This is a genomic window from Shewanella sp. SP1S2-4, from assembly GCF_031932075.1.
Taxonomy (GTDB): domain Bacteria; phylum Pseudomonadota; class Gammaproteobacteria; order Enterobacterales; family Shewanellaceae; genus Shewanella; species Shewanella baltica.
On the sequence record NZ_JAUOET010000007.1, the window covers coordinates 115,343 to 173,013 of the forward strand.

General features: G+C 46.0%; 50 protein-coding genes (2 of these 50 running past the window's edge). 25 read left to right on the forward strand and 25 right to left on the reverse strand.

Annotated features, from left to right (window positions below):
• The 4 genes from Q4Q52_RS09435 to prmB all read right to left on the reverse strand — a co-directional run.
• Window positions 1-2: a 2-nt sliver of an ATP-NAD kinase family protein gene (locus Q4Q52_RS09435; RefSeq protein ID WP_311890744.1), read on the reverse strand. 1,177 nt of this gene lie to the left of the window's left edge; just 2 of its 1,179 coding nucleotides fall inside the window; its start codon straddles the left edge of the window (only 2 of its three bases are visible, at window positions 1-2); its stop codon lies beyond the left edge, outside the window.
• A gap of 60 nt (window positions 3-62) precedes the next feature.
• Complete coding sequence (locus Q4Q52_RS09440; protein WP_311988611.1) at window positions 63-1,238, reverse strand: MFS transporter; 1,176 nt, start codon at window positions 1,236-1,238, stop codon at window positions 63-65.
• A gap of 57 nt (window positions 1,239-1,295) precedes the next feature.
• The gene (aroC, locus tag Q4Q52_RS09445; RefSeq protein ID WP_311990462.1) at window positions 1,296-2,411 is read right to left on the reverse strand and encodes a chorismate synthase; all 1,116 of its coding nucleotides are present in this window, start codon (window positions 2,409-2,411) and stop codon (window positions 1,296-1,298) included.
• Window positions 2,412-2,535: 124 nt separating this feature from the next.
• Complete coding sequence (prmB, locus tag Q4Q52_RS09450) at window positions 2,536-3,480, reverse strand: 50S ribosomal protein L3 N(5)-glutamine methyltransferase (protein ID WP_006082234.1); 945 nt, start codon at window positions 3,478-3,480, stop codon at window positions 2,536-2,538.
• Window positions 3,481-3,560: 80 nt separating this feature from the next.
• Here prmB and smrB point away from each other — a divergent pair, with 80 nt between their 5' ends.
• Window positions 3,561-4,091: an endonuclease SmrB gene (smrB, locus tag Q4Q52_RS09455; protein WP_006085471.1), complete on the forward strand. Its 531-nt coding sequence runs from the start codon at window positions 3,561-3,563 to the stop codon at window positions 4,089-4,091.
• Between the two features lie 117 nt (window positions 4,092-4,208).
• Here the strand turns inward: smrB and sixA are convergent, their stop codons facing one another.
• Window positions 4,209-4,679 carry a phosphohistidine phosphatase SixA gene (gene sixA, locus Q4Q52_RS09460; RefSeq protein ID WP_006082236.1) on the reverse strand — a complete coding sequence of 157 codons (471 nt, stop codon included), beginning with the start codon at window positions 4,677-4,679 and terminating at the stop codon, window positions 4,209-4,211.
• Window positions 4,680-4,848: 169 nt separating this feature from the next.
• On the opposite strand from sixA, the gene Q4Q52_RS09465 reads away from it, so the two are divergent.
• From Q4Q52_RS09465 to Q4Q52_RS09475, 3 genes are all read left to right on the forward strand, one after another.
• On the forward strand, window positions 4,849-7,638 hold the full coding sequence (locus Q4Q52_RS09465) for an insulinase family protein (protein ID WP_311990463.1): 2,790 nt from the start codon (window positions 4,849-4,851) through the stop codon (window positions 7,636-7,638).
• Between the two features lie 283 nt (window positions 7,639-7,921).
• Entirely contained in the window at window positions 7,922-12,208 is a 4,287-nt protein-coding gene (locus Q4Q52_RS09470) for an EAL domain-containing protein (RefSeq protein WP_311990464.1), read from the forward strand.
• Window positions 12,209-12,317: 109 nt separating this feature from the next.
• Window positions 12,318-12,632: a hypothetical protein gene (locus tag Q4Q52_RS09475; protein ID WP_311990465.1), complete on the forward strand. Its 315-nt coding sequence runs from the start codon at window positions 12,318-12,320 to the stop codon at window positions 12,630-12,632.
• A gap of 282 nt (window positions 12,633-12,914) precedes the next feature.
• Here Q4Q52_RS09475 and Q4Q52_RS09480 read toward each other — a convergent pair whose 3' ends face one another.
• From Q4Q52_RS09480 to fadI, 3 genes are all read right to left on the reverse strand, one after another.
• On the reverse strand, window positions 12,915-13,115 hold the full coding sequence (locus Q4Q52_RS09480; protein WP_311898172.1) for a hypothetical protein: 201 nt from the start codon (window positions 13,113-13,115) through the stop codon (window positions 12,915-12,917).
• A gap of 449 nt (window positions 13,116-13,564) precedes the next feature.
• Entirely contained in the window at window positions 13,565-15,685 is a 2,121-nt protein-coding gene (fadJ, locus tag Q4Q52_RS09485) for a fatty acid oxidation complex subunit alpha FadJ (RefSeq protein ID WP_311990466.1), read from the reverse strand.
• A gap of 5 nt (window positions 15,686-15,690) precedes the next feature.
• Window positions 15,691-17,001: an acetyl-CoA C-acyltransferase FadI gene (gene fadI, locus Q4Q52_RS09490; protein ID WP_006082247.1), complete on the reverse strand. Its 1,311-nt coding sequence runs from the start codon at window positions 16,999-17,001 to the stop codon at window positions 15,691-15,693.
• 262 nt (window positions 17,002-17,263) lie between these two features.
• Here fadI and Q4Q52_RS09495 point away from each other — a divergent pair, with 262 nt between their 5' ends.
• The 18 genes from Q4Q52_RS09495 (at window position 17,264) to Q4Q52_RS09580 (ending at window position 40,366) form a co-directional block, all read left to right on the forward strand.
• Entirely contained in the window at window positions 17,264-18,220 is a 957-nt protein-coding gene (locus tag Q4Q52_RS09495) for a MoxR family ATPase (RefSeq protein ID WP_106650947.1), read from the forward strand.
• Window positions 18,221-18,244: 24 nt separating this feature from the next.
• The gene (locus Q4Q52_RS09500; protein ID WP_311990467.1) at window positions 18,245-19,198 is read left to right on the forward strand and encodes a DUF58 domain-containing protein; all 954 of its coding nucleotides are present in this window, start codon (window positions 18,245-18,247) and stop codon (window positions 19,196-19,198) included.
• 2 nt (window positions 19,199-19,200) lie between these two features.
• Complete coding sequence (locus Q4Q52_RS09505; protein ID WP_311990468.1) at window positions 19,201-19,842, forward strand: DUF4381 domain-containing protein; 642 nt, start codon at window positions 19,201-19,203, stop codon at window positions 19,840-19,842.
• A complete protein-coding gene (locus tag Q4Q52_RS09510) occupies window positions 19,836-20,858 on the forward strand; it encodes a VWA domain-containing protein (protein WP_259512000.1) in 1,023 nt (340 codons plus the stop codon). Before Q4Q52_RS09505 ends, Q4Q52_RS09510 begins: the two co-directional genes overlap by 7 nt.
• Window positions 20,855-22,951, forward strand: coding sequence for a VWA domain-containing protein (locus tag Q4Q52_RS09515; RefSeq protein WP_311990469.1), 2,097 nt, complete (start codon window positions 20,855-20,857; stop codon window positions 22,949-22,951). Before Q4Q52_RS09510 ends, Q4Q52_RS09515 begins: the two co-directional genes overlap by 4 nt.
• The gene (locus Q4Q52_RS09520; protein WP_311990470.1) at window positions 22,945-24,654 is read left to right on the forward strand and encodes a BatD family protein; all 1,710 of its coding nucleotides are present in this window, start codon (window positions 22,945-22,947) and stop codon (window positions 24,652-24,654) included. Before Q4Q52_RS09515 ends, Q4Q52_RS09520 begins: the two co-directional genes overlap by 7 nt.
• A 72-nt stretch (window positions 24,655-24,726) precedes the next feature.
• Window positions 24,727-25,290 (forward strand): sigma-70 family RNA polymerase sigma factor, encoded by a 564-nt coding sequence (locus tag Q4Q52_RS09525; RefSeq protein WP_311990471.1) that lies wholly within the window; start codon window positions 24,727-24,729, stop codon window positions 25,288-25,290.
• On the forward strand, window positions 25,283-25,987 hold the full coding sequence (locus tag Q4Q52_RS09530; protein ID WP_311990472.1) for a DUF3379 domain-containing protein: 705 nt from the start codon (window positions 25,283-25,285) through the stop codon (window positions 25,985-25,987). The genes Q4Q52_RS09525 and Q4Q52_RS09530 overlap by 8 nt, the downstream gene beginning before the upstream one ends.
• Window positions 25,988-26,144: 157 nt before the next feature.
• A complete protein-coding gene (putP, locus tag Q4Q52_RS09535; protein ID WP_283628300.1) occupies window positions 26,145-27,596 on the forward strand; it encodes a sodium/proline symporter PutP in 1,452 nt (483 codons plus the stop codon).
• A gap of 353 nt (window positions 27,597-27,949) precedes the next feature.
• Entirely contained in the window at window positions 27,950-29,245 is a 1,296-nt protein-coding gene (locus Q4Q52_RS09540) for a porin (protein WP_311990473.1), read from the forward strand.
• Window positions 29,246-29,347: 102 nt separating this feature from the next.
• Window positions 29,348-29,734, forward strand: a complete 387-nt coding sequence (locus Q4Q52_RS09545; RefSeq protein ID WP_011847198.1) for a VOC family protein — start codon at window positions 29,348-29,350, stop codon at window positions 29,732-29,734.
• A gap of 146 nt (window positions 29,735-29,880) precedes the next feature.
• Complete coding sequence (locus Q4Q52_RS09550) at window positions 29,881-30,597, forward strand: SIMPL domain-containing protein (protein ID WP_006082262.1); 717 nt, start codon at window positions 29,881-29,883, stop codon at window positions 30,595-30,597.
• Window positions 30,598-30,768: 171 nt separating this feature from the next.
• Complete coding sequence (locus tag Q4Q52_RS09555) at window positions 30,769-31,782, forward strand: efflux RND transporter periplasmic adaptor subunit (protein WP_311990474.1); 1,014 nt, start codon at window positions 30,769-30,771, stop codon at window positions 31,780-31,782.
• Between the two features lie 36 nt (window positions 31,783-31,818).
• Complete coding sequence (locus tag Q4Q52_RS09560) at window positions 31,819-35,061, forward strand: efflux RND transporter permease subunit (protein WP_311990475.1); 3,243 nt, start codon at window positions 31,819-31,821, stop codon at window positions 35,059-35,061.
• A gap of 43 nt (window positions 35,062-35,104) precedes the next feature.
• Entirely contained in the window at window positions 35,105-35,317 is a 213-nt protein-coding gene (locus Q4Q52_RS09565; RefSeq protein ID WP_006082265.1) for a DUF2892 domain-containing protein, read from the forward strand.
• Between the two features lie 108 nt (window positions 35,318-35,425).
• Entirely contained in the window at window positions 35,426-35,842 is a 417-nt protein-coding gene (locus tag Q4Q52_RS09570; protein ID WP_311990476.1) for a rhodanese-like domain-containing protein, read from the forward strand.
• A gap of 722 nt (window positions 35,843-36,564) precedes the next feature.
• Complete coding sequence (locus tag Q4Q52_RS09575) at window positions 36,565-39,015, forward strand: S8 family serine peptidase (RefSeq protein ID WP_311990477.1); 2,451 nt, start codon at window positions 36,565-36,567, stop codon at window positions 39,013-39,015.
• A 122-nt stretch (window positions 39,016-39,137) separates the two neighbouring features.
• A protein-coding gene (locus tag Q4Q52_RS09580; RefSeq protein WP_311990478.1) for an IS3 family transposase occupies window positions 39,138-40,366 on the forward strand; the annotation gives its coding sequence in 2 pieces (ribosomal slippage) (window positions 39,138-39,489 and window positions 39,489-40,366; 1,230 coding nt in all).
• Window positions 40,367-40,400: 34 nt separating this feature from the next.
• Here Q4Q52_RS09580 and Q4Q52_RS09585 read toward each other — a convergent pair.
• The 10 genes from Q4Q52_RS09585 to Q4Q52_RS09630 form a co-directional block, all read right to left on the reverse strand.
• On the reverse strand, window positions 40,401-40,946 hold the full coding sequence (locus tag Q4Q52_RS09585) for a YaeQ family protein (protein WP_311890730.1): 546 nt from the start codon (window positions 40,944-40,946) through the stop codon (window positions 40,401-40,403).
• Window positions 40,947-41,105: 159 nt separating this feature from the next.
• Window positions 41,106-42,017, reverse strand: a complete 912-nt coding sequence (locus Q4Q52_RS09590) for a bifunctional precorrin-2 dehydrogenase/sirohydrochlorin ferrochelatase (protein WP_311990479.1) — start codon at window positions 42,015-42,017, stop codon at window positions 41,106-41,108.
• A 19-nt stretch (window positions 42,018-42,036) separates the two neighbouring features.
• Window positions 42,037-42,396 (reverse strand): rhodanese-like domain-containing protein, encoded by a 360-nt coding sequence (locus Q4Q52_RS09595; protein WP_311990480.1) that lies wholly within the window; start codon window positions 42,394-42,396, stop codon window positions 42,037-42,039.
• 128 nt (window positions 42,397-42,524) lie between these two features.
• Window positions 42,525-42,842 carry a putative signal transducing protein gene (locus tag Q4Q52_RS09600; protein WP_006082273.1) on the reverse strand — a complete coding sequence of 106 codons (318 nt, stop codon included), beginning with the start codon at window positions 42,840-42,842 and terminating at the stop codon, window positions 42,525-42,527.
• Window positions 42,843-43,076: 234 nt separating this feature from the next.
• Window positions 43,077-44,024, reverse strand: a complete 948-nt coding sequence (gene secF / locus Q4Q52_RS09605; RefSeq protein ID WP_107948230.1) for a protein translocase subunit SecF — start codon at window positions 44,022-44,024, stop codon at window positions 43,077-43,079.
• A 12-nt stretch (window positions 44,025-44,036) separates the two neighbouring features.
• The gene (gene secD, locus Q4Q52_RS09610) at window positions 44,037-45,887 is read right to left on the reverse strand and encodes a protein translocase subunit SecD (protein WP_311990481.1); all 1,851 of its coding nucleotides are present in this window, start codon (window positions 45,885-45,887) and stop codon (window positions 44,037-44,039) included.
• Window positions 45,888-45,904: 17 nt separating this feature from the next.
• Entirely contained in the window at window positions 45,905-46,237 is a 333-nt protein-coding gene (gene yajC, locus Q4Q52_RS09615; RefSeq protein ID WP_006082276.1) for a preprotein translocase subunit YajC, read from the reverse strand.
• 26 nt (window positions 46,238-46,263) lie between these two features.
• The gene (gene tgt, locus Q4Q52_RS09620; RefSeq protein ID WP_106650965.1) at window positions 46,264-47,388 is read right to left on the reverse strand and encodes a tRNA guanosine(34) transglycosylase Tgt; all 1,125 of its coding nucleotides are present in this window, start codon (window positions 47,386-47,388) and stop codon (window positions 46,264-46,266) included.
• A gap of 162 nt (window positions 47,389-47,550) precedes the next feature.
• The gene (queA, locus tag Q4Q52_RS09625) at window positions 47,551-48,588 is read right to left on the reverse strand and encodes a tRNA preQ1(34) S-adenosylmethionine ribosyltransferase-isomerase QueA (RefSeq protein ID WP_311990482.1); all 1,038 of its coding nucleotides are present in this window, start codon (window positions 48,586-48,588) and stop codon (window positions 47,551-47,553) included.
• Between the two features lie 63 nt (window positions 48,589-48,651).
• Complete coding sequence (locus tag Q4Q52_RS09630; RefSeq protein WP_311990483.1) at window positions 48,652-48,876, reverse strand: hypothetical protein; 225 nt, start codon at window positions 48,874-48,876, stop codon at window positions 48,652-48,654.
• A 107-nt stretch (window positions 48,877-48,983) separates the two neighbouring features.
• Between Q4Q52_RS09630 and Q4Q52_RS09635 the strand changes: the two genes are divergently transcribed.
• Window positions 48,984-49,607, forward strand: coding sequence for an acyl carrier protein phosphodiesterase (locus Q4Q52_RS09635; RefSeq protein WP_311990484.1), 624 nt, complete (start codon window positions 48,984-48,986; stop codon window positions 49,605-49,607).
• 75 nt (window positions 49,608-49,682) lie between these two features.
• Entirely contained in the window at window positions 49,683-50,354 is a 672-nt protein-coding gene (locus tag Q4Q52_RS09640) for an RluA family pseudouridine synthase (RefSeq protein WP_006085500.1), read from the forward strand.
• 98 nt (window positions 50,355-50,452) lie between these two features.
• Here Q4Q52_RS09640 and Q4Q52_RS09645 read toward each other — a convergent pair whose 3' ends face one another.
• The 3 genes from Q4Q52_RS09645 to Q4Q52_RS09655 all read right to left on the reverse strand — a co-directional run bounded on the left by Q4Q52_RS09645 (window position 50,453) and on the right by Q4Q52_RS09655 (window position 52,389).
• Window positions 50,453-50,893, reverse strand: a complete 441-nt coding sequence (locus Q4Q52_RS09645; protein ID WP_106650969.1) for a hypothetical protein — start codon at window positions 50,891-50,893, stop codon at window positions 50,453-50,455.
• Between the two features lie 390 nt (window positions 50,894-51,283).
• Complete coding sequence (locus Q4Q52_RS09650) at window positions 51,284-51,751, reverse strand: DUF3617 domain-containing protein (protein WP_311898134.1); 468 nt, start codon at window positions 51,749-51,751, stop codon at window positions 51,284-51,286.
• A gap of 143 nt (window positions 51,752-51,894) precedes the next feature.
• Window positions 51,895-52,389, reverse strand: a complete 495-nt coding sequence (locus Q4Q52_RS09655; protein ID WP_311990485.1) for a DUF4279 domain-containing protein — start codon at window positions 52,387-52,389, stop codon at window positions 51,895-51,897.
• Window positions 52,390-52,974: 585 nt separating this feature from the next.
• Here Q4Q52_RS09655 and Q4Q52_RS09660 point away from each other — a divergent pair.
• A complete protein-coding gene (locus Q4Q52_RS09660; RefSeq protein ID WP_311990486.1) occupies window positions 52,975-54,354 on the forward strand; it encodes a Gfo/Idh/MocA family oxidoreductase in 1,380 nt (459 codons plus the stop codon).
• 196 nt (window positions 54,355-54,550) lie between these two features.
• Here Q4Q52_RS09660 and Q4Q52_RS09665 read toward each other — a convergent pair whose 3' ends face one another.
• The 4 genes from Q4Q52_RS09665 to Q4Q52_RS09680 all read right to left on the reverse strand — a co-directional run.
• Window positions 54,551-55,075 (reverse strand): CIA30 family protein, encoded by a 525-nt coding sequence (locus Q4Q52_RS09665; RefSeq protein WP_311990487.1) that lies wholly within the window; start codon window positions 55,073-55,075, stop codon window positions 54,551-54,553.
• A 75-nt stretch (window positions 55,076-55,150) separates the two neighbouring features.
• Window positions 55,151-56,377: a serine/threonine transporter SstT gene (sstT, locus tag Q4Q52_RS09670; RefSeq protein ID WP_006082286.1), complete on the reverse strand. Its 1,227-nt coding sequence runs from the start codon at window positions 56,375-56,377 to the stop codon at window positions 55,151-55,153.
• A gap of 174 nt (window positions 56,378-56,551) precedes the next feature.
• On the reverse strand, window positions 56,552-57,448 hold the full coding sequence (locus Q4Q52_RS09675; RefSeq protein WP_106650974.1) for a chemotaxis protein CheV: 897 nt from the start codon (window positions 57,446-57,448) through the stop codon (window positions 56,552-56,554).
• A 140-nt stretch (window positions 57,449-57,588) separates the two neighbouring features.
• On the reverse strand, window positions 57,589-57,671 hold the end of the coding sequence (locus Q4Q52_RS09680; RefSeq protein WP_006082288.1) for a dual specificity protein phosphatase family protein. The gene runs 388 nt beyond the window's last position; the window shows 83 of its 471 coding nt (coding positions 389-471); its start codon lies beyond the right edge, outside the window; it ends in the stop codon at window positions 57,589-57,591.

The following is a 57,671-nucleotide window of genomic DNA, read 5'->3' on the forward strand; positions in this document are numbered from 1 at the left end:
AACCTTTACCTCACTTAACACAATTTTTTGATTTTTTTATACTTTTATCTTAATGGATATGACTAGGCCGTATGGGCTGCAACACTCGGTTTATCCGTAGGAATAAAGAATACCGCCAGCATAGCGGCAAAGGCGCATCCTGCTGCAAATACCCAAGACCAAACCGCCCCGCTTCCATCGCCCCAAATATAGCCACAAATCCAAGTGCCGAGCGCGCCGCCAACACCAAAACTTAAGCTGGCATACAGGGCTTGACCTTGGCTTCTGTGACTCGCATCGAAATGTTTATGCACAAATTGAATCGATGCCGCGTGGGTTAAGCCAAAGGTAAAGGCATGTAATAATTGACTAACACCTAGCCACAACACGCTATCTACCCCAAAGGCGACCAACAACCAACGCAAGCAAGTCATGCCGATACTGACAATGAGTAGAGTATTAACGCCATAGCGGCCGAGTAAACGCGGCGCGAACATAAACATCACAATCTCGGCCATAGCGCCAAGGGCGACAAATATCCCCGCCGAGGATTCGGAGTAACCCGCTTGCTTTAAATATAAGACGAAGAAGCCGTAGAAAGGCCCTGCGCTCATTTGCAGCAACATGGCCGAGACTAAGAACCAAATAATCGCCCGATTCCATTGCAATGGCAGCCGCACTTGGCTGGTGTCGCGCACTAAACGATTTGCTGGTAATGGCAACGCACAGGCTAACATGCCGATAAATAATGAGAAACCGATATAAGGCAGCACCTCAGTGCCCCACTGGCCAATGGCAAAGCCCGCACCGACAACTAGGCAGATATAACCGACACTGCCCCAACTGCGAATTTGACCATAACGACTGGCATTTTCGCCTAAGGTTTCTAAGGTGATCACTTCAAGCTGGGCGAGGATTGCGTTCCAAAAGAAGGTATAGAGGGCCAAACTCAGCGCCATATACACAAAACCGCCATGGTAGAAGAAACTCAAATACGCCAGCGCGGCGGCTCCCGCGCCCATTTTAATAAGCTCGGCACGCATCCCGGTTCGGTCAGCCACTTTGGCCCATACATTCGGCGCAACGATACGCGTCGCCATTAGGATAGCGAGTAGAAAGCCAATTTCTTGAGGATTAAAACCGCGATTTTCGAAGAAGACCCCAAGATAAGGGACCATAGTACCGAGAATAGAAAAGAAGAAAAAATAGCAGGCACAAAGCCAGCGTAATTGCCGGCTTGTGCTAGAAGAAGTTGACATTAATGCATTCCCTTTATCTCATGTCACTTGTTGGATCGTTATCGCACACCATCTACCTCATGCGCCTATCTCATACCCCTGTCTCATTCCGAGAACGGGTGTGTGACTGCGTACATCCTGATTTTGCGCTCTGTGCCTTAACAAGTGATCCATCAACACAATGGCAAGCATAGCTTCGGCAATCGGTACCGCGCGGATCCCAACACAGGGATCGTGACGACCTTTAGTGACAACTTCGGCCATTTCACCCTGCGCCGTCATACTTTGGCCCGGCACACTGATGCTGGAGGTGGGTTTTAAGGCAATATGGGCAATGATCGGCTGACCCGACGAAATCCCACCGAGCACACCGCCCGCATGGTTGGATTCAAAGCCTTGCGGCGACATTAAGTCACGACCTTCGGAGCCCTTTTGAGTCACTACGCCAAAACCATCACCAATCTCAACACCTTTGACAGCATTGATGCCCATCAAAGCGTGGGCGATATCGGCATCGAGCCTATCAAATACTGGCTCACCTAAACCCACTGGCACACCTGTCGCGATAACCGAGATTTTCGCGCCAATGGAGTCACCGGATTTTTTCAGCTCACGCATGTATTCATCAAGCGCTTCAAGCTTGCTGGCATCGGGGAAGAAAAAGGCATTTTGCTCAATTTGGTCAAGATCAATAGTCTGCGCACAAATAGGACCCAGCTGTGACATAAACCCATAGATCTCGATACCGTGAACTTGCTTCAAATACTTTTTAGCCACCGCACCCGCCGCAACGCGCATCGCGGTTTCACGGGCAGACGAGCGGCCACCACCTCGGTAATCACGCATGCCGTACTTTTGCTGGTAGGTATAATCGGCGTGTCCAGGGCGGAATAAATCTTTGATATTAGAGTAATCTTGACTACGTTGATCGGTATTTTCGATCAAGAGTCCAATTGAGGTACCCGTGGTTTTACCTTCGAAAACGCCGGATAAAATCCGCACTTCGTCTGGCTCACGGCGGGCCGTGGTATATCGGGATGTCCCTGGGCGACGGCGGTCAAGATCATGCTGCATATCGGCTTCGGTTAATTCAAGCCCTGGTGGGCAACCATCAATAATGCAACCCAGTGCAACACCGTGACTCTCACCAAACGTCGTCACTACAAAATTTTGACCAATACTGTTTCCAGACATCCGCTTTGTACACCTTAGGTTATTTGTTCATCGCTCCGTGTCCAGCGACCACTGGACAATTTATTTTCCCGCTGCAAGCCTAACTGGCAGCGGGAAAAGTCTCAACCTAATTTGCTATCTTAGGTTATTCTGCGTCGCGATAAATGCCGAACACTGACTGATTTTCGACCAATTGATCGCGGGTCAATACAAATACGCCATCGCCGCCATTTTCAAAGTTAATCCAAGTGAATGGCACTTCTGGGAATTGCTCAATCAAATGCACCATAGAATTGCCCACTTCGACTACGAGCAAACCCGTTGGTGTGAGGTATTGCGCGGCATTGGCCAGTATGCGTTTGGTTAAATCTAAGCCGTCGCGACCTGAGGCTAAACCAATGGCTGGCTCATGATGATATTCATCTGGCATGTCGCCAATGTCTTCGGCATCAACATAAGGTGGGTTTGAGACAATCAAATCATACTGTGGACCTTCAGGAATTGCCGAGAACAAATCCGATTGCATCGGGAATACTCGGTCCATCACGCCTAAGGTTTCGATATTAATTTGCGCCACATCTAAGGCATCTTCGCTGATGTCCAGCGCGTCAACTTCTGCGTCTTCAAATTCATAGGCACAGGCAATGGCGATACAAGCGCTGCCAGTACATAAATCTAAAATACGGGTTACCGGTTTACCGTATAACCAAGGGCTAAAACGGTTGGCGATCATTTCAGCAATCGGTGAACGTGGCACTAACACGCGCTCATCGACGTAAAATTCAAGTCCGGCAAAACGCGCTTTGTTGGTCAGATAAGGCACAGGTAGGCGCTCTCTGACACGGCGAATAATCAACTCGACAATTTTATGCTTTTCACTGCTGGTCAAGTTGCTTAAAATCACTTGCTGGCCGATTTCTTCGGGTAAGTGTAAAGCATGGAAAACTAAGGCGATGGCTTCATCCCACGCGTTATCAGTACCATGACCATAATACACATTGGCGTCGTTAAAACGGCTCACGGCCCAACGTAACATATCGCCAATAGTGCGTAATTCTGTCACAGCTTCATCTACAAAGATCTTATCCAAAACGTGCTCCCGCTAGTTTGTTCGCGAACATTGTAACTGAACTCTATTCAGAAACCATAGGATTCAATAGAATACCCGCCATGAATAAAGACGACGACAAAGAAGGCTTGGCGATGTTCTCAGCGCTTATCGATGGTATTAAACCCATCACGCAAAATAAGCGACACTTTCGCACGCCCTTAAAAACCAAACAGGAAATAGAACTGAAAGAGCAGCAACTGCATGCTAACAGTTATTTCTCAGATACTTATCAGCCGCTACTGCCAGTACAAGGACCGATGCGTTGGTTAGAGGAAGGGATTGATAGCCTAGAACTCAAACGCCTACGACGTGGAGATTACCAGCCAGATTTGCTGCTGGATTTGCACGGCTATCGCCAATCGGAAGCCAAACTTGAGTTAGCGGCACTGATCCAAGCCTGCGTTAAACAGCAAAGCCTGTGTTGCTGCATTATGCATGGTTACGGCAGTGGCATATTGAAACAACAAGTCCCCATGTGGTTAGTGCAACATCCTATGGTGAAGGCTTTCCATCAGGCCCCTAAAGAATGGGGCGGCGATGCGGCGCTATTAGTGCTGATTGATATTGGTGAGCAGCCGCATAGACGTTAACTCGCTATCGGCTTTAAACATTAACGTTTCCGATTTGGCGATTTTCCTACGTTTACCGAAAACAAACGGCCCACATTCAGTGGGCCGTTTCGTTTGTAAAAGGGATATAAATCAAGACTAGCTAATGCTGTGGGGTGCGTGCTGCCACACGATTGAGGCTTGCTCGGCATGTTTATCAATGAGCGTAATGCCCGAAGTGGCAAATAACGGCGGCTCAACACCCGCCACTAACTCACTGACTAAATAGCCCAATAACGGCATGTGAGCAATCACTAGCACTTTATCCGCCTTGTATAACTCAGCGTAGGCTACAACTAACGCGGCTACATTGGCGGGATCGCCTGAGGGAACAAGATCATCAGCGACTAACCACTTACGCGGTTCCGGAAAATGCTGACTCAACTCCTGCCAAGTTTGCTGTGCACGTAAGTAAGGACTCACCAAAACAAGATCGAAATCAGTCACACTGCGAGCCAACCAGTTGCTCATCAACACAGTATGGTGCCTTCCAACATCGGTCAGTGTTCTGTCTCTATCAGACTGAGCATTAAATCCGGCGTCACCATGTCTCATCAAAAATAGCTGCATACTTCTCTCGCGACTCAAACTTGTTTTTGTTTTATCCCAATTGTAGCCCTAAAATTCATTTCAACAAACCATGTAAGGCTTAATCTTTAGTCGATAAACACAAGAGATATTTGCTAAAAACCATTAAGACTATCAATATATAACAAGCTATCGTTATCGGAGTGTCTCTTTGCAAGCCTCTCAGTCTATTTATAAAAGTCCAAACGATCACCGCAAGTATCGTTATCTTGTGTTAGATAACGCGCTTAGGGTGTTATTGGTTGAAGATCAAGATGCCAGCCAAGCGGCCGCATCTATGGCTGTAGGCGTGGGTCATTTTGATGATCCAGCAGATAGACCCGGCATGGCGCACTTTTTAGAGCATATGCTCTTTCTTGGTACCGAAAAATTTCCCGACTCAGGCGAGTACCACGCCTTTATCAACCAACATGGCGGCAGCAATAACGCTTGGACGGGCACTGAACACACTAACTTCTTTTTCACCATCAATGAAGACGTATTTGCCGACTCCTTAGACAGATTCAGCCAATTTTTTATCGCCCCTAAATTTGATTTAGATTTAGTCGACAGAGAGCGCCAAGCCATTGAATCTGAATTTAGTTTAAAACTGAAAGACGATATCCGCCGTACCTATCAAGTGCTCAAAGAGACAGTTAATCCACTGCATCCTTTCTCAAAATTTTCAGTCGGTAACTTAGTGACCTTAGGCGGAGAGCAAGCACAGGTACGTAGCGAATTACTCGATTTCTATCAAAGCCACTACAGCGCCAACTTAATGACCCTGTGCTTAGTCGCGCCGCTTTCCCTCGACGAATTAGAAGAGTTAGCCAGCCATTATTTTAGCGGGATCCGAAACTTGAACTTAGTGAAAAATTATCCTCAAGTGCCGCTGTTTTCGGAAAATGAGCTGTTAACCCAAATCGATATCGTGCCGCTTAAGGAGCAAAAACGCTTAAGCATCAGCTTTAATTTCCCAGGCATTGACCACTACTACAAACGTAAACCTTTGACTTATATCAGCCATATTTTAGGCAATGAGAGCCATGGCAGCCTGTTGTCCTATCTTAAAGAGCAGGGACTGGTGAATAACTTGTCTGCGGGCGGCGGCGTAAATGGTTATAACTTCAAAGATTACAGTATCGGTTTACAGTTAACCGATAAGGGACTAGCGAATCTTGATGAGATTATCAGCTGCTGTTTTGAGTATATTGAGCTCATCAAAACCCAAGGCTTAGATGAATGGCGTTATTTAGAGCGCGCAAACCTGCTCAAAATGGCATTTCGCTACCAAGAGCAAGTTAAATCACTCGATTTAGCCAGTCATCTCAGCATCAATATGCATCATTATGAAGTCGAAGATTTGGTCTTTGGTGACTATCGAATGGATGGGCTGGATATTCCAGAAACCATAGCCCTACTCGAGCTAATGACACCCCACAATATGCGTCTGCAGCTTATCGCGCAATCGGTTAAAACGGATCGTAAAGCCAACTGGTATCACACGCCCTATAAAGTGCGCCCTATTGCACCTCAATCACTTGCTCGTTGGCAAGTGAGCAGTATTCGCCCAGAATTACAACTACCTGCAGCAAACCCATTTATCGTCGCCGACTCCATTCCTCGACCAGATAAGAGCGATGTCGATGTACCAGTGATCGTTGCAGAATCGACGGGATACCGTATTTGGCACAAGAAAGACGATGAGTTTAATGTGCCCAAAGGCCACATGTATTTGTCGCTGGACTCAGAGCAGGCGAGTAAAACACCAAAACATGCCGCCCTCACCCGCCTGTATGTTGAAATGCTGCTCGATTATCTGACAGAACCAACCTATCAGGCCGAAGTCGCGGGCTTAAGTTACAATATTTATCCGCATCAAGGTGGCATTACCCTGCATTTATCGGGCTTTACCGGTAATCAAGAAACCCTTTTGGCCTTGTTAATCCATAAAGCTAGAGAGCGTAATTTTACTGAAGAACGTTTTGCCCTAATTAAATCTCAACTACTGCGCAGTTGGCAGAATCTAGCGCAGGCTAAACCTATTTCACAATTGTTTACTAGCCTCACTGTCACGCTACAAAAAAGCAGTTATGAGCCTGCCCGCATGGCTCAAATGCTCGAAGACATAAGCCTTGAAGATTTGCATAACCATGTACGCGCCTTTTACGAGAAGATCTATCTTGAAGGATTAGTTTATGGGGATTGGTTAGTCTCTGAAGCGCAAGCTCTCGGTAAACGCTTAGAGCACATTTTATCCTTGGTTTCGACGCCAAGCGCAGAGTCCACCAGAGAGTTAGTCAATTTAACGGGTCAAGGCACCTTACTTAGAGAACTTGCAATAGATCATCAAGATAGCGCGATCATTGTGTATTACCAATCTGCTGTGGCAACGCCTGAAAAAATGGCTCTATTTAGCTTACTAAATCATACTATGTCGTCCACCTTCTTCCATGAACTGCGAACTGAAAAACAGTTAGGCTACATGGTTGGCACAGGTTATCTGCCGCTCAATCGCCATCCAGGACTCATTTTTTATATCCAGTCACCTACGACTGGACCACTGCATTTATTAGAGGCGATAGATGAGTTTATTGCCGACTTTAATTACGCCGTGATGCAAATCACCAACGAAGAATGGGAAAGCACTAAGGTCGGTCTTATTAGTCAAATCATGGAGCACGATGCGAACCTCAAAACTCGCAGCCAACGGTATTGGGTCAGTGTCGGCAACAGAGATTATCAATTTAACCAAAGGGAGCTCGTTGTAGACGAAATCACTAAGCTCACCCGCACTGATTTACTCAAATTCATGATGCGTAAAATGCGCACCAAACACAGTGACCGCTTAGTCTTATTTAGCACGGGTGAACAGCACAGAACCCAAGCGGCGTTGCAGTCAGAAAAAATGATCACAGATCTCAAAACGTTTAAGCAAACGGCAGAGAAGTTTAATTTCTAAACAAAAACACTTTTACACACACATTTGTTCACAAAGTTGGACAAACAAACAAAACCGCTACAAATTGGCCCAACTATAGTTGTATCTATCACGGTTGGGCGTAATACTAATGTAAAACATGGCTAGTCCATGTTCTACCCCTTCTACTGCGGACAATTTTGCTGCATCTACATGCTGTTAAAAGGATTTTTAGCCGCCTCCGCTTTGACAAAGCCCTCACTTTCTGGAAAAGTGATGTAACACAATTGTTTCATGGCATCCTCGGATAATAAGAATAAACACTATGCCTAAAGCACTCTTTAAAATCGTCTTGCTCGCTTTCTTTGGCTTGCATGCATTCGAAGACGTAAACGCATCTCCCTTTTCTGACAAATCTCCAATTATTCTCCAATCACAATCTTTTGGTGTCCAGCAAGGACTTTCCCAAAGCACAGTTACGTCTATCGTTACGGATAATGATGGCTACATTTGGATTGGCACGCTTAACGGACTAAATCGGTTCGATGGAAAAGAGTTTAAACACTTTTATGCTGATAATAGCGCTTCTGGTTTACCCAGCTCTTTTATTCGAAGCCTGCTAATCACTGAAGAAGGTGATCTACTAGTTGGTACTGACAAAGGACTTGCTATATATGATAGAAATGATGAATCACTTAAATTTATCGATGTGAAAAATGAATATTTGAATGGTGAAATATGGAGTTTATCCAACAATGACTTTACTAAAGAGATTTTAGTTGGAACCAATAAGGGCATACTTAGCCTCAACTTAAAAAATAAATCTCTAAGCTTAGAGTACATTGAAAAAGAATATTTCGAAGTAAAGAAAAGTGTAAACATTGGTGATGACATATTTCTTAAAAGTTATGATGGTAAACTTTACAGGATAGATGGTAGTAATAAAGTAAAAATTATTGATAACGTACTTGATATAGAAAAGGAAAATAAAACCCTATATATATCAACAGAAAATGGACTTTACACCTATAGCGATAAAAGGGTATTAAAACTATCAAACAGCAAATATACTTTATTAAGTCGATACAATAGTGATATTTATGGAATAGATAAAAACAAAATATACTCGGTAAATAATGAACCCTATCTGATTGGGAAAACGGTAGAGGAGAAAGAAAAAAGTAAGGAAACATATCTATTTTCAACGGCTGACTACCTCATTATCGGAATGAACAATCAAGGGTTTGAAATAATAAGAAAGTCAAACAATCTTGTTTTAAGTACAGATCTAATAAAGGATAATGTTTGGCACATTAGTAAAACATTTGATAGCAAAATATTAGTATCATCTGATGATAGTATTCTTCGATGTTACGACATAAATTTGAATTTAATAAAAACTTATCAAACAGGCATTACCGGCTATAAAAATTCTGTAATGACAAAATATGGAATTTACATTGGAAATGAGAAAGGTGTAATTTTATTACATAACAATGGCAATATAAGTAACATAATAGAAGGTGAACAGATAACAACTATTGACTTAATCAATAACAATGAAAACATTATAGTTGGAACCGCTTCAGGGAAAGCTTTAATCATAAAAGATAATCTAATTTTAAAAAAAATAACAACTAATAAAAAAGATCCAGTTTTTGAAATCCTTTACATTTCAGATGCTGATATTTATTTAGCAAGCCAAAATGGTCTATATCATTATACTGATAATGAAACCAATAAAATAACAGATGAACTAACCTATAGCATTACAAAGTTTAGAGATGAAATTATATTTGGTACTTCAACCGCAATTAAGAAGTACAACCCCATTAGCAAAAAAACAAATAAATTATTCTCCGACAACAAAGAAATCTACTCCATATTAACTTTGGACAACTACATTTTCGCATCATCTCTTGGGCAAATTGTTTTAATTGATGGTGATAGTAATTATATTTTCTCAACAAATAATGGAAGTCAATACGAGTATAATACTAGAAGTAGCGTAGTCATTGATAATGAAAATATTTTTTTTGGGGGCATTGATGGTTTAAGCTTGATATCTAAAGATATAATTTTAGACCATATTAAAAACTCACAGCCACCAGAGACCTTCATCTCTGGATTACGTATTTTCAACTCCGTAATAGCTGGGGATGGTGAGTATTTCAAAGGTTCAATAAGTAAATCAAAGAGTATACAACTAAAATACTCTGATTATCCATTCACCATAACATTTAACTCACCAACATCAGAACCCTCTACTACGTCTTATTACTATAAAATGGATGGTCTATCAGATGAATGGATAGCATCAAATAAAATAAACTCAGCAACCTATACGAATTTATCACCTGATGAGTATATTTTCAAAGTTTATGCAGTTGATTCATTAACGCAGATAAATGGTCCAGTAAAAGAATTAAAAGTTATAATTACACCACCTTGGTGGCTATCAACATTAGCAAAGTCAATTTACTTCATTATTATAGTAATAACATTTTTAGGAATTACAAAATCAATTTTAAGAAAACGAGAGGTTCAACGCCAAATAGCGCTCAGCGAAGAAAGATTAAAGCTTTCCCTATGGGGAAGTGGTGATGAAATGTGGGACTGGGATATAGAAACTGGCAACATTTTCCGCTCGAATATCTGGGGAGCACTTGAATTTCCGCGTGATGGACATCGCTCGGGTAAATCGGATGAAGAGAGTAATATACATCCAATGGATCAAGAACGTGTTCGAGAAGCGCTCAATAAGCATTTTTATGGTGAAACAGATCATTTCGAAGCCGCATACCGAGTAAAAGGTAAAGACGACAATTGGGTATGGATCTTAGACCGTGCCAAAATTGTAGAGCGGGATGACAAAGATAATGCCCTGCGTATGACAGGTACAATTAAAAATATTAGTCAATTTAAACAAAAAGAAGAGCAACTAAAACTCTTTGAAAAAGCCATTGAAAATATTTCTGAAGGCATGTTTATCCTCGACGGTGAATACCGTTTTGTCGAAGTTAATGAAGCTTGCTGTAAGATTTCATTACGTAACAGAACTGATTTTATTGGCAACGTACTCACATTTGATTTATATCCTGAAACCTTCTCCACCCAAATCAGGACCATGTTGAAGCAACAAGGTCGCTGGGCAAATGAAGTCGAAGCCGCAAGAGGAGATAAAAGTCACTTCCACATGGAGCTGACTATCGATGCTATCTATGATGAGTTAGGCGAATTGTCACACTATGTCGGGGTTTTTTCGGATATTTCGAGACGGAAACAGCAAGAAGAAGAGCTTAGAAAACTAACCAATAATGATCTCTTAACCGGACTCCCAAATCGCTCCAACTTACAAGTGACCTTAAGTAACCTAGTGAATCGAGAAATAGCCCATGCGCTAATGGTGCTTGATCTTGATAATTTTAAACGTATTAATGATTCCTTAGGTCACCAGATTGGAGATACATTATTAAAGCTCGTTGCAGCTCGCATTAAGTCATTACTTCCCAAAAACACCAGTATTTACCGTCTAGGCGGAGATGAATTCGCCATTGTATTAGATAAAGGCTCAGATATAAGCGCCAGCGCTGCGATTGCTAACCGTATTATCGAAGGGTTAAAACCCGCTTTTGAAGTGAGTAATGAACAACTAGTCCTAGGATTAAGTATTGGTATAGTACTATACCCAGAAGATGAGCAAAGTGAGCAAGCATTACTGAGGAAAGCTGACATTGCGATGTACCATGCAAAGTCAGCAGGAGGTAATTGCTATCAGTTTTATTCAGAGTCATTAAATCAACATGCGATTAGGCAGTTAGAAATAGAGAATCTCATACGTGAAGGCTTAAAAGATGATCTATTTGAAGTTTATTATCAGCCTAAGGTTGATCTTAAGCGCGGTAAAATTGCAGGCATGGAGGCTTTAGTCAGATTAAATCATCCAGTACATGGCTTGATACCCCCAAATGATTTTATTCCACTTGCTGAAGAAAACGGTTTAATTGTTGAAATTGGTGAAATCGTCTTACGCAAAGCCTGTTTCGCAGCGCAGAAATGGCGTGAACAAGGAATATTCAGCGGCAGAGTCGCCGTCAATTTATCGTCACGTCAATTTGCACTCCCCGATATCCAACAACGAATAGAGTCAATTTTAAGACTCACCAAACTCCCCGCTTGTCACCTTGAATTAGAAATAACTGAAGGTACTGTCATTAAGCAGCCGGAAACGGCGATTATTGTCATGCAGCAACTGGCTAAAATGGGCGTTAGTTTGGCACTCGATGATTTCGGCACTGGGTACTCGTCCCTTTCATACTTAAAACGTTTCCCGATTCATACTTTAAAAATTGATAAAGCTTTTGTTGACGATATTGATAAGTCTGATCGCGATCTCAAAATGGTCGATTCTATTATCACTATCGCTCATAACATGGGGCTTTCTGTTGTGGGAGAAGGGGTAGAACAAGCAGCACAATTGAATATTTTACGAGCACTCAACTGTGAAGAAATTCAAGGCTATATTTTTAGTAAGGCCATAAAAGAGACCGAATTTACCCTGTTACTCCAAGAAGACATGATAAAGCCAAACACAAAAAGCAACATTACCTAATCATTTAACTCTCGATTTGATTGCGATTAATAACATTGGCACAACAAGTGCAATAGCACTATCAGTGTCAATAATAAATCAATATCAACTACCCTGAGAGAGAATTAGAATGATTAAAGGAATCCTAGTAACAGTTACTTTATTATCTTCAATTGGTTTTGTAGCAAATAGTGTTGCTCTTCAAGGTTCTCCATATGTGAAGTTCAAACCCCTTGAAGTTGCGGGCTCTCCATATGTGAAATTTAAATCCCTTGAAGTTGCGGGTTCTCCATATGTGAAATTCAAACCCCTTGAAGTTGCGGGTTCTCCATATGTGAAATTCAAACCCCTTGAAGTTGCGGGTTCTCCATATGTGAAATTCAAACCCCTTGAAGTTGCGGGCTCTCCATATGTGAAATTCAAGCCACTAGAACAAGTTGCATAACATTAATCAGGTTAGGGAGAGTGACTATGCTAAATTCAATCAAAAAAGCACTCGGTTTATCCAAGCCAGCGCGTAAAAAAGTTAAGTTGCCTGAAGGCTTAAACCACCTTGAAGTGATTTCTGCGAAAGGTTGGTGGAACTAATTTAAGTCCTGTAGCCATGAGTCTAACTCGTGCACTGTGATGGAAAATTAGGCTAGAAACAATAAAGGGAGCACTAGCTCCCTTTAGTTTTATATGAATATGAAAAGTGTGAAAAGATAGGACATTACATATTGATAGATTAGCTATTTAATATCCCTTCCCCACTACAACGGATTTTCCTCAAAGCTAAATGGCGGTGTGTCGTAAAGAGCGGATAAGCCAGAGGCCCGAGCACAAAACCCAGTAATACCCAATGCATAACACAAAGGCCTGCGGTAAATGCAGCTAAGCCGAAGTACCAAGCAGAGATTAATGCGATAAAGATAACCAGCAAAGCCACAAACCACCTCTTTAAAAAATAACAAAAATCATAAATATAGGGAAATTAATCCCCATCAAAATGCGGATGCTCCTCGCGTAGTATTGCTGATTGATGCACATGTTAAATACGCCGTTTTAACAGCAGGATAAATGTACTCCGCACAGTGCAGAAACGAGCAGCACTCATTCATCGCTACGCTCTCAGCACTGAGCACTGAGCACTGAGCACTGAGCACTGAGCACTGAGCACTGAGCACTGAGCACAACACTCTCGATCAAGGGCTTGGATTATACAAGATCCACATCTAAGTTATGAACATTTTTTAGGCAAAAACATGCCTTGTGGCAATAAATAAAGCGGCAATGATCTGCCGCTTTTTTATTCAATCTTGATTAACTAACACCGAGATTAACTAAGACTTAGATTAACTATGACTTAGATTCACTATGACTTAGATTCACTGAAACTTAGAAAAAGTGCGCGTTTTCTTGAGCCATGGTTTTTAAGCGCTCACAAGGTTCGAATCTGCTACCCAATTGGCTTTGATAACCTTCAAGAATTCGCACTAAGTTCGCGGCGCCCAAAGTGTCAATATAGTGGAATGGGCCACCGAGGAATGGCGGGAAGCCAATACCGAAAATGGCGCCAATATCACCATCTCTTGGCGATGCGATAATACCATCATCTAAACAACGCACCGCTTCGTTGAGCATTTGTACGACACAACGCTCGGCAACCGCTTTTGCGTCTTTATTGGTGCCTGGCTTAATACCTAACACGCCATAAACACTCTCATCGACAGCTTTAGCTTTCTTACTCGATGCGCCGTATTGATAGAAACCTTTACCATTTTTACGGCCTTTACGATCGTCACCCAAAAGCTTGTCAAAAGCCGCTGGCGCTTTAAAACGTTCACCCAATTCTTTTTCGAGGATTGGTGAAATCTTAGCGCCCACGTCGATACCCACTTCGTCGAGTAAAGTAATAGGGCCCACAGGGAAACCAAACTTCACTAAGGCTTTATCCAGATGTTCAACACTTTGGCCTTCAAGTAATAATTGCGCGGCCTCGTTCATGTAAAGCGCAAGAATACGGTTCACGTAGAAACCCGCGCCATCCTGCACCACTATCGGTGTTTTACCTTGCTTACGGGCAAATGCGACCGTGGTCGCAATGGTTTCTGGTGACGTTTTAGCATGGGCAATCACTTCCACTAGCGGCATTTTTTCTACTGGCGAGAAATAATGCAGACCAATCACGTTCTCAGGACGCGTTGCCGCTTCGGCGATTTGGCTAATAGGCAAAGATGAGGTATTTGACGCAAAAATGGTGTGCTCACCACACTCACGCTCGATGTCTTTCACCATTTGATGCTTAAGCGCTAGGTCTTCAAATACCGCTTCCACAACGATGTCGGCATCTTTAACGCCTTTATATTCAGTCGTTGTGGTCATCAGTGCCATTAGGTTGTCACGGGCAGCAGGCGTCATATGACGGCGCTTAACCCCTTTATCCAACAGCTTGTAGGCGTAAGCTAATGCATTGCTTAAACCTTTTTCGCTGATATCTTTGACACGAGCAGGGATTTTAGCCTTGGTCGTTGTGACAGATGCGATACCGCCACCCATTAAACCGCCACCTAAGATCACCGCTTTTTTCACTTTACGCGGGCTTGCACCTTCTGCGCCAGTTTCTTTCTTCATTTCTGTGGTCGCGAAGAAAATACTGCGCAGCGCTTCAGATTCTTTCGATACCACTAATTCGGCAAAATGACTGGCTTCGACTTCGAGCCCTTTTTGCATGCCCTTAGCAATCCCTTGACGCACACAGTCAATGATCTTGGCTGGCGCAGGATAATTACCTTGGGTTTTCTTTTCGACCTGCTTAGTCGCTTGATCGAAAATAATGTTACGGCCGAAACTCGTGCCTTCAAGCACTTGATTAACGAGTGACTTTTTAACTGTTTTCGGTGCACGTTTACCCGCAAGCGCCATCTCAACTGCGGTTTGTAACAGAATCGTCTGCGGCACAACATCATTCACTAAGCCCATTTTCAAGGCTTGTTTAGGACGAATTTGTTTACCGGTCAACATCATATCTAAGGCTGTGGTAATGCCGACTAAACGTGGCAAACGTTGAGTCCCGCCGCCACCTGGCAATAAGCCAAGTTGGACTTCCGGAACGCCGAGCATAGTCTTGCCATCGTCGCTACATACCCTTTGATGACAAGCTAAGGCTAACTCTAAACCACCGCCTAAACAGGCGCCATTGATTGCGGCAACCACAGGAATCGTTAAGGCTTCTAGCTCATTAAAAACCACATGGCCTTGCTGGGATAAGGCTTTGGCATCGCCAGCCGTTTCACAGGCATCGAGCATAGAAATATCTGCGCCCGCGACGAAAGAATCTTTTTTGCCTGAGATCAGCACTAAACCGCGAATGCTCGAATCACTTTTGATCTCGGCCAGAATTTCACTGATTTCAGGGCCAAACTGCGCTTTTAGGGTGTTCATGGTTTCGCCAGGAACATCCATAGTCAAAATAGCAATGCCGTCGTCGCGGCGGGTTAAATTAAAGGTCTTTTCCATGCCGATTACTCCACTTCCACTATCATTGCCACGCCCAAACCACCAGCCGCACAGGCCGTTGTTAGGCCAGTTCCACCACCACGGCGCTTAAGCTCACGACACACTTGCGTGATCAAACGGGTTCCCGTTGCAGCAAAAGGATGGCCGTAGGCAAGCGAGCCGCCGAGCACGTTAAACTTGCTCATGTCGATTTCACCAATGGCACGGTTACGGCCGAGTTTTTCTTCGGCAAATTTTTTCGAAGCAAACATCTGCATATTCGCTAATGTCTGCGCCGCAAAGGCTTCATGCATTTCAATCAGGGTAAGATCTTCTAGTTCCATTCCAGCACGTTTCAGCGCCAGTGGCGTCGCGTAAGAGGGCCCCATCAGCATGTCTTGCCACACATCAATGGCGCTAAAGGCATAGCTCTTAATGTAGCCAATCGGTTGATAACCTAAGGCTTTAGCTCGACCTTCACTCATCAGGATAATCGCTGAGGCACCGTCAGTCAGTGGCGTGCTGTTGGCCGCCGTCACAGTACCATGCTGTTTGTCGAATGCAGGGCGCAACTTAGCGTATGACTCCAGTACCGAGTTTTCGCGGATATTATTATCGCGATCGATAAACTGTTTATACGGCGGCACATGGGCAACCATCACTTCGTCACGAAGATGGCCCGAAGCCCAAGTTTCACTCGCTAAGGTGTGCGAGCGGTGCGCTAAAGCATCTTGATCGGCGCGGCTAATATTGTAGGTTTTTGCCATTTGCTCAGCGGTTTGTCCCATAGACAAGCCCGTTGAGTACTCAGCTACCGCAGGCGGCACAGGTAATAAATCTTTAATGCCTAAACGACGGAAAATTTGTAATTTTTGCCCAAAGCTACGGGCTTTATTCAGATCGACTAACGCATGGGCTAATTTTTTCGACACGCCGATAGGCAAGACAGAAGAAGAGTCGGCGCCGCCCGCAATACCGATTTCGATATTGCCTGTCATGATAGATTCGGCCACGTTGACGGCAGATTGAAAGCTAGTTGCACAGGCACGAGTGACACTATAGGCATCGGTCGACACATTCATGCCAGTACCGAGTACGATTTCACGGGCGATGTTAGGTGCAGCGGGCATTTGCACCACTTGTCCATACACTAATTGCTCAATCAGCTTAGGATCGAGTTCAGAGCGCGCCAATAATTCATTGACCACCATTTTGCCCATATCGAGCGCCGATACACCGTGGAATGCCGTGGCTTGCTTTGCAAATGGCGTTCTTAAACCCGCTACTATGGCGATACGTTCACCCTTGGCGTTCGTAACCTGTTGTCTATCACTCATTTGTCACCCTCTTTATGTGCGCAATCGCTGAGAGATTTCAGGCGGCGCTATCGATTTCCGTGTTTGACCTATTGTTTTACGGCGAAAAACGCCCAATAACAGGTCTGACCATTAAAGTGTGATCTGATTCTAACTTCTTGTCAGCAAGTTTTAAACACCTGTTTGTTTTTTTAACACTAGCCAAACCCTAAGGGAATTCTTTACCATAGTTGTTGTCTATAGCCCACACACGTATTTTCAACATAATAAAACGAGTAGCATCATGCCTTTGAGTCGCTTCCACGCATTACGCACTTACCTAAATAAGGTTGTTTTAGGGCAGCCAGTATTGACCGAAAATCTGCTCATTGCCTTAATTGCCAATGGCCACTTATTAGTTGAAGGTCCGCCGGGACTGGCCAAGACCCGTGCGGTGAAAGCCTTATGTGACGGGGTTGAGGGCGATTTCCACCGCATTCAATTTACCCCAGATCTGCTGCCTGCCGATTTAACCGGCACAGATATTTATCGCTCGCAAACCGGCACCTTCGAATTTGAAGCCGGACCGATTTTCCACAATTTAATCTTGGCAGACGAAATTAACCGCGCCCCCGCCAAAGTACAATCGGCCTTATTAGAAGCCATGGCCGAAGGTCAAGTTACCGTCGGTAAGCACAGTTATAAGCTGCCACCGCTGTTTTTAGTGATGGCAACCCAAAACCCATTAGAAAACGAAGGCACTTATCCCCTGCCCGAAGCACAGCTTGACCGTTTTTTAATGCACTTGAATCTTGATTACCCGAGCGGCGAGACTGAAATCGAAATTCTGCGCCAATCCCGTAAAGAAGCACTCACCCACGAATTGCCGACGACTGAGCCGATTGCACAGGCCGATGTGTTTGCCGCCCGTGACGAGGCCATGGAAATCTATCTCGCCGAGCCGCTCGAAAAATACATAGTCGAAATAGTGATGGCGACCCGTGAGCCAAGCCGTTACAGCGATGACTTAGCGAAATGGCTCGAGTACGGCGTCAGCCCACGCGCCACTATTTCCTTAGAACGCTGCGCCCGCGCCCGCGCTTGGCTGCACGAGCGGGACTTTGTGTCACCGGAAGACATTCAAGCCGTTGCGCCGAATGTGTTAAGACACAGATTATTACTCAGCTACCAAGCGCAAGCCGAAGGCGTAAGCCGCGATCAGGTGATCAACCACATCTTGAGTCAAGTTGCAGTACCTTAACGGTGAAGATAAAGGTGAAATCAGATGAGTGACACTGCGCGACTCTCAGCCTCGGCCGATGGCTTGCCGCTGTTTGCCGATGGCTTGCATTTAACCGAGCAAGAGCTGCTGGCGTGCCAAAATATCGCCCGTGCTATGCCTGAGCGTTACAGCCGTGCCCGCGCTAATTTAGCGGGTCATCGCAACAGCTTAATCAAAGGCCGCGGGATGGAGTTTGCCGAGGTGCGCCACTATCAACAGGGCGACGATGTGCGCACCATTGATTGGCGCGTGACCGCTCGTACTGGCAAAACCCACACTAAGTTATTTGTCGAAGAACGTGAGCGTCCTATTCTGTTGTTAATCGACTTAAGCCAAAGTCTCTATTTTGGCTCAAGTTTATTACTGCAATCGGTGCAAGCAGGGCACCTTGCGACCACCTTAGGTTGGAATGCGATTAATCATGGCGATAGACTCGGCGCCTTGATCGCGTGCGAGTCTGAGCATCTAGAGCTCAAACCCCGCAGCCGTCGTCAGGGCATATTGCAATTGATCTCAGGCCTGCGCCGTGTACATGAGAATCAACTCAATCATGTTGGCAGTGGCCAGCGCGATCCTGATCATATTCTGCGCGCGTGTCAGCGATTACAACGCATCGCCAAACCCGGCTCCTTAGTTTGGATAGTGACAGATGGCAGCCATTTTAGCCCCCAATGTATCGCGCCTCTCACTGAGCTTAAGCGTCATTGCGATGTGGGCGCCTATCTTATTACCGATCCCCTGCGCCAAGGGACACTGCCGTTACCGCACAACTTTAGTTTGCCAGTACGGGATGGGGATGAGGACTTAGTGCTTACCCGCCACAGTTATCAGGCTTGGCTTGATATCCAGCTGCGTCAGCAAAGGGACTTTATCACCATGATGCAGCAACTGCGCGTGCGCACCCAGCTCATCGATGCGGGTGCTCCCCTAGCCCATCAATTGGAATTATTGCGTTAACTATGGATCCAGCAACAGTGAATTCAGAAATAGTGACACCAGTGATAGTAAATCCACAGGCTGCGGTCCCCATTGCTTCGGCGACGCCAAACCCTGCGCTGGCGGATCTGCAGGATATCATTCATCCCGATCCAATCGGCGCTTGGCCTTGGGCAATCGGTTATTGGTTGGTCCTCGGGCTAGTGATTGCTCTCATCACACTCTTAGTTATCTGGCTAAGAAAACGCGCCCGTGACTTCGCGCCAAAAAAAGCCGCGAAACAGTTACTTAATCAGCTCGATAAACAAGCACCGTCCTATGTCTCTGACGTTAATAGCCTATTAAAGCGTACCGCCATGAGTTACCTCAGCAGAGATGCAATAGCCTCCTTAGATGGTGAAGCTTGGGCGACGTGGCTAGACAGCTATTTACCCGCGCCTAAACGCCAACGTATCGGCCACTTGTTGGCCAAACGTCACCAGCCAACGCCGTTAACCTTAGCTGAAACCAATGAATTACATGAACTCGCAAAAGCTTGGTTGGCATCGAAAGCAACACTGAGTGCGCCTGAGCCGAATCTTGTTCAAGCTAAGGGCTACGTTCAAGCTAAATGCCAAGCGCCAATCCAGCCAGCTGGCACAAAACAACCGGAGGCACAATGTTAACAATTGCATGGCCTTGGCTATTGATATTACTGCCTTTACCTTTGATTTTTTGGCGCCAACAAACCGTACAAGTGGATGGTGGCCGGCTACAACTCCCCGGAATAAGCCAAACAGGCAAACAAAGCTTAGCGGCTAACACGCGCCAGAGTCGCAAACGCTACTGGCTGATGTGGTGTCTGCTAGTGCTCGCTATTGCCCGTCCGCAATGGCTTGGCGAACCTATCGAACTGCCGAGCCAAGGCCGCGATCTGATGATGGCGGTGGATTTATCCGGCAGTATGCAGATTGAAGACATGGTGGTAAATGGTAAAACCGTTGACCGTTTCACTTTAATTCAGCACGTTGTCAGTGACTTTATCGAGCGCCGCAAAGGCGATCGTATCGGTTTAATTCTCTTTGCCGATCACGCCTATTTGCAGGCGCCGCTCACCCAAGACAGACGTTCAGTGGCGCAATTTTTAAAAGAAGCACAAATCGGCTTAGTCGGTAAACAAACCGCCATAGGTGAAGCTATCGCGCTGGCGGTAAAACGTTTCGATAAAATGGACAAGAGTAACAGAGTGTTGATTTTATTGACCGACGGCTCTAACAACGCGGGCAATATTGAGCCAGAGCAGGCGGCGCAAATTGCCGCTAATCGTAAAGTTACCATTTACACTGTCGGTGTCGGTGCCGATGTGATGGAGCGCCGCACACTCTTTGGCCGCGAGCGGGTTAATCCCTCGATGGATCTGGATGAAAACCAGCTTAAGCATATCGCCGAAGTCACCCACGGTCGTTATTTCCGCGCCCGCAACAGCCAAGAGCTCGACCAGATTTACCAAGAAATCGATAAACTCGAACCTGTAAGTCGCGATCAGTTAAGCTATCGTCCGCAGGCAGATTTGTTCTATTGGCCGCTGGCACTGGCGTTACTGACGAGCCTGTGGATTGCCTTAGGTCAATTACCATTCTTTGCAGCGAGCCGCGTTAAACCCTCTGTCGCAACCACTTCACAGGGGAACATTAAATCATGAGCCTACATTTTATTCGCCCAGAATGGCTACTTGCACTAGTGCCACTGGCTCTAGTGTTGTTGAGTTTATGGCGACAACACGAGAGCCACAGCGCGTGGAATAGGTATATTGCGCCACATTTAGCCAAGATATTGGTCACCCAAGGCAGCAAGAAATCCCGTCGTCCTTTGCATTTATTAGCTTTCACTTGGCTGATGGCGACTTTTGCGCTCGCCGGACCCGCCGTTAATAAACAGTCCTTACCTGTGTTTGCCGCCGAGCAAGGCCGCGTATTGGTGATGGACATGTCTGTGTCTATGTTCGCTACCGATCTTGCACCAAACCGGTTAACCCAAGCTAAATTTAGGGCTACGGATCTCCTGCGTAATCTTAAAGAAGGTGAAACAGGTTTAGTCGCCTTTGCTGGCGATGCCTTTACTATCAGCCCGTTAACGCGCGATACCGGCACGCTACTCAATTTATTGCCGACCTTAAGCCCTGACATCATGCCCGTTCGTGGCTCAAACTTAGCGGCAGGTTTAACCCAAGCTAAAACGCTACTGGCTCAGGGTGGGCATATTCGCGGTGATATTATCCTGATGACAGATGGCATAACCGCAGCCCAATTTGATGACGCTAACTCGGCATTAAGTGGCACGCAATATCGACTTGCGGTCGTCGCTTTTGGTACCAGCCAAGGCGCGCCAATTCGTCTACCCGATGGACAATTGCAGCGCGACAGCAGCAACGAGGTCGTTGTGGCCAGCACTGACTTTGGCCTGCTGCAAAAACTGGCAGCGGATAACAAAGGCGTGTTAATCCAAAATCGCACCGACGGCAATGATCTGGCCCAATTACAACATTGGTTAAGTGATACGGGCGATGCCAAAGCCACAGATCTTGACGGTGAAACCTGGCAGGATCTCGGCCCTTATCTCGCCCTGCTATTACTGCTGCCCGCCCTTTTCAGCTTTAGGCAAGGAATCGTGGCAAGCGTTGGATTTGCCACTCTCATTGGCGGTTTACTGCTCGCGGCCGCGCCTCAGCCTGCCCATGCCAGTGTGTGGGACAATGCCTGGGACAATGTGTGGAAAACGCCAGATCAGCAAGCGATGCAGGCCTATCAATCCCAAGATTATGCCAACGCCGCTAAGCAGTTTGAGTCACCCCAATGGCGTGGCAGCGCCCAATATAAGGCCGGTGATTATGAGCAAGCGCTGAAAACCTTCGAGCAAGATAGCTCAGCCCAAGGCCTCTACAATCAAGGCAATGCCTTGATGCAACTCGGTAAACCCGATAAGGCTAAGGAGCGCTATCAAGCCGCACTTGAAAAACAAGCCGATTTCCCTGCGGCAAAGGCCAACCTTGAACTGGCTGAAAAGCAATTGAAAGAGCAGCAAAAGCAGCAAGGTAAAAACGATCAACAGGATAAAAACCAAGATCAACAAGGCGATCAGCAGTCCGGTGATTCCAATTCAGGTGACCAACAGTCTGGTGATAAAAAGTCGCAGGATAAACAACAATCTGACCAAGATAGCGCTCAGAAAGATAAGCAAGATCAAGCGGGACAAGAGTCTCAGGATCAACAGGACAATGCCAATCCTGAGCAAAGCTCTGATCAAAGCCCTGAGCAGCAAAAAGCGGATGAGCAAGAGTCTGAGCAAGATAAGCAAAATGGCAATGCTCAGGACAAGCAAGATGAAGCTCAGCAAGATCAAGATAAAGCGCAACAGGATCAACAAGCCAAGCAACAAAATGCCGAGCAGGATGCAATGGAAAATGAGCCTGTAGACAATTCACCTGTAGATAATGAAGCTAAGATGCAAGCGCAGGCTAACACCGATGCCGAGGAGCAAAAATCAGCTGAGCAAGCAAAGCAAAGCATTGGCGCCAAGGAAGCTCCTGAGAAAGATGCGCAAGATAAACAAGAAGCCGCTATGAGTGAATCGGTCGAAGCGCCGCCAACTAATAGCGAACCGCTTCCCGCAGAAATGCAGCGAGCACTGAGGGGTGTGAGTGAAGACCCCCAAGTGTTACTTCGCAATAAAATGCAGTTGGAATATCAAAAACGCCGTCAAAATGGCCAAATATCAAAGGATAACGAACAGTGGTGATCAGACAATTTTTTATCCTGCTACTCCTTGCCATCGGAGTGGCTCATCCCGCCTTTGCACTCAGCAAAATTGAGGCATCGGTCGATCGCAATCCTGTGATGGAGGGCGAATACTTTGTGCTCAACATCAGCGTCAATGATGAAATCGATACCGGCAAGCTAGACACATCCGCCCTGCTGAAAGACTTTATTGTTGGCCGCACCAGCGTGAGTCGCAGCACACAGATCATGAACTTCGATGCGGTCAAAGAGACTCGCTGGCAAGTGTTGCTCGCGCCAAAACAAAAAGGCCAGTTAACTATTCCAGCCTTTACTATTGATGGCATCAGCTCGGCGCCGATCCCACTCAAAGTGGTCGAAACGGGTAGCCAGCCCGCACAGATGAATAACCTATTCATCGATGCCAAAGTGTCAACTGACGAGGCCTATGTCGGGCAGCTCATTACCTACAAGGTAAAACTCTATCTGGCGGTAGAATTACAAAGGGGCGTATTGAGCGCACCTGTCATCGAAGGCGCGCAGATCAAACAAATCGGCGAAGATAAGGATGGCTCTGAGATAGTCGATGGCCGCCGTTACCGCGTGATTGAGCGCACCTATGGCATTATTCCCGACTTACCCGGCCAAGTGAACATCAAAGGCGCAACCTTTGCGGGCGATGTGCTAGTTGAATCCCAACGCCGCGGCGGCATGTTTGGCTTTAATGAAAGCCGCCCAATGCAAGCGGGCGCGCCCTCACTCACAGTGCAAGTGAATCCTGCACCGACAAGTTTCCAAGGCCAATGGCTGGTTGCCGATTTAGTGGTGTTAAAAGAGAACTTCCCTGAGGATATTAAAGAATTTACCGTTGGCAGCCCTATTACTCGCACTATGACTTTATTGGCTTCCAATGCCGATGAAAATAGCCTACCAGATATAGTGCAGACCCTGCCTAATGAACTGAAGTCATACCCAGAGAAACCTCAGCGACAAACCTTTGTGCGCGATGCACAAATTGTCTCCCAGTACAGTATTACGTCGGCAATCGTTCCCAGCAAAGCGGGAACATTTACCCTGCCCGAAGTCAAAGTGCCTTGGTGGAATCCGCACCTTAAACGTCAAGAAACCGCGACGCTCCCCGCACGCACAATAGTGGTAACAGGCGGTGCAGTCACAGACGCGCCCGCCCAAGCCTCTTGGCAAGTAAATTCAGCGGCCGACAACAATGACTCCTGGATGGTTAAGGTATTTGCGGCGCTATGGCTGATCACTCTCGTCGCTTGGATCATCACTTTAATCGCTTGGCGCCGCGCTTTAAAAAACCAATCGGCCGCCCCGACTGCCCTTAACGCTTCAATGAGTTCAGCACAATCAGTAAATGCGGCGGGCTTACAAGGATTAGAGCAAGCCTGCGCCAGTGGCGATGTGAGCCGTATTATGTTGCAGTTACAGCGCTACTTCAGCGAGTTACAGCAAGCGCCTATGACACTCGATAAGATTGCCGAGCAGTCACCGCAACTCGCACAGGCGATACAACAATTGCAAATTGCCGCCTACAGTGCGAAGGCCGATGCCAGCAGCCATACTGACAGTGCGAATACTAACAATGCTAATACTAACAAGCTGAGCGCCGAGTGCGCCGCATTGCTTAACGCAGTTAAGGCTTGTGAGCATAAACATTTAAACCCAAAATCGGCGCCATTAAGCCCACTGAATCCTAAGTAAATTATGGGGTTAATGACAGAGAAGCGAGCTCAACTATGCTAAACATTCAACCACCAAGCCGAAAAATTAAAAATGTTTGCTAACTGGCGTAAGAAATCCGTCGAGCCTGCGGTCTCTTCTGACATGCTAAGTAAACAACGACGATACAACAGCCTAGTCAAGGCGCTGCATGCAGACATCTTCCGCTACGCCTATTGGTTATGCGGCGATAAACATGTGGCTGAAGACATTACCCAAGAAACCTTCTTGCGGGCGTGGCGCTCTTTAGATTCCCTCAAGGATGATAAAGCGGCGAAAGCATGGCTTATCACGATTCTTAGGCGTGAGAATGCACGGCGTTTCGAGCGTAAACAGTTCGATTATTCCGACGTTGAGCAAGATACCTTAGAGGACAATATCTCCAGTAGCAGTGAAGAGCAGACCGAGCAATACCTGATCCGTCGGCAAATAGGCAAACTGGATATCGAATACCGCGAGCCACTCTTACTGCAACTGATTGGTGGCTTTAGCGGCGATGAAATCGCCGAGCTGATGGAGCTTAATCGCAACACCGTAATGACACGTTTATTTCGGGCGAGAAGCCAATTGAAAGAATTACTTGAGAAAAATGAGGTAAGAGGTCAATCCAATGGATGAGCTTAAATTTAGACGTCAAGCTTATGAAGATCCTCATAATCAAGATGCTGATTTTCTGGCGCAAATTAATGCTAAACCAGAAAACCAAGCCTTAATCAATGAGCTTAAAAACCTTGATGCCAAACTGACAAATGCATTGAAAGTGGAAGTGGCGGACGATCTCGCCGATAAACTGATTTTGCGTCAGCAGTTACAACAACACCATAAACACCGCCGTCAAACCGGCTTTTTAGTGGCCATGGCGGCCTCGGTGGCATTTGTGGTGGGGATCAGTTTTAGTCTATTACGTTTAGGGCCAATCGATTTAGCCGAACATGCACTGGCCCATATCTACCATGAAGGGGTTGCCTTACAGGTGGATCAAAACGTCAACTTTAATCAGGTCAATGCGCAGCTCGCGTCGATGAAAGACTTTGGCAATGCCAAGTTCACCCAACAACCAGGCAAAGTGTATTACACCTCCTATTGTGATTTTCAAGGGGTGAAAAGCCTGCACTTAGTGCTACAGGGCGAGCAAAGCAAGGTTACACTCTTTATCGTGCCACTCGAAAAACGTATGGTGCTAGACCAAACCTTCGCCGATGGCAAATACCAAGGAATGGGCTTTGAAACACCCGATGCGTTTATTTTGCTCATAGGTGAGGATCAAGCTGACCTTAGCTATGTAAAAGACGAAATCAAGAACACCTTTATCTAACCCCATCTTATCTCGGCTATTTTTAAATTAACCTCCGATATTTTCACTCTATCGGAGGTTAGATTTTAATCACACTTTTATCTGCTAATGGGCGATTGTTCAAACATCTGGTAGCATGCTTGCCACTTTTAATAATAACAAGATGGGAAAAGGCAAGATGACGATTGAAACCCCGATTTTAATCACATTTGTTGGTTACTTAGTATTGATGATGGGCATAGGTTTTTGGGCTTACCGTGCTACCGATACTGTTGATGATTATATTTTAGGTGGCCGAAAAATGGGCCCCGCTGTGACCGCACTCAGTGTGGGAGCATCCGATATGTCAGGTTGGCTGTTACTGGGTTTACCCGGCGCAGTTTACTTAGGCGGCTTAGGTGAAGCTTGGATTGGCATAGGATTAATTTTTGGCGCTTGGCTAAACTGGCTATTTGTCGCCAGACGACTGCGTATTTACACTCAACTCGCCGATAACGCCCTCACCTTACCGGATTTCTTCGAGAAACGTTTCCACGATACCCAGGGCTATCTCAAGCTCGTCTCCGCAATCACTATTTTAGTGTTTTTCACTTTCTATGCTTCCTCAGGCATGGTCGGTGGCGCGATTCTGTTTGAAAAAGTTTTTGGCCTCGATTACACAGTGGCGCTGGTGATTGGCTCAGCCATCATAGTCGGTTACACCTTTATTGGCGGCTTCTTTGCCGTGTGTTGGACAGACTTCTTTCAAGGCTGTTTGATGCTTGTCGCCCTCTTAATTGTCCCCTTTGCCGTTTTCTCTCACCCTGAAAGCCACGCCGGAATTGAAACTATCGATCCTGCGATGTTGGCCTTGGTCAGCGACAAAACCACAGTGATAGGCATGTTGTCTTTACTCGCATGGGGTCTTGGCTATTTTGGTCAGCCGCATATTTTGTCGCGCTTTATGGCGATAGGCAGTGCCGATGCCCTTCCCTTATCGCGCCGTATTGCCATGAGCTGGATGGTCTTATCTTTAATTGGCGCTTTAGCCACAGGTATTGCCGGTTCTCTGTATTTCGCTAATGCGCCACTGGCGAATTCAGAAACGGTATTTATTCATTTAGCCCAAGCCGCGTTTAACCCTTGGATTGGTGGTCTACTTATCGCGGCCATTTTGTCGGCCATCATGAGCACTATCGATTCACAGTTGCTGGTGTGCTCAAGCGTTATCACCGAAGATTTCTACCGCAAATGGTTACGCCCACAAGCGGATGACCGCGAGTTGATGATGGTCGGTCGCATGGGCGTGCTGGCGATTGCCGTGATCGCAGGCATCATTGCCCTTAATCCTGAAAGCAGTGTATTAAGCCTTGTGAGTTATGCATGGGCTGGCTTTGGTGCGGCCTTTGGTCCTGTGGTCTTATTATCGCTATTTTGGAAGCAATACAGCCGTAATGGCGCCATTGCTACTATTATTATCGGCGCATTAACGGTCGTAATTTGGAAGCAACTGACGGGGGGTATTTTCGAACTATACGAAATCCTCCCAGGATTTGTATTCGCCACATTCGCCGGTATTTTGGTGAGCAAATTGTCTGCACCAAGTGAAAATGTAACAACAGAGTTCGAACAATTTAAGTCTTCACTCTAGTTTCAACACGCTTGTATCACTTAAAAAGCGCACACTTGTGCGCTTTTTACATTTTGTATCCTTTTAAACACTCAACACAAAATTACAAACCGTTAACGTCAATTGAAACCTATCGATAAACCCAAAGCCCTTCATATCAAGCATCTGGCCGGACCATTCAAGCATGCTAAAGTTCAACCTCTGTTTTAAAGTTTTTTAATTAACTGAAAATCAACATTTTTCACATCTGGTCGGACTTGTTGAGGCTACCTTCAGTCCATAAGATGCCGAAGACTAATAAATGGATTTAAATACGTTCGGCTGACTAGGACCGAATAAAAATCCAATACTTATAAAAAATAGAGAGAATTATAATGAAAACATTCAACAAGACACTCATTGCCGTTTCTGTCGCATTAGCAAGTACTCAAACCTTAGCTTCAGGTTTTCAACTCAACAGTCAATCAGCCACAGGTATGGGCCGTGCATTTGCTGGTGATGCGGTTATTGCCGATAACGCTTCTGTGTTATCACGTAACCCAGCTGCTATGGCATTATTCGATAAAGATGCGATCTCCTTCGGCTTAACTTATGCCGATATTACTGTTGATGTTAAAGACGTTAACTTTGCCAGTGGTGCCGTTGATTTAGGCAGCATTGATGATGCGGGTAGCTCTAAAATTATCCCTAATATTTTCTACATCCACCCAATCGACGATAAGTTCGCCGTGGGCTTTGCTGCGTTTTCTAACTTTGGTACTGGTACCGATGCCAGCTCACTTTCAAAGAGTTTACCTGCAAACTCACCAGCACCCTATGATCTGCTTGGCGAAACAGAAGTCACAACGGTTAACTTTAACGCCAGTCTTTCATACCGTATTAATGACATGTTCAGTATCGGTGCGGGTGTGGATGCCATCTATGGTGAAGGTCGTTTAACACGCAACATGGGCACTACGCCATTGGTTGACGTCGACGCTGACGGCTGGGCCTTCGGTGGTATAGTAGGTGCCACCATTGAGCTAGATAAAGATAACCGTTTCGGTATCAGCTACCGTTTCAGCCCGACAGTGAATGTTGAAGGTGATATCAATACCGTCTCGATGACAACCATTCCTGGTGTAGGTACTGTTCCGGTTGCGACCAATTTTGATAGCTTAGATGTTCCACTAGCGGATATCTTCCAAGTTGCAGGTTTCCATCAAATCACCCCTAAGTTTGCTCTGCACTATACAGCGCAGTACACCCAGTGGGGCAACTTTGATCAAATCACGGCTAAAGATGGTACAGCCACAATTGCAGCTGTTGGAGTGACTCAAGCCGTAGGTGATGTTGCACTGAAAGAATACCAATGGAAAGATTCATGGTTATTCAGCTTAGGTGGTACTTACACAATCAACGAGCAATTCACTGTGCGTGCTGGTTATATGCATGACCAAGGCGTTGTGGACGAAATCAGCTCAATTTCATTCCCAGACTCTGACCGTAACTGGTACACAGCGGGTATGAGCTACCACATCAACCCACAAAACACCGTTGACTTTGGTATCGCTTATATTAAAGGTGAAAAAGTTCACCTGATCGAAAACAGTGCTATCACAGGTCCTGTTAATGCAATTACTGAATCAAGTGGTATGTACTACTCAGTTCAATACAGCTACCAGTTTTAAGCTAAACGCTAAACCCAAAAGCCGCATTTTTTGCGGCTTTTTTGTATCTTAAGCATTTATTGCCTAAAGTTAATTCATACTCCTGTAAACGCAGCTACGGCTATGGCTAAAGTCATTGGACTCGGTGGAATTTTCTTTAAAAGTGCAGATCCCGTTACCTTGGCAACTTGGTATAAAACCCACCTTCAAGTTCCTATTGAAAACTGGGGCGGCGCCGCGTTTTATCACACAGATAAAGCGACACTCGGCTACCATGTTTGGACGCCCTTCGCCCATAGCACTGACTATTTTGCGCCTTCAGATAAGAGCTTTATGTTTAACTTTATCGTTGATGATCTGGCCCAAGCGCTCACACAGGTCGAACAAGGTGGTGGTCAGCTCGTGGGTGGCATTGAAGATTCAGAGTTTGGCCGCTTTGGCTGGTTTATCGATCCCGACGGCAATAAAGTCGAATTATGGCAGCCGAGTGTTATTCCTCCGGAAAAATAGCGCGTCTCAATAAAGCGACATCAAGCTGATATCGCCAACTTGTCTCCCTCAAATATTAAGCGGCATCTATCCCGAATAAACCCAGTGCATGACTTAGGTTTATTGGGTATCTTAGGCTGAGTTTATCTAATCAAGAGATTCTTTTTATGGAAAAAAATAACATCCTTCCTGCCCTGCTGCTGGGCGGTTTCCTTTGTGCTGGGCTTGTGTATGTTGGTCAGACAGCGAGCACAGCATTATTGCAGATGAAAGCCATGGAACGCACAGTGACAGTCAAGGGCTTAGCGGAAAAAGAAGTCAAAGCCAATGTGGCGATTTGGCCAATCAATTTCACTGAGGTCGATAATAATCTGCCTAAACTCTACGAGACGGTTCAGCAAAAAACCGACCGCGTCGTGGCGTTTTTAAAGGAACAAGGCTTTAGCGATAGCGAAATTACGATTTCATTACCTTCAATTGAAGATCGCCAAGCCCAAGGTTATGTCGATCCCAACGTCAGATACCGTTACTCGGCAAAGGTAAATTTGTCGGTTTATACCCCGCAAATTGATTTAATGCTCAATACTCGTAAGCAGATGATTAGCTTAGTGAAGGAAGGCATAGCGATCGCCAGCCAAGAGTATGACAATCGCACCGAATTCCTGTTTACCGATCTCAATTCAGTCAAACCTGTGATGGTGCAAGAAGCGACTCAAAATGCCCGTGAAGTGGCGGAAAAATTTGCTAAGGATTCAGATTCTCGCCTCGGAAAAATTAAAACCGCTAGCCAAGGCCAGTTTACTATTTCGGATCGCGATAACAGCACGCCTTACATTAAACAAATTCGCATTGTGTCCACACTCACCTACTATTTAAATGACTAAATATTAGGCTTAGTCGGAACTCACTGAAACGATGGGAATAAGGCACTTATGGGCCTTATTCCTAAATTAGGAAAATACACTATATTAAATTTTTCTAATAAATATTGATTGCCTATTGAAAACAACTCCATTAGAATTTACTCATGAATTACATCTGGGATGATATGAATTATGACGTCAATTTCTCGCGTTCTTTTCTTACTGCTGGCGCTTGCCAGTACTCAAGTTCAGGCTGCCTCAGTCGAAACCATCGAAGTCTTAACTAAACCCTACGCCAATTGGGTCACCTTAGATGCCACCATAGAAGCAGTAAAAGCGGCGACTGTGTCAGCGCAGACCTCTGGTCGTATCGTCAAACTCAACTACGATGTTAACGATGTTGTCCCCGAAGGAGCCGCTCTACTAGAGATCACCAGTAAAGAACAAGGCGCTGAACTGGCAAGCTTTGAGGCCGATTTAGCTAAAGCCAGAGCCTTGAATATTGAAGCACAGGCGCAATACAAACGTTATAAAGAGTTATTCCCCCAAGGCGCGATTTCTAAGGGCGCGATGGACGAAGCCACCGCCAATGCTAAAGCAACAGAACAAGCCGTCAGTGCAGCACAAGCCCGTGTCATCAAAGCCAACGAATCCTTAAAATACACTGTGGTATCAGCGCCTTTTAGTGGTGTAGTCACAGAGCGTTTTATCGAACTGGGTGAAACGGTGAGCCCAGGACAAGCACTACTTTCAGGGTTTTCCGCGAGTCAAATGCGCGCCATTACCCAAGTGCCGCAGCGTTATATCAATCAGTTGAAAAACGCCCCCGAATTCCTCGTCCGTTTAAGTGATGGCCGCGAGTTAATCTCAAAGGATCTCACTATTTTTAGTTTTGCCGATCCCGTCAGCCACAGCTATCAAGTACGCATTAATCTGCCTGAAAATGAAGCTAACCTTCAACCCGGTACTTGGGCAAAAGCTTCCTTTAAAAATGGCGAACGAGAAAAAATCCAACTGCCCACCTCAGCGCTACTCACAATGAACGAACTGAGCAGCGTTTACCTTAAAAAGGGCGAAGAATTTGTACTCACCCAAGTCCGTGTCGCCAATCCCTTAGATAGCGAGGTCGAAGTGCTGGCGGGCCTTAAGTCGGGCGACAAGGTTGCCGTTGATGCCTACCAAGTGTTGCTCAACAAAAAGCAATAAATTCCCTAGCGACTTAAGCTTTGTCGAGGTTGTTTTATGAAACATGCTCCAGTACCACAGACCACACTTGGGATTTCCGGTCGAATTGCCGCCGCCTTCCAAAATAGCGCCATCACGCCGCTATTAGCGCTTCTGGGACTCTTGCTTGGCTTATTCGCTATTTTGGTGACGCCAAAGGAAGAAGAGCCACAAATTGATGTCACCTTTGCCGACGTGTTTATTCCTTTTCCCGGCGCGACACCTACCGAAGTTGAAAACTTAGTCACCTTGCCTGCGGAACAAGTGATCTCCGAAATCAAAGGCATAGATACCCTATATTCGTTCTCCCAATCCGATGGCGCACTGATTATCGTCATCTTTAAGGTAGGCGTCGCGCGCAATGATGCCATCGTCAGCCTGTACAACCAGATTTATTCCAACATGGATAAATTGCCAAGGGGCGCAGGGGTGGGCGATCCGCTGATCAAACCGCGCGGTATCGATGATGTGCCGATTGTCAGTTTGACCTTGTGGTCAAAGGACAGACAAGTCTCTGCCGAGCAACTGACCCATGTCGCCCTTGGGTTAGAAACCGAAATTAAGCGCATTCCCGGTACCCGCGAAATCTATACCGTTGGCCAGCACGACATGGTGGCCAACATACGTATCGATCCCGCCAAGATGAACAGCTTTAATCTAACCTACGACAAATTAAGACAAAGCCTGAATGACAATAATATGGTCTCTATACCTGCATCCTTAGTGCAAGGTAATCAAGAGATTAAAGTTCAGGCTGGGCAATTTTTACAATCCATAGACGATCTCAAACAATTAGTTGTCAGTGTCTATCAGGATAAACAAGGCAAGAACATTCCGATTTATTTGGCGGATATTGCCGAAATCAGCTTGAAGAGTGATATTCCTAAACAGAGTGTTTGGCACGCAGATAAAACCGATATTTATCCCGCCGTCACTATCGCGATTGGTAAACAAGCGGGACAAAATGCCGTCGATATCGCCGACAGTGTGATTGAGCGGATTGCTAAGGTCGACAATGTGTTGATCCCCGCGAATGTCGAAGTCACAGTGTCACGTAACTATGGCGAAACCGCGGCAGATAAATCTAACACCCTTATTTTAAAACTGATTTTTGCCACCAGCGCAGTAGTCGTGCTGGTCTTTTTAACCATGGGGGCCCGCGAATCCTTAGTCGTAGGTGTGGCCATTATTATCACGCTGGCGATCACCCTTTTCGCCTCTTGGGCGTGGGGATTTACCCTAAACCGCGTGTCCTTGTTCGCCTTGATTTTCTCTATCGGCATCTTGGTCGACGATGCCATAGTCGTGGTTGAAAACATCCACCGGCACATGGCGCTCGGCAAAAAGTCATTTAGTGAGCTTATTCCTGTGGCGGTCGATGAAGTCGGTGGTCCGACGATTCTGGCGACATTTACTGTTATCGCAGCCTTGCTGCCGATGGCTTTTGTATCGGGCTTAATGGGGCCTTACATGAGCCCAATCCCCATCAACGCCAGTATGGGCATGTTAATTTCCCTCGTAGTGGCATTTGTGGTCACTCCTTGGCTCAGTCGTAAACTGCTGAAACACAATGACAAGCACGATACTGCCCAAGCGTCGCACGAGGATGAAGCCGAAACTAAGATGGTGCGCCTCTTCACCCACTTAATTGGCCCTTTCCTGCTGGGTAAAAATGCCCGTAAGGCAAGAGTGGGACTGGCTGCCGGCGTATTTGTGTTAATTGGTATCGCCGTCGCGCTCCCCCTGGGTCAGCTCGTGGTGCTAAAAATGCTGCCCTTCGATAACAAGTCCGAGTTTCAAGTGATGGTAGACATGCCCGAAGGCACTCCCGTAGAGCAAACCCAGAGAGTGCTGCAGGATTTGAGTCGCTATCTGACGACGGTCCCCGAAGTCGAGCATCTGCAGTTGTATGCGGGCACTAACGCGCCAATGAACTTTAACGGCTTAGTGCGTCACTACTTCCTGCGTCACAGCCAAGAACTTGGCGACATTCAAGTGAACCTAGTCGATAAGAAACACCGCAAGCGCGACAGCCATAGCATAGCGGTATCGGTGCGTGACGAACTGCAGCAAATTGGCGAGCAATATCAAGCCAATATCAAAGTGGTTGAAGTGCCACCTGGGCCGCCAGTATGGTCGCCGCTGGTTGCTGAAGTGTATGGCCCAAGCCCCGCAATCCGCGAGCAAGCCGCTTACGAGATGCAGGCGCTGTTCCATGAAACCAAAGATGTGGTCGATATCGATATTTTCTTGCCCGCCGCCCAGCAAAAATGGCAGGTGATGATCGACCGCAGTAAAGCCAGCCTGATGGCCGTGCCCTACAGCAATATTGTCGACTTGATTGCCACCTCCGTTGGCGGCAAAGATGTGAGTTATTTACATCAAGCCCAGCAAAAACAACCGATACCGATCCGCCTGCAATTAAACGAAGGTGCGAAAGTCGATTTAGAGCAAGTGCTGAATATGAAGTTACTGAGCCAAACGGGGCAATCCGTGCCGGTGTCTGAGCTGGTAACCATCAAACGCGGCAAAATCGATGCACCGATTATCCATAAGAATATGATCCCTATGATCATGGTCGTCGCCGATATGTCGGGGCCACTGGACAGCCCGCTCTACGGCATGTTCGACATGGCGGGCAAAATTGATGGCGCCGATGGCTTAGGCTTTGATCAGCATTATATTCACCAACCTACAGGGCTAGACTCGGTCGCCGTGCTGTGGGATGGCGAGTGGAAAATCACCTACGAAACCTTTAGAGACATGGGCATCGCCTATGCGGTCGGCATGATCGCCATTTATCTCTTGGTAGTGGCGCAGTTTAGATCGTATCTCGTGCCGCTCATCATCATGGCGCCAATCCCATTAACTGTGATTGGTGTAATGCCAGGCCATGCCCTGCTCGGAGCGCAATTCACCGCGACGTCCATGATAGGCATGATAGCGCTGGCGGGGATTATTGTGCGTAACTCGATATTATTGGTCGATTTTATCAATCAAGAAACTGCATCCGGCGTGCCCTTTGAGCGGGCAGTGATCCACTCGGGTGCCGTGCGAGCCAAACCCATTATGCTCACCGCATTAGCGGCCATGATAGGGGCGCTGTTTATCCTTGATGATCCGATTTTCAATGGCTTAGCGATCAGTCTGATCTTTGGTATTTTTATCTCGACCATACTGACCTTAGTTGTCATCCCAGTGCTGTACTACACAGCAATGAAAAACCGCATGAATACTGTTCAGATACAAACACAAAACTAACCACAACAAAGGCCATCACCAAGATGGCCTCAAGGAGTAAGGTATGTCATTAGAACGCAGCATTATGGCTTTTGCCGGATTTATGGTGTTACTGTCACTGGTGTTAACCGCCTATGTGCACCACAACTTTCTGTGGTTAACCGCATTTGTTGGCGCTAACCTGTTTCAAAGTGCTTTTACTGGTTTTTGCCCTGCCGCCATGGTTTTACGCAAATTGGGTGTAAAATCAGAGGCTGAAATTGCCAAGCAAAGCTAAGCCACACAAAGTCACTACTTAATAGTTAAGACTTAAGAGTTAAGATATAGCTGAGCGAGTACTCGTTTAGCTTAAACAAGCCTGCCCAAAAGGCGTCAAGGAGATAAAGTGACCCACAACCTAGTAACCCGTGGCCAAAGCCTGATGCGCTTAGCCCTGTTAAGCCTGCAGTCGCTGGTACTCATGCCACTGCTACTAATGCCAATGATGGCCAGCGCCGCCGACCAAGACCCTGTCATCGCATGGGATAAAATTGCCGCTGGCGCTATGGTGCTCGATGTCAGAACGCCTGAGGAGTTTGCCGAAGGTCATCTAGCCAATGCGGTCAATATTCCCTTTGAGCAAGTGGCAGAGGAGTTTGCTAAGCGCGGCATCGCCAAAGATGCCCCTGTTGTCTTGTATTGCCGCAGTGGTCGCCGTAGCAGCATCGCAACCGAAGCCTTAGTCGCTGCAGGATATACTCAAACCTATAATGGTGGCGGTTATTCCACCTTAGTTGAGGCGCAAAAAACGCCCGCTAAGTAATTCACAGCCATCGACTAGGCTCTAGTGCTTTAGTGCGGGAAAGCAAGTGTAAATCACTTAAGCACTGTCACTGCACTCTAGTCATTCAAGGTTTCTCCCTAAAAGCGCCCTTTGGCGCTTTTTTATTGTCTAAGCGAAATATCGAAATTAGGCAGAAGATTCTAACCACATACATTGCGTATGCTTTCACCTCCCGTTTTGCCGCTCACGCCCCCTCCAAAAAACACATCAACAAATTTGCGTGAATGGCTTAGCCGTCGTCAATGAATTGGCAACTGCCACTCCCTTGACAGAAATTTGCAACAACTTCGCATAATCAATCACTTGAAAAAAACTCATTATAATGACCAAACTTTACATGGCTATTTAGTTATCTATAATCACTAAAAAATATATATAAAAATTTCAATCACATAGCAACAGAAAGATCAGTATAAAGTACTCATATTGACCGTAAATTCGTATTCACTTATTCATTTTTACCACATAAAAAAACAAAAATTTGAATAAAATTTGGTTACAACTCGTTACATATTGAATTTATATTCAAATTAACTGCTTATAAAATATGAGGTTTTATAAGCAACCATACCGTTAACAATTGATTTACAAATACTTTGGTCGCAGATAAATTCACTAACCGAGTAGCATCTGAGTCGTAGTTATTCTTATGAAACATAAAATAATAATGATTAACACTAAATTGACCATGGAAGAAGAACATGACAATCAACAGAACCACTAAAATAGCGTTAAGTCTTTCAAGCTTAGCTATTGCGATCTCAACCGGTGTACAAGCAGCACCACAAGCACCAGGTTTTGCCGCAGCATTACAAGCACAAACCTCTCCACTGCCAAAGCGTTACATAGTGAAATTTAAAAATGCCGATGCTGCTACCATAATGTCGGCCAGTAATGTGCAATCAATGAGTGATCAGCAATCGAGTGACGCGGCAACTGATACGCTGCCAACCACAATGAATTATCAGCCCCAAATGGCGGAAATCAGTGCTCAACACACTGCATTGAACAAAGTACAAGCGAAGGAAATGAAACGTATCGGCCGCAGTAACAGTTACTCGGTCAAACTCGATGCAAACGGCATCAATGCGTTAAAAAAACGCGCCGATGTGGAATATGTTGAAGAGGATATGCCGCGTCACTTACTGAGTGAAAGTACGCCTTGGGGTCAAACCTTTGTGGGGGCGACTCAGTTAAGCGATAGCCAAGCAGGCAATCGTACTATTTGTATTATCGATTCTGGCTACGATCGTAGTCACAGCGATTTAAGTGGCAATAATGTCACGGGCACCAATAACTCAGGCACAGGCAACTGGTTCGAGCCAGGTAACAACAACGCCCACGGTACTCACGTTGCGGGCACGATTGCGGCAATTGCCAACAACGACGGCGTGATCGGCGTAATGCCAAATCAAAATGCCAATATTCATGTCGTAAAAGTGTTTAACGAATCTGGCTGGGGTTACTCTTCATCCTTAGTCGCCGCGGTAGATACTTGTGTTGCCAACGGCGCTAACGTTGTCACTATGAGTTTAGGTGGTGCGGGTTCGAGCACCACTGAGCGTAATGCTCTTGCTGCCCATTATAATAATGGTGTTCTCTTGATTGCCGCTGCAGGTAACGATGGCAATAGTGCTCACAGCTATCCAGCATCCTACGATGGCGTGATGTCAGTCGCCTCAGTGGATAATCATAAAGACCATTCTGCATTTTCCCAATACACCAACCAAGTTGAAATATCTGGCCCAGGTGAAGCGATTCTGTCGACGGTTACCCGTGGCGAAGGCCGTTTAGCCGATATTACTATCGGTGGTCAGTCTTACTTTGATTCAGGTGTCGTGCCACATAATCGCCTCATTTCATCGGGCGGCAACTATGTGGCAGCACCATACAATGGTACAGCGACAGCTACGCTTGCCGAATGTAGCGTCAGCGGAACTAGCTTCAACTGCGGCAACATGACCAATAAGATTTGTTTAGTGGAACGTGTTGGCAATCAAGGCACAAGTTACCCTGAAATCAATGCGGCTAAAGCCTGTAAAAATGCCGGTGCCAGTGCGGCGATTGTTTACAGTAACGCGGCATTACCTGGCTTACAAAACCCCTTCCTTGTCGATGCAAACAGTGAAATCAATATGGTTTCCGTATCAGTGGATCGCGCAACAGGTTTAGCACTGCGTAATCAACTGGGTGCGACAGCAACAGTCAGCAACCAAGGCAATAAAGATTACGAGTACTACAACGGTACTTCGATGGCGACGCCACATGTGTCAGGTGTTGCAACCTTAGTGTGGAGCTATCACCCTGAGTGTAGTGCGGCGCAGGTTCGTAACGCATTGAAAATGACCGCCGAAGATCTTGGTACTGCGGGCCGTGATAACTACTATGGCTATGGTTTAGTCAACGCTGTTGCCGCGAAAACCTTCTTAGATGCCTCTTGTACTGGCCCAACGGGTCCTGTTGATCCAACTCCAACCGATGGCGTGTTAGTTAACGGTGTGGCTAAAACGGGCTTAGGCGGCGCAGCGAGTGAAGAACTGCACTTCTCCTTTGACGTACCACAAGGCGCAACTAACTTAGGCTTTGTAATGAACGGTGGTACAGGTGATGCGGACTTGTATGTGCAATATGGTGCAGCGCCAACTACAGCTAACTATGATTGCCGTCCGTATAAAAGTGGCAATAGCGAGTCTTGCCCAATCACCAATATCCAATCAGGCACTTACTACGCCATGCTGAAAGGCTACTCTGCCTTCACTGGAGTGTCGTTAACAGCAAGCTACACAGCATCTAGCGGCGGTACTACGCCTGCAAGCTATAGCAACACTGATAACTACAACATCCCAGATAACAAAGCTGCTGGGATCACGAGCCCAATCACAGTCACTCGCACCGGTGATTCAGGCACTGTGACTGCGGTAGTGAACATAGTCCACCCTTACATTGGTGACTTGAAAGTGCAGTTGATCAGCCCTTCTGGTAAAACCGTCACTCTGCATAGCAACACAGGTTCAGGTGCTGCCAATATCAACAAGAGCTATACCGCTGATATGACGGGTGCGAATTCGAACGGCGTATGGAAGTTGAAAGCCGTAGACAGTGGCCGTGGTGATGTGGGTTATATCGATAGCTGGGAACTGAGCTTCCAATAAATCCAAATCGATACGCTTACTGAGAAATGAAAGTAATAAATGAAAAGAGCCTGCAATCGCAGGCTCTTTTTTTACAAGACATGTCCCGTCCTGAAATACGTTGACATAAAGAGGACTTCTTTATGACAACATCAATTAACTCAAACCGTAAGCGCACACAACGAGATTACACCTTAGCCTTTAAATTAGGCGTTGTAGAGCGTGTTGAAAAAGGCGAAATGACGTACAAACAAGCCCAAGCCCGTTTTGGCATTCAAGGCCGTTCAACGGTACTCGTTTGGCTTAGAAAACATGGTAGACTCGATTGGTCGAAACCTTTTCAGCATCCCCTTATGCCTAAGTCAAAAGAAACCCCTGCCGAAACGATCAAGCGCCTTGAACGTGAGTTAGCAGAAGAGAAACTGCGTAACAAAATCCTCAATGGCATGGTTGATATCATGGACAATGAATATGGAGCAGGCCTCAGAAAAAAGTACTTATCCGGTACCTCTGGCAAGCAAAAAGCAACGGACAAATAAACCTCGCTGCCGCATGTCGTGCTGCGGGTATGTCGAGGCAAGGTATTTATCAGGCAGTTGCTCGAATGGAAAGTCGTAGAGCTGAGCTATCGGTCATCAAAGACTGGGTCCAGTACTGGCGTAAATATATGCCAAAGTTAGGGGCCCGTAAGCTCTATACGTTGATAAAATCCAGGCTGGTTGAGCACGATATTAAACTCGGGCGAGATGGGTTCTTTACCTATTTGAGAAGTGAAGGTTTGCTGGTTAAACCGAAGAAAAGCTACACAAAAACCACGTTCAGCAAACACTGGATGAAGAAGCATCCTAATCTGCTGAAAGAGGAAGGACTGCATGATGCAGAGCATGTACTGGTCAGCGATATCACCTATCTTGAGTCAGACCAAGGTGTGCACTACCTGTCACTGGTCACCGATGCGAGTTCGCGTAAGATAGTCGGTCATCACGTGAGTAAAGACATGAAAGCCGAGAGTGTGGTGAAAGCGTTAAAAATGGCCATAAAAGATAAACGCTATATCGGCAACGCAGTGCATCACTCAGACAGAGGCTTACAATACTGCTCAGCAATTTATCAGAATGCGCTTCAGGCGAGCCAAATCCCGCCGTCAATGACGGATGGTTATGATTGCTACCAAAATGCATTAGCAGAAAGAGTGAATGGCATACTGAAGCAGGAGTTTTTACTGCACCGATGTAGGACATTTGCGGAGCTGAAGATACTTGTTAGAGAATCGATAGCAATATACAACGATATGAGACCGCATCTGAGTTTGAATATGGCAACCCCTAATCAGGTGCACAATAGAAAAGGCCAGCTACAGGAGCTGGCCTAAAAACTGTCAACCTATCTTAGGACGGGACAACATGTTATGCAATATCTTTGAGGATTTCAGGTTCGATCAACACGCTGGTTTCATTATCCGATAACCAAATTTGGCCTTCACTAATCGAAACTTGCAATGCCATATTACGCCCAACAAAGGCTTCCATTGCCGTGACTGACTCTTCGGCAATATTCCACACTTTTAAATTCTGATAACGCTCTAACGCCTGCTGATTCTGTTTCCACCAAATGGGTACACTGCGGCCACCATAGGTAAATAACTGCACGACTTTGGCGCGGCCACTGGCCTTTCGCAGCCATTTCTCATCGGCCTGACCAAACTCAACCCACAGATCAATTTCGCCTGATAGGGTTTTGTCCCACAGCTCTGGCTCATCATCGACGCACAAGCCTTTACTAAAACTTAAGGTTTCGCTGGCATTCACAATAAACGCCAGTAAACGCACCATCATGCGGCCATCGGTTTCGGAAGGATGCTGGGCAAGCGTCAATTGATGATCTTGGTAATAATTCCGATCCATATCGGCTATCTGTAAATTGACCTTAAACACGGTCGCTTTGAGGGCCATAGTCATCCTAAATGCAGAGTGAAATCCTGAAACAGCGAAATTCTAAAATAAGGCTGCCGAGTCTACCTGAGACTCGGCATTAGCTCAAACGAACAATAGGATACGCCCATCAAATCGAACAGAAAGTGCAATCTGACAGAAAGCAGAATCGATAAGAAATTAAATCGCGCCGGGTCGTAAATGCTTAGCCATCGGGAAATGCGCTTTCAACTGACTGATTTTTTGTGTATCGGCCACCAGCAACATGCGTGTGCCCTGTTCGTATTGCAGGCTCAATTCACTGAGTGCGGGTAACTCGCCCCGATTGGCGTCTCGACGGACTAATTCTGCCAATTCGTCGCTCAAATCGCCTTGGCTATAGATCCAATCGAGGCGCTGCAACAACGGCATGGCGGCGAGTGGCAGTAAGTCCACAGAGGTTGCATCATCCAGCAAAAGGATTTCGCCGCGGCTGACTAAATGATTAAATGCATTATGGTAATGCTCGGCGGTACGACTATCGAAACGGTCGCCATTGGTATCGAAAAAACGCTCCCAAAATAAGCGGCGTTTCGAGGTTGAATCGAGCTTGTCTTGCACTTCGACGCGTCTATCGGCGACAAAGTCGAACAAAGGCTTGAGTGATTGCGGTAGGCTGGATTCTAAGCGCGAGCGAATCGTGCGTGCAAATACCGGTGCCGCGCCCGCCGTGCTGATCGCCACCACTAAACGGCCCCTATCGACAATCGAAGGGGTGATAAAACGGCAAAATGCCGGATTATCAACGGCATTAACCCAAATACCGCGCGCGGTGGCTAGAGTCGCCAACTCGGCATTAAGACTGTCGTTTGCCGTGGCTAAATACACCAGATCATAATTTTGAATATCGGCGTGAACCACTTCGCGCTGGGATAACAGAATACGGCCCGTATCAGCATAACGCTGCACTTCAGGATTCACTTCAGGGGCTATCACGTGAATACTGGCTTCGGTACGTGTCAGCAGCGCCAGCTTACGGCTCGCCACATCACCCGCCCCCACCAGCAAGACATTTAAGTTAACCGTATCGACAAACAAGGGGAAATATTGCATTAGATGAGATCCTGAACGCTTAATCCTGCACGACTGGCAGTTGACGCTGTACCCAGCCTTTATAGCCACCAATCAATGAGGCAACGCGGGTGTAACCCATGAGTTGCAGATTATGGGCCGCCAAGGCTGAGCGCGCACCACCTGCGCAGTAGAGTAATATGGGGGTATGTTTATCGGGGAAACGTGCTTCGATATCACGCTCTAAAATACCCCGACTTAAATGTTTTGCTTGGGGTAAATGATCCTGCAGCCACTCGCGATCCTCACGCACATCCACAAGATGCCAGCTGTCATCGGCCTGATAGGCTTCAATGGTCACTTCGGTGATGTTAGGCAGAATTGCGTCAACAAGGACGGAAAAAGCACTGGGATGCGGCATCACTGACTCCTAGATAAGATATTGAATGACATGATGAATGTCAGCTTATCAGCAAAGTGTAATCTTCTCATCCAGTAGACGCAATCTTTCAGCCACAGCACAAAGCGGAAGTGATTGCCTATCCAAGGCTAGTTGTGGCTTTCGCTGCGCTCAGAGCTGCATTGCCAGCACAACTCAAAACTGCCTTCATTGGTTTCATGGCATTGCACACATTGCCACTGTGGGCTTTCGACATCCAACGCATTCAGTTGCACTTGCGCCGACGCATGTTGGGACTCGCCCACCCATAACTCGACGTTTTGCATCCCAGTAGGAAGCTCACCAATACCACCCAATAGCGCTTCACCTCTGAGCTCAACATGAATACCACAGGCCTCTAATAAACCTTTCCATGTGTGGGCTTGCAATAAATTACCACCAGCAACTAACACTTTACGTTCTTCCATGCGACATCCTACGGCTACAACTCTCTGGAATATGGGTTGCCGACATCCTACTGCTAAATAGCCGAGCCTGTCGAGCGCTGATTTTTACACCAGTTGTTAATTTAATTAACATTCCATTTTTACAGCATAACTGACTATAACTTTGTGAGTTTGCTAGCAGAATGTCAGATCTATCTCAAAATCGAGCTAAAAAAAAGCCACCTCGTCGGTGGCTTTTTAACTCGAATGTAACCTTTAAGGCATCATAGGAGGTTGGTCTGCGCCTTCTTTCTCAATCTCAACTGGCATCATGTGTTCACGATTGATACCCAGTTTAATGGCCAAGAAACTCGCCACATAGATAGAAGAATACGTACCCACAAAAATACCCATCAGCAATGCAGTCGCAAAGCCATGGATCATAGTGCCGCCCTTTAGGAACAAGGCCACGACCACCACTAAGGTTGTACCTGTGGTGATGATTGTACGGCTCATGGTTTGAGTAATTGAAGTATTCACCACTTCTTCAGGGTCGCTTTTACGCATCTTAAGGAAGTTTTCACGGATACGGTCAAATACCACGATAGTATCGTTGAGTGAGTAACCCACAACCGTCAATAGACCCGCCAGTACGGTCAAGTCAAATTCCAATTGGAATACCGAAAACACACCTAAAGTCACGATTACGTCATGCGCCAATGCCGCGACAGAACCAAATGCTAAGCGCCATTCGAAACGGAAGGACACATAAATCATGATACAGATAAGCGCGACTAATACCGCTAAACCGCCTTGCTCAGCCAGTTCTTTACCCACTTGTGGGCCAACGAACTCTACACGCTTCTGCTGAACTTGTGGATCAACTTTCTGCGCAGCTTCCATGACAGACTTAACTTGCACGTCACTCTTCACGCCTTCTTTCACCTGTAAACGTACTAATACGTCACGGCTAGAACCGAAGTTTTGTACGACTGCACCTTCAGAATCTGGCGTCGTCAGTTGCACCCGCAGGGCGTTTAAATCGACTGGATTAGTGAACTCCATTTCAACGACGGTACCGCCAGTGAAATCAAGCCCCCAGTTAATGCCATTGGTCACAAGAGAAACCAATGAAGCCAGTACCAATACAGCCGACATAATACTGATTGGCAGTGCATGACGGAGGAAGTTTACCGTATGTTTTAAAGATAAAATTTCTAACATTGTCACTTCCCCTTAGATAGACAGAGTCTTCACGCGCTTACCGCCCCAAATCGCGTTAACGATTGAGCGAGTACCCACGATTGCAGTAAACATGGAAGTCGCAATACCTATCATCAAGGTCACCGCGAAGCCTTTAACAGCGCCTGTACCTACGGCAAACAGGATCAGCGCCGTTAGGAAAGTGGTGATGTTCGCATCGGCGATGGTGGAGAATGCGTTGCCATAACCTTCGTGGATGGCCTGCTGGACGCTACGGCCCGCACGTAATTCTTCACGGATACGTTCATAGATCAGCACGTTACCGTCAACAGCCATACCCACAGTCAACACCATACCGGCAATACCTGGCAGGGTTAACACTGCGCCAGGGATCATCGACATTACGCCCACCACCATGACTAAGTTCATGGTTAAGGCGATGTTGGCGATAAGACCAAAGCCACGGTAGTAAACCAGCATAAAGAGTAAGACAACCGCCATACCCCAAACCATAGCTTGAACACCGTTTTCAATGTTTTCAGCACCTAAGCTTGGACCAATGGTACGTTCTTCCACAATCGACACTGGCGCAATCAAGGCACCAGCACGCAGTAATAGCGCGAGGTTTTGAGCTTCACCATGGCTTAAGCCAGTGATCACAAAGTTACGGCCTAAACGCGCTTGAATGGTCGCGACAGAAATCACTTCTTGGATTTTCTGCATCTTAACGCTGCCGTCGGCATTGCGTTCACCACTGTCTTTATATTCGATGAACAATGTCGCCATAGGCTTGCCTATGTTGTCTTTGGTCACGTCAGAGAAAATGGTGCCGCCTTTCGCATCAAGGTTGATGCTAACCTGTGGACGACTGTACTGGTCAAAGCTAGGTTGTGCGCCCGTGATATGATCACCGGTCAACATCACTTCTTTCTTCAATATCACAGTGCCACCTTCGCGGCGCTGGTACACTTCAGAACCCGCTGGTAAACGGCCAGATTGCGCAGCATTAGGATCGGCTTTGTCATCGACCATGTGGAATTCAATCGATGCGGTAGCACCTAAGATTTCCTTAGCGCGAGCGGTATCTTGCACACCTGGCAATTCAACGATAATGCGCTCGGCGCCTTGACGTTGTACTACAGGCTCAGCCACACCTAACTCGTTTACACGGTTACGAATGGTAGTAATGTTTTGTTGCAGTGCTTCTTCTTTAATCTGCTTAAGATACACGTCACTCATCACAGCTTGCAGGGCAAAATCTTCGCCCTTGCTCACATCGGTGAACACCATATCGTTGCTGCGAGATTTTAGGAAACGTTCGGCACTGGCTAAACTTTCGCCATCACGGAATTTAATCTCGATTCCTTGAGCATTATTGCGAATGCCCGCGTAACGGATTTTTTCTTCACGTAATTGCGAACGGAAATCGGCAATTTTAGCCTCTTCCATTTTGCGAATCGCTTCGCCCATGTCCACTTCCATTAAGAAATGCACACCGCCGCGAAGGTCGAGACCAAGTTTCATTGGGCTGCCGCCCATAGACTCGAGCCATTTAGGCGTCGCTGGGGCTAAGTTGAGCGCCACAGTGAACTTGTCACCTAAGCTGTCAGCAATTAATTCTTTCGCCAGTAGCTGTTGATCCGCATTTTGCACACGGACCAACAACTGACCTTTTTCAAGCTCAGAGCGCTTTACCGCAATGCCCTTACTGGCTAACAGCTCGTTCACACTGGCTTGGGTTGATGCCGTGACTTCAGCACCTCGAGTCGCCACCACTTGCACCGCGTGATCTTCACCAAAAAGGTTCGGTACGGCATAGAAACAACCTATGGCGATGACGAGCATCACCATAATGTTTTTCCACATTGGGTATTTATTTAACACGCCTGAGCCCTCTTGGCTTACAACGACTGGATAGAGCCCTTAGGCAATACAGCTGCAATATAGTCTTTTTTGATCGTGATTTGAGTCGTGTCGTTTAAGCTCAGTAACACGTAATCGCTTTCGTCGCTGATTTTTGCAATCTTGCCTAAAATCCCGCCACTGGTCAGCACTTCGTCGCCTTTGCTGATTGATGACATCAGGTTTTTGTGCTCTTTAACGCGTTTTGATTGCGGACGGAAAATCATGAAATAGAAAATCAGGCCGAAAATTGCCAGCATGAAAATCAATTCCATCGTGCCGCCACCTTGTGGTGCGCCGGCAGCGCTTGCGTATGCATTTGAAATAAACATAGTTTTCTCTTCTTATTAGCAAAAAATCAATCGACTAACTCTGGTACTTCGCGACCTTGACTGGTATAGAAGTCCGCCACAAAGGCGTCTAATGTACCCGTCTCAATCGCACCGCGCAAACCTTCCATTAACATTTGATAGTATCTCAAGTTGTGAATGGTGTTTAAACGCGCACCCAGAATCTCATTACAACGATCTAAGTGGTAAAGGTATGCCCGTGAATAATTTTTACAGGTATAACAATCACACTTAGTATCGAGTGGTGACGTGTCATCTCTATGACGCGCATTGCGTATTTTGATCACACCTTCACTCGTAAACAGATGACCGTTGCGGGCATTACGGGTTGGCATTACACAGTCAAACATGTCAACACCACGACGTACCCCTTCAACTAAATCTTCTGGTTTACCGACCCCCATCAGATAGCGAGGTTTGTCAGCAGGAATTTGCGGGCAAATATGCTCAAGAATACGATGCATATCTGCTTTAGGCTCTCCTACGGCCAAACCACCGACGGCATAACCGTCGAAACCGATATCGACTAAGCCTTTTAAGCTTTCGTCGCGTAAATCTTCATACACACCGCCCTGAATAATGCCGAATAGAGAGTTAGGGTTCTCTAAACGGTCAAATTCATCACGCGAACGTTTGGCCCAACGCAGCGACATCTGCATTGACTTACGCGCTTCATCTTCAGTCGCGGGATACGGCGTACATTCGTCAAAAATCATCACCACATCGCTGCCCAATGCATCTTGGATTTGCATTGATTTTTCAGGATCTAAGAAGATTTTCTCGCCATTGATTGGCGAACGGAAATGCACACCTTCTTCGGTGATCTTACGGATATCGCCAAGACTGAATACTTGGAAACCACCCGAATCCGTTAAAATCGGACGCTGCCAGTTCATAAAATCATGCAAGTCACCGTGCTTTCGCATGATTTCTTCGCCTGGGCGCAACCATAAATGGAAAGTGTTACCGAGCAAAATGTCCGCGCCTGTAGCACGTACTTCTTCTGGCGTCATACCTTTAACTGTGCCGTAGGTTCCAACAGGCATAAATGCGGGGGTTTCTACTGTGCCACGGTCAAAAATCAACCGACCACGGCGCGCACGGCCGTCGGTAGTATCTAATTCAAATTTCATAATTCACCTCGCCAGATAAACAGTCTGACTACATTTTTAATGGCTAATGCCATTTTGATTAACAATAGAGATGGGGACAGCGTTAAAAGGTTCAACCTTTTGACGAAAAAAAGTTGCCGCCCATACTCACTTTGGGCGGCTATTTTAAAACAAAATCTTGGTCTAGTGGGCTTTTTTCGTCACAAACATGGCATCGCCATAGCTAAAGAAGCGATATTTTTGCGCGATAGCATGTTGATACGCCGCCATAACATGATCAAAACCCGCAAATGCACTGACTAACATGATGAGGGTCGATTCAGGGAGGTGGAAGTTCGTCACCATGGCATCGACCACTTGGAATTGATAGCCAGGATAAATAAAGATGTCTGTATCACCGCTAAAGGCTTTGAGTTCACCTTGGCTAGCGCGCGCCGCACTTTCTAAGGAACGTACAGATGTTGTGCCGACGGCAACTACGCGTTTACCCGCCGCTTTGGTTTGCGCAATTAAATCGACCACATCCTGCGGCACATTGGCCCACTCAGAATGCATTTTGTGCTCAAGAATGGTATCAACACGCACCGGTTGAAACGTTCCCGCGCCCACATGCAAAGTCACAAATGCGATATTCACACCCTTGGCTTTTAATGCATCTAGCATGGCATCGTCAAAATGTAACCCCGCCGTTGGCGCAGCAACGGCGCCTGGATTTTGGTTATACACAGTTTGATAGCGCTCTTTGTCGGCATCTTCATCGGGTCTATCGATATAAGGAGGCAAAGGCATGTGCCCTACGGCTTCGAGCACCTCTAGAATGGTCAACTCGGATAACAGCTCAAGCTCAAACAAGGTATCGTGGCGGGCGACCATCTTCATTTGATAGCCACCGTCGAGATGGATTAACGAATCCACTTTCGGGGATTTAGAGCTGCGAACATGGGCGAGGATGCGCTTATCATCAAGCATACGCTCAACTAAAATTTCTAACTTACCGCCGCTGGCCTTTTGGCCAAACATACGCGCGGGGATCACTCGGGTATTGTTGAACACCATTAAATCGCCGGGATTAATCATCCCCAGCAGATCGGTAAATTGTTTGTCGCCTAACGCGCCAGAATTGCCGTCTAAGGTTAACAGACGTGATGCATTACGCTGCGCCATAGGATAACGAGCGATCAGCTCATCGGGGAGATCGAAAGAAAAGTCTGCAACGCGCATGATAGGCCTCTAGATAGCTTAGAACGGCGGCTAGTCTATGGTTAGAGGCCAAGAATATCAAGATTACTTATTGCCAGCGTCCACTTCTTGCTCAAGAACCATAGGTTTGACGCTAATAGGTTTGACGCCATCTTGGGGCAAATTGTCATCGGCATCGAATTTAAGCCGCGAACGGCTGAAATCATCCATGCTAAAACGGTGTTGTTCGAAGGGAATATCCACTAACACTTTTTTACGTTTGGGCTGCTCGTCTCGACCAAGCATTTTTATAAACCAGTTCCACATCATCCATGATCCTAAAAAGTGAAAAAATACTGCATTTTTAGCTTCCGTGCTTTCCTAAGCGCGCTTGCGCATGATACCGTGAACCGACGTGGTTAACCAAGCGCAAAATAATGAACTTTCTTACACACTTACATCTCGCCGACATCAGTAAAACACACCTTGCCGCCAATGTGGCGGGTAACTATATTCAAGCGCCAGTTGCACAAGCTCCAATTGAGTTACGCCAAGCGTTATGGCTAAACCAAGAGATTAATACCCTCTGCGCCAGCCACGAACTCACGATTGAATTAATGGAAGCTTTCCCTGTGCCCTTAAGAAGCATAGCAGCAGAACTCATGGCCGTGAGTTTCGATCACTATTTAGCTTATTATTGGGAAGAATATCATCACCAACCCTTGGATGAATTCAGCAGCAAGGCCTATGACGCGTTAGATACTTTCGCCGCCCAAGGAGTAGACCCATACCATCCAGAGGCACTTGCTAAACTCTTGCCCACCATGCGCAGCGCTGATTGGCTGGGCAGCTACACCACGGAAAAAGGCTTACAACACGCCTTAGCACAAGTGGCAAAACAGCATCCGCAAGCCGCACTGTTTAAAGATGCCCATAAAGTCGTCAATAAAATGCAGATCGAAATCGAAACCGCATTCCGCACTTTTTATCCGCAGCTGATGGCTTATACCCGTATCTTGAGCCGTAAAACACCTGCAGAATATTTGCCTTCCTCCCTCTAGGAATAAGCGAGCATGAGATTATGCTGTGTGCCTGCGTAAATTTTGCTAGTATGGCCGCGCAAAAATGAGGACAAAATGCAGATATTTGATTACCAGCCCCCAGCAGTTCCTTGGCTAGACATCCGCTATAAAGATAGAGATCTGATTATCATCAATAAACCTTCGGGCTTATTGTCGAATCCGGGTCGAGCGGCTCACACCTTCGATTGCGCATTAACCCGCTTACAAACCCTTTATCCAGAAACGATTTTAGTGCATCGGCTCGACTGCGCAACCTCGGGCATTATGGTGTTCGCCCGTAATAAAAAAGCCGAGTCGCATTTAAAAACGCAGTTTCAAGATAGGCAGAGTAAGAAAGTCTATATTGCCGAAGTGATGGGACATGTGCCGCAGGAACAGGGCATGATTGACCTCGCGATTGCACCAGACACTGAGCATCCACCCTATCAAAAGACACTGCAAGCAGGAGAAACTGGCGGTAAAAGCGCACTCACCTACTACCGTGTACTAGAACGCAGAGAAAACAGCACCTTAGTCGAGCTTTCGCCAGAAACCGGCCGTACTCATCAATTACGTGTGCATATGCTCGCCCTAGGACATGCGATTTTAGGTGATGAGTTTTACGGTGATGCCGAGGTTATCAAAGCCGCGCCGCGTTTATGCTTACATGCACAAAGCTTAAGTCTGACTCATCCCTATTCGGCTAAACCGCTGTTTTTTAGCAGCAAACATCCCTTTAGCGAATAACTCAATCCAATAGCTGCAACCCCATAAAAGCAAAAGGTCGCGACTTAGCACTGAGCTAAAATGCGACCTTAGTTATTTACGGATTCGATTGTTGCCTTTTAAGCGACGCGTATGCCTTGCGCAAAATCGGCATCGGCGGCTAATTTATCCGCTTGGAAATAACAGCCCTGCTCATTACAAAATTGTAATTGCTGCGACTGTGTCACGATAAAGAATTCACCAAAGAAATTACCGCCCACATCTTCCAGCTTATGGCCTTCAGCGGTTGGCGACATATAGACTTCATCTAAACTATGGCAGCCATCGCTAAACCAAGTTTCTAAAAAATATTTTCCGTCTTCTTTATAGAGGGTAATTTTGTCACCCAATAAAGGACGCCCATCTAACCAACGACCAATAATTTCACGATTTTGCATATCTGTCTCCCGCCAATGAAGGCGACGGCGTTTTTCAATCCCAGACATCCTGATATCCTTATGCAATACCCAATCACCTAAAGTGAATGTCAGTTGTGGTAGTACATTAAGCATAGAACCCATTTAACGCTTTACTCCCCACTACAGCAAATTACTTCAAACCGCCCGTCAAATGTAACTTTATGGTTAACTTAAATTTGCTAAATGTTTAAAATATAAAAGATAAATACCTTTGACTAATTAATCGGCAGTGTAGCTCAATCTACAAATAAAAACGCGATCTTTATCACTATTTACTTATCGCTAAAGTAAAGGCAGCTAAAAGACTTATCTAGCGAGTTGAATGAGAGCGCCACGCTGTTTAAACGTCGATACAATGGAACGGCAGCCATACACAATACAGACCAACTGGCAATGCCAGCGAAAGTTCAATAAATCCCTTTTATATTACTAACAGTCCTCATAATATCCTTATTAACCGTTATGCGTTAAGTTGAAGAGCTTGTATGGCACTTAGTCACAAGCGCCAATATATTTTCCATTGCCAACGAGTTTCGACTTGATTTTCATTGCCTCTTCAGAGATTGTCACTTCAAGCTTAGAAGTGGACGTTTTCCCATTGAAATGCATTTCACCCACTGTTTTAGATGCACCATCAGGACTAGTGCATGATGTTTCAAACACCATTTTGTTAGCACTGATCCAATTGCTGTTGGTTTGACATTCTTCGCCTTCATTTTCTTCAGGCTCCAAATCAAATGCAGAGGCGATGTCATTTATGCATTCAGTTTCCGTGTAATCAGGCCTTTTGGACATGCTCCGCATCATTTTCTCCATTTCAGGAGGTGCGTCTATTTCTACTATTTCGGATTTCCAAATGGTTTCCCATAAACCCGGTTTGAAGTCGTAGTTTTCAGCGTGAAGATGAGTTGATGCCACTATGAGTCCAGTTAACATCACTTTAGTAATTAGGTGGGTCATTTATTATTCCTTTAATTAATGAAAAACAAGTAAGGTTTTAGTGCCTAGCGCCCAAATTTAGCACGCAAAGCCGTGCAGCGGGTTGACGTCGCAGCCAGCACTTTTGCTGGCGTTAACATTTGTTTTTAGAGGCGACAACCATCTTAATCGTCCGACCCACTATAAACATCTAAACTTAAAACAATTCCACGTTGACCAAGTGCCAGCATGATTTCAGGTGACAAGCTCAAACCATCATTCCAATTGCCCATAAACAAGCCGCAGAACATGTCAACTTTGTAGCTTTGGTAAAGCTTTTCCCATATCGCTAAGTCACTTGTTAGCTGGGATAAAATTGCTTCAATCTGCGCGTTTAGGTCTTCTGGCTCTCTCTTTTTAGCCTGAAAATCCCAGCTACCCGTTTTGGCAATCCGCACTTTTCCGCTGATTTTGCTGACATCTTCATCACCTTTCTTTTTACTTTTAGTTGCTGTACCACCAAGTAAATTTGATACGTCTTCAGGTATCAAATCATCCCCGAAGATCCGAAGAGTGGCTTGTGAATATTCAAATGCACCCATAAAAGGCCCTAATGCTGAGCTAAAAAACACCAATGCAGCGTAGCGTTGGCGTCCATAGAAAAATAAAAACGTGCACACTTAACTACCTGTATTAACTGGAAGTTATCAGCTTTATACCGCTTTTCATATACAAGAATCCATCAGAAAGACACGCATGCGCGTTTTCCAGACCTATTATCCTAAAACGGTAACCTCTCAGTGTTTAATTTTAAATATTTTTAGATTTAGATGTTTGAGATAACACGCACGTGTATTGACAGAAAGCACTAACAAGCAATTTAGATACGATTGTATCTCTTCCAGTTTCTACGACTCTTGATGAAGAGTTAAGCACAAGGGGGGATGTAGCGTTATTTCTACAAATCTAAAACTCAATCCTTTGGTATGAATATGCTCCACATATTGTCCAATTTCGTTTTTTAGTTTGCTTTGATCATATTGATGAACTCGCAACAAAAATAACTCAAGCAATTGTTTTTTTTAATTTTACATCAAGCCAACAATGTTACGCGTTTCATACTAAATGGACTTATAGGAGCTTGTTACATCTTTATTGCCAATTTGAATGGGGTTTCTGATATAACCCATAAATGAATTACCGTACAAATAAGACCAAGTGATATTTCAATATCCCTACAAAACAAAAATAAAGCAGGAAGCGCTATGCATAACATTCATCGTCGTAATTTTCTTAAGGCCGCAGGTGCCGCTACTGCAGGACTCGTTACTGCCAATATTGCTCTCAATGCCTACGCCAGTAGCGTCGCCCCTAAACCGCAAGTGGGTAAATCCGTTATCGGACTCATAGCACCTAAGATGGACGTGGTTCGAGTCGGCTTTATCGGTGTTGGCGAGCGGGGTTTTAGCCATGTCGAGCAATTCTGTCATCTAGAGGGCGTTGAACTCAAAGCCATTTGTGATACCCATCAAGCGGTAGTCGACAGGGCCGTGGATCATATCGTTAAACAGAATCGACCAACACCGGCTGTCTATACAGGTAATGATCTGAGCTATCGCGATCTGTTGAGCCGCGATGATATCGATATTGTGATTATTTCAACCCCATGGGAATGGCACGCGCCAATGGCGATAGAAACCATGGAGAGCGGCAAGCATGCCTTTGTCGAAGTGCCAATGGCGCTCACGGTTGAGGAGTGCTGGCAAGTTGTCGATACTGCTGAGCGCACTCAGAAAAACTGCATGATGATGGAGAACGTCAACTACGGCCGCGAAGAACTGATGGTGCTCAACATGGTGCGCCAAGGCGTGTTTGGTGAGCTACTCCACGGCGAAGCCGCCTACATCCATGAGCTACGTTGGCAGATGAAAGAGATCGATCATAAGACAGGCTCATGGCGGACTTACTGGCATACCAAACGTAACGGCAACTTGTACCCGACCCACGGTTTAGGGCCAGTTTCCCAGTATATGAACATCAACCGCGGTGACAGGTTCGATTATCTAACCTCGATGAGTTCGCCTGCCCTTGGCCGTGCGCTCTATGCTAAACGTGAATTTCCCGCCGATCATGAACGTAATCAGCTCAAGTATATCAATGGGGATATCAATACCAGTCTGATTAAGACCGTTAAGGGCCGAACAATAATGGTACAGCATGACACGACGACCCCAAGACCTTACAGTCGCCATAATTTAATCCAAGGAACAAATGGCGTGTTTGCTGGCTTCCCGAATCGGATCGCCGTCGAAAATGGTGGCTTTGGTCAAAGTTACCACGAGTGGGATATGGACATGCAAAAGTGGTACGACAAATACGATCACCCACTGTGGCAGCGCATAGGAAAAGAGGCTGAAATTAACGGCGGCCACGGCGGCATGGACTTTGTGATGCTATGGCGCATGATTTATTGCCTACGCAATGGCGAGGCTTTAGATCAGGATGTGTACGATGGCGCGTCTTGGTCGGTGGTGAATATTTTAAGTGAACATTCACTTAATGATCGCAGTAACTCTGTCACCTTCCCTGATTTTACCCGCGGGGCATGGCAAACCGCCAAACCATTAGGGATTGTTGGCGCTTAAACTGCGGCTTTCGCCAAACTCACCACTTTGCCCTGCCCATCAAAAGGATAAGTGCCTCGGCCTTATCCTTTTTCTTTTTCTTATTCAATTAAGCCTTGAGATGACCCGCGCCATTAGCAACAAGCCATCTGCCATAAGCACTTAGCAGTAAGAAACTCGCGACAATAAATTCACCATAAGAAACTCACTACAAGCGTTAGTAGTAGCCGATTTCTCTGATTTTCAAAGAAAAGTCGCCACTCTGCTGGGCGCCAATCACTAACCCTAAGCTGCACAACTGACTCAATACTATATTCGGACGGGAAATGGGTTTACCTCGACATTGGGGCTTGAAATAACTGAATGGAATTTCTATCCGCTGCCAATTCAATACTCTGGCACTACTCACGCCAAAGGTTTGGTGAGTTGGCGTGGGCATAGGCGCTTGATACACCGTACTTTGTGGTGTGTCGACATCCTTTAAATTCACTTTATAGTCTTTAGTTCGGTCGCCATCGAGTTCGAGGTAAATCCCAGTAAACTCACTGACATCTATAGGGCTAAACTCACAACGCACTGAGGCAAACCCGCCGCCATTTGCCAACGACACATGGCCACTAAACTCACCATAACCCAAAGGTGAAACCGTCATTTTACTGCGGGACAAACCGCCCATCACAGTGTCATTTATCCCATACCAGGGTTTTGCGGCATCTAGCACGCTAAAATCAAAAAAGATCATAACGACTCCCATAAAAAAAGCAGCCACCTAAGTGACTGCTTCCATAATACTTTTCGATACGAATAACAGCACTCGTTAACTCAGTTTAGCTTTATTCTCAGCGGCTTCACAAGCGGCAGCGGTAAAGATAACGTCGGTTGAACTGTTCAATGCGGTTTCTGCAGCATCTTGAACCACACCAATAATAAAGCCAACAGCGACCACTTGCATGGCAACATCGTTAGAAATACCAAACAAGCTACAAGCCAGTGGGATCAACAATAATGAACCACCCGCCACACCCGATGCGCCGCAAGCTGAAACAGCAGCAACAACACTCAGTAACAAGGCAGTCAGTAAATCGACTTGAATGCCTAAGGTATGCGCCGCCGCTAAGGTCAATACGGTAATAGTGATCGCCGCGCCGCCCATGTTGATGGTGGCACCTAAGGGAATAGAAACTGAATAAGTGTCTTCATGCAGCTTTAACTTTTCACACAGCGCCATATTCACCGGAATGTTTGCCGCGCTCGAGCGAGTAAAAAACGCCGTCACACCACTTTCTCGCAAGCATTGAAATACCAGCGGATACGGATTACGTTTAATCTTCACGTACACAATCAATGGATTAACAACTAAAGCAATAATAGCCATCGCACCTAATAGCACAGCCAATAACTGGGCATAACCTGCAATCGCCGCAAAACCGGTTTCGGCAAATGTCGCCGCAACGAGACCAAAAATACCGATAGGCGCTAAACGGATAATAAAACGCACCATTTGTGAAATACCGTGGCTCATGTCGGCAAACACTTGTTTAGTCGAATCGGTAGCGTGATGTAAGGCTAAACCTAAGCCCACACCCCATGCGAGGATACCAATATAGTTGCCCGTCATTAACGCATTGACTGGGTTATCAACCAGTTTGAATAACAAGGTATGAATGACTTCACCAATGCCCTGTGGTGGGCTAGTGCCTTCTACGCCAGCAACTAAAACTAAGTTAGTCGGGAAGATCGAACTCAGGAGTACTGCGGTTAATGCGGCTGCGAAAGTGCCGAATAAATACAGCACCACAATGGGACGCATATTGGTTTGAGTATTCTTTTTTTGATTAGCAATCGATGACGCCACTAAGATAAAGACTAAGATGGGAGCAATCGCTTTTAATGCGCCAACGAATAAACTGCCTAAGAAGGCGATATCTTTCGCGCTACTCGGTGAAAAACTGGCTAAGACCACACCAGCGATGATCCCCAAAAAGATTTGTATTACGAGACTGCCATTAGCCAACTTAGCTAACAATGATGATTCTTGTTTCATGGTTTAACCTATCGTTATTATATTTCGGTTGAGATCCCCAACGCGCACCTTCGGAAATGAGGCCAATAAGGTTTTTATAGGATGTGACTGGACTTGTCTAGTTTTGCGGGGAAATAAGCTAACTAAATTACCCTAGCCCCGCAAAAAGCATACAAAAAACTAACAAGCGCCAGATTAGCGCTTATCTAAGGCGAGATCGGCGCCCCGTAACATAGCGTCGATTAACTCGTGGGCATCGAACTTAGTTAGTGCTTCATTCGCCCCAACTTGATGGGCCTGACTCACGCTAATTTCGCTGGATAAAGAAGTGTGTAAAATGATGTAGGCCTTGGCAGTCAGTGGATTATCACGCACTTCAAAAGCCAATTCGTAACCATCCAGTCCCGGCATCTCGATATCACTCACCAAAATATCTATCGGGTGATGTTCCAATGCCGCTTGCTCCATCATGACTAGCGCTTCTTTACCGTCGGCGGTGACTCGATAAGGAATGTTAATCATATCAAGGGCGTCGGATAACTGCTTACGCGCCACCTTAGAATCATCCACTAAAAGGATATTCATAGGTTTAAGTTTTTCACGTTGTACGTCAGTCAAAATAGCCCGATTCGTCTGTGGATCATCGGGGAAGATTTTCGACAATAACAGTTCAACGTCAAGTAACTGTACCAGTTGGTCCTCAAAACGTGTCACGCCCGTTAAATAGGCATTTTTCCCTAAACTAGACGAAGGAGCTTCAATATCACGCCAGTTACATTCAATAATCTTATCGATACCGCGCACCAAGAAACCAATGATCATCCGCTGACAATCCGTGATGATGATGTAGCACTTTTCCCGCTCTTCAGGGGCTATTGGCCGATAACCAATCGCCGCCGCCATATCTATGATAGGAATCGTATGACCACGGATAGTTGAAGCCCCCAGAATCGTCGGATGAGATTGGGGGATTTTGCTGAGACGTGTGTACGGCACCAGCTCACGCACTTTCAACGTGCCTAAGGCAAACACTTGCGTCTGTGATAACCGAAACAGTAGTAATCCCTGTGACTGACTTGCCTTACTTTTCATAATTAGATAGATAACTCACTAAAACCAACCTGCGGATAGCTTAACCTTAACACAGTAAAATTTTGATGACTAAGGTCAAACGAATGAAACTATTATGCCTATTAATGAATAGGTTCGGCCCTGAGACACCTACAAAAGGCTTAGTCTTGTAATGCGTACAAAACGTCAAAGGCGAATTGATCCCAGCCATCGGCAGTAAAGGCGATATCGCGAATACTGCGTA

Bases quoted from the DNA above. Each gene is read 5' to 3' on its own strand.
- Q4Q52_RS09440 (WP_311988611.1), bottom strand. From the start codon at position 1,238: ATGTCAACTTCTTCTAGCACAAGCCGGCAATTACGCTGGCTTTGTGCC.
- aroC (WP_311990462.1), bottom strand. From the start codon at position 2,411: ATGTCTGGAAACAGTATTGGTCAAAATTTTGTAGTGACGACGTTTGGT.
- smrB (WP_006085471.1), top strand. From the start codon at position 3,561: ATGAATAAAGACGACGACAAAGAAGGCTTGGCGATGTTCTCAGCGCTT.
- sixA (WP_006082236.1), bottom strand. From the start codon at position 4,679: ATGCAGCTATTTTTGATGAGACATGGTGACGCCGGATTTAATGCTCAG.
- Q4Q52_RS09470 (WP_311990464.1), top strand. From the start codon at position 7,922: ATGCCTAAAGCACTCTTTAAAATCGTCTTGCTCGCTTTCTTTGGCTTG.
- Q4Q52_RS09475 (WP_311990465.1), top strand. From the start codon at position 12,318: ATGATTAAAGGAATCCTAGTAACAGTTACTTTATTATCTTCAATTGGT.
- fadJ (WP_311990466.1), bottom strand. From the start codon at position 15,685: ATGGAAAAGACCTTTAATTTAACCCGCCGCGACGACGGCATTGCTATT.
- fadI (WP_006082247.1), bottom strand. From the start codon at position 17,001: ATGAGTGATAGACAACAGGTTACGAACGCCAAGGGTGAACGTATCGCC.
- Q4Q52_RS09495 (WP_106650947.1), top strand. From the start codon at position 17,264: ATGCCTTTGAGTCGCTTCCACGCATTACGCACTTACCTAAATAAGGTT.
- Q4Q52_RS09500 (WP_311990467.1), top strand. From the start codon at position 18,245: ATGAGTGACACTGCGCGACTCTCAGCCTCGGCCGATGGCTTGCCGCTG.
- Q4Q52_RS09505 (WP_311990468.1), top strand. From the start codon at position 19,201: ATGGATCCAGCAACAGTGAATTCAGAAATAGTGACACCAGTGATAGTA.
- Q4Q52_RS09510 (WP_259512000.1), top strand. From the start codon at position 19,836: ATGTTAACAATTGCATGGCCTTGGCTATTGATATTACTGCCTTTACCT.
- Q4Q52_RS09515 (WP_311990469.1), top strand. From the start codon at position 20,855: ATGAGCCTACATTTTATTCGCCCAGAATGGCTACTTGCACTAGTGCCA.
- Q4Q52_RS09525 (WP_311990471.1), top strand. From the start codon at position 24,727: ATGTTTGCTAACTGGCGTAAGAAATCCGTCGAGCCTGCGGTCTCTTCT.
- Q4Q52_RS09530 (WP_311990472.1), top strand. From the start codon at position 25,283: ATGGATGAGCTTAAATTTAGACGTCAAGCTTATGAAGATCCTCATAAT.
- putP (WP_283628300.1), top strand. From the start codon at position 26,145: ATGACGATTGAAACCCCGATTTTAATCACATTTGTTGGTTACTTAGTA.
- Q4Q52_RS09540 (WP_311990473.1), top strand. From the start codon at position 27,950: ATGAAAACATTCAACAAGACACTCATTGCCGTTTCTGTCGCATTAGCA.
- Q4Q52_RS09545 (WP_011847198.1), top strand. From the start codon at position 29,348: ATGGCTAAAGTCATTGGACTCGGTGGAATTTTCTTTAAAAGTGCAGAT.
- Q4Q52_RS09550 (WP_006082262.1), top strand. From the start codon at position 29,881: ATGGAAAAAAATAACATCCTTCCTGCCCTGCTGCTGGGCGGTTTCCTT.
- Q4Q52_RS09555 (WP_311990474.1), top strand. From the start codon at position 30,769: ATGACGTCAATTTCTCGCGTTCTTTTCTTACTGCTGGCGCTTGCCAGT.
- Q4Q52_RS09560 (WP_311990475.1), top strand. From the start codon at position 31,819: ATGAAACATGCTCCAGTACCACAGACCACACTTGGGATTTCCGGTCGA.
- Q4Q52_RS09565 (WP_006082265.1), top strand. From the start codon at position 35,105: ATGTCATTAGAACGCAGCATTATGGCTTTTGCCGGATTTATGGTGTTA.
- Q4Q52_RS09575 (WP_311990477.1), top strand. From the start codon at position 36,565: ATGACAATCAACAGAACCACTAAAATAGCGTTAAGTCTTTCAAGCTTA.
- Q4Q52_RS09585 (WP_311890730.1), bottom strand. From the start codon at position 40,946: ATGGCCCTCAAAGCGACCGTGTTTAAGGTCAATTTACAGATAGCCGAT.
- Q4Q52_RS09590 (WP_311990479.1), bottom strand. From the start codon at position 42,017: ATGCAATATTTCCCCTTGTTTGTCGATACGGTTAACTTAAATGTCTTG.
- Q4Q52_RS09595 (WP_311990480.1), bottom strand. From the start codon at position 42,396: ATGCCGCATCCCAGTGCTTTTTCCGTCCTTGTTGACGCAATTCTGCCT.
- Q4Q52_RS09600 (WP_006082273.1), bottom strand. From the start codon at position 42,842: ATGGAAGAACGTAAAGTGTTAGTTGCTGGTGGTAATTTATTGCAAGCC.
- secF (WP_107948230.1), bottom strand. From the start codon at position 44,024: ATGTTAGAAATTTTATCTTTAAAACATACGGTAAACTTCCTCCGTCAT.
- yajC (WP_006082276.1), bottom strand. From the start codon at position 46,237: ATGTTTATTTCAAATGCATACGCAAGCGCTGCCGGCGCACCACAAGGT.
- tgt (WP_106650965.1), bottom strand. From the start codon at position 47,388: ATGAAATTTGAATTAGATACTACCGACGGCCGTGCGCGCCGTGGTCGG.
- queA (WP_311990482.1), bottom strand. From the start codon at position 48,588: ATGCGCGTTGCAGACTTTTCTTTCGATCTCCCCGATGAGCTGATCGCT.
- Q4Q52_RS09630 (WP_311990483.1), bottom strand. From the start codon at position 48,876: ATGATGTGGAACTGGTTTATAAAAATGCTTGGTCGAGACGAGCAGCCC.
- Q4Q52_RS09635 (WP_311990484.1), top strand. From the start codon at position 48,984: ATGAACTTTCTTACACACTTACATCTCGCCGACATCAGTAAAACACAC.
- Q4Q52_RS09640 (WP_006085500.1), top strand. From the start codon at position 49,683: ATGCAGATATTTGATTACCAGCCCCCAGCAGTTCCTTGGCTAGACATC.
- Q4Q52_RS09645 (WP_106650969.1), bottom strand. From the start codon at position 50,893: ATGGGTTCTATGCTTAATGTACTACCACAACTGACATTCACTTTAGGT.
- Q4Q52_RS09650 (WP_311898134.1), bottom strand. From the start codon at position 51,751: ATGACCCACCTAATTACTAAAGTGATGTTAACTGGACTCATAGTGGCA.
- Q4Q52_RS09660 (WP_311990486.1), top strand. From the start codon at position 52,975: ATGCATAACATTCATCGTCGTAATTTTCTTAAGGCCGCAGGTGCCGCT.
- Q4Q52_RS09665 (WP_311990487.1), bottom strand. From the start codon at position 55,075: ATGATCTTTTTTGATTTTAGCGTGCTAGATGCCGCAAAACCCTGGTAT.
- sstT (WP_006082286.1), bottom strand. From the start codon at position 56,377: ATGAAACAAGAATCATCATTGTTAGCTAAGTTGGCTAATGGCAGTCTC.
- Q4Q52_RS09675 (WP_106650974.1), bottom strand. From the start codon at position 57,448: ATGAAAAGTAAGGCAAGTCAGTCACAGGGATTACTACTGTTTCGGTTA.